Below are 48,494 nucleotides of genomic sequence, written 5' to 3'. Positions count from 1 at the left end.
GGGACGGCGGCTTCGGGGCCGGAGCTGGCGCCGGCTTCGCGCCGAGCCGGGCCGCGACCCGCCCCCGCATCGCGTGCATGTCGAAGCCCCGCGGGTCGGACTTCCAGTCCGACCACTCCAGATGCCCGATCACCGACCGGGCCGTCCAGCCGTGGTGCCTGCAGATCGCCGCCGCCACCCGCTCGATCGCGAGCAGCTGCTCCGCAGGCCACGGATCCTTGCCGTCGCCGAGGTTGATGCACTCGAAGCCGTAGAAGCGGGCGTTGCCGTCCACCGCGCCCGCGCTGCCCTCGTGTTGGTGCGGGGCGGGCGGCCGGTCCCCGTAGTCCTCCGCGATGACGGCGTCCAGGACGTGCGGGTCGCCGCCGCCCGCGTGGTTCGCCCGCCCGTACCCCACCAGGTGCACGGTGCCGTCCTTGGGGATGACGCCGTGGCACAGCGGGCCGGGCAGCTGGCTGTAGCCGTCCCGGCAGAGGGCGACCGTGCCCGCCGTGCCGGAGGACACGGTGTGGTGGACCATCACGCCGTTCACCGGCCCCCACGAGCCCTTATGGTTCCGGTTGTGGTGCGGCCAGTCGCCGACCTCGACGACGGTCACGCCCTCAGCCTTCAGGGCAGCGAGGAACTCGGCTGCGGACATGGGCTCGGCCATGGTTCAGCCCTCCCGGTCGTCGAGGGCGGCGCGGACGAAGCAGTCCTTCGCCTCCAGGAGCTTGCGCAGCCCGGCGGTCAGCTCCGGGCCGTCGGGGACCAGGTCGACGACGTCCTGCATGATGTCGTGCACGGCCTGGCTGACCGGCTGCAAGTGCGCGGGCAGGTGCCCATATCCGAAGTAACGCACCAGGTGCTGGGTGCTGGGGTGACGGTCCTCGTAAGGTGACGCGGCCATAGGGCCCTCCTGGGCATGAGAAAGGCCCCGGGCCGGGGTGGCGCGGGGCGTGCGGTGATGAACGGGGCGGGGAGGGTGGTCAGCCCTCGTCCCACGCGAGGGTGCGGCCGGTGGTGCTGGGGGCCGCGGTCATGCGGACGCGGACCACGCGCCACCGGCCGGGCGGCAGCGCAAGGCAGTCAGCGAGATCCTGACGGAAGCCCGCCATCGGGAAGCCGCGCGGGTCGGACTTCCAGTCGGACCACTCCAGGTGCCCGATCGCGGACTTCGGGCCCCAGCCGTGCGCCCGGCAGACCGCGGCCGTCGCCCGGACCATCGCCGCGTACTGCACCAGCGGCCACGGATCCCGGCCGTCGCCGAGGTTCTCGCACTCGAAACCGTAGAACCGGGCGTTCCCGTCGACCGCGCCCGGGCTGCCCTCGTGCTCGGTGGGCGGAGGCGGGTAGTCGGCGTAGGACTCGGCGATCACCGCGTCGAGCACGGCCTGGTCGCCGCCGCCGGCGTGGTTGGCGCGGCCGTTGCCGACGAGGTGCACGGTGCCGTCCTTGGTGATGCAGCCGTGCGCCCACGGCCCGGGCAGGCTGCTGTCGCCGTTGTAGACGATGCCGACCACGTCGTCACCGGGGCCGGTGACGGTGTGGTGGATGACCACGCCGTTCACCGGCCCCCAGGCGCCGACGGCATCCCGGTTGTTGGTGCGCCAGTTGAGGACCTCGTCGACGGTCACGCCCTCGGCGAGGAGCGCGGCCACCAGCTGGTCGGCGGTGAGCGGTACGGCCATACGGGGGTCCTCCAGGTCAGGCGGTGGTCGAGTCGGTAATCAAGCCGAGCGTGGCCAGCGCGGTGAGGAGCGAGGCGAGGGCGGCGTTGCCTCCGCGGCTGCCAGTGACCGTTGGCCGCGCGGCCGGGGTCGCGCCGTAGAAGCCGAGCGTGGTCCCGAGGTGCTTGAGGGCCAGGGCCACGGTGAGGCTGTCGTCGGTCTTCAGGGAGTCGGCGGCGTCGCGGTAGAGGTTGGTGTCCCGGGCCGCGTTACCCGGCCCCCAGTCCTGCCGTCCGGAGGCGTCCCGCCGGTACCGGTCGTAGATGTCGCCGGACACGATCGACGCGGCGACGACGCTGGTGGCGGCGCCGAGGGTGGTGGTGACCGTGCCCACCACGTCGCCACCCACCAGGGGCAGGAACGTACCGTCCGCGTAGGCGCGGATATCCGTGGTGACCGTGCGCCGCCGCGGGCCCGCCCCGCCATTGGCGTCGGGATACATCTCGGTCACGCCATCCGGCCCGTAGAACTCCGGTGCCGCCCCGTAGACGTCGGCGGTGAGGATGCCGCCCGCGATCGGCGTGACGCCGTCGATGTCAGTGAGGTCGGTGTACTGCGTACCGCCACTTGCAGCGTTCCAATAGGTGACGCTTGCACCGGGCACCAGCGTCGCCGCGTTGCCGGTGCCCACACTGATCACATAATCGGCGACCCCGCCGAACCGGTACCGGGCCACTGTCACCACCTCACATAGGTCATCGTCAGAAACAGGCTCCCGTTGACGGGCACCGTCCCCGAGAGGGCACGCACCCAGACCTCACCGCTGGTACGCACCTCCGCCCGGCCCGACTGCCCCCCGCTGAACTGGACCGCGAAGAACTGGTTCGGGGTGACCGGCCTCAGCGCGGCCGGCACGGTGGCGACCTTGGAGCCGTCGGGGTCGTCCACGTACAGCGGGCTGCCGATCCGGGTCCTTGCGATCCTCAGCGTCACAACGCTGCCGATCAGGCGGCCGACGTTGCCGCCGGCGTCCGCCCACGTGCTGAAACCCGATCCGAGGGTGAGCTGCCCGGAATCCTCATAGACGGTGACCCAGATGCTGCCGGTCCACATGCGCAGGATGCCGGTGTCCGTCTCGTACGCCTGCTCACCGGGCAGCGGGGACGGGGGCAGCGTGGTCGACGTGCACGGCCGGACGCGCGCGCCCACGTACTGCTCGCCGCGCGTCACGGTCACCGAGGTAGCGCTGTCGGGGACGGTCACGGTGGCGAGGGGGATCTCGTAGACGCCGCTGGAGTAGGTGCCGACGTCCTGCACCAGAGCCGGTGCGCCCGCACCCGCGGTGCCCTCGCGGACGACGGCGGCCACCGTCCAGGTGGCGCGGTCCAGGCGCAGCACCACCCGGTCTGTGCGGGTCGACCCGCTCGCATTCGCGGAGATGACGAGGTTGGTCGCAGTGGTGCCGGACTGCCAGCCGTGGCCGCGCAGGGAGGCGTACACGCCCGCGCGGACGTCGACGGACAGGCCCACACCGGCGGTCACGACTGCGGTGTCGGTGGGGTCGCCGTACACGCCGTCGTCGGAGTAGCGGGAGGCCAGGACCTCGTACTCGGCGTCGGTCACCGCCCCCGCGTTGTAGGTGGCATAGGGCCACGACTGCTGAGCCATGCATTACCTCGCTTCCACTCGGCCGAGCCGCCGGGCCAGTTCGCGGATCCACCGCACCGTCTGACTGGCCGTCGTCTCGTCCTGGCGTCCGACCACCGAGGTGACCAGCTCGCCCTCGTCGGGGGTCGCCTCCAGGCGGATCGTGGTCACCACGTCCGCGATCTCCAGCCCCGTCGGCAGAACCACCGTGACGCGGTCGCCGAGGCCGTAATCGCGCCCGGCCTTCAGGTCGTCGGTGTCGACGGTCACCGTGCTGAGCGATGCCTGCGGGCCGTCATCGCCGAAAGCCAGGTTCGCCGCCTGTGTCAGCTCGGTGCTGCTGGTGGTGCCGGTCTCGTCGACCAGCTTCTCGACCCGGTACCAGGTGGCCGCCTGGCCGGAGGCGGTCTCGACATACACCCGGCTGCCGGTGTCCCCGCCCTGTACCAGCTCGCTGGTGGCGGTGGGCGCGGACAGCTTCCACTGCACCGAGCGGAGGTTGCCCAGGCCGGTGCTGAAGCGGGCCGTGCTCGTGAGGTCGGCGGGCTGGTAAACGCCGAACTTGATCTGGCTGCCGACCTGGCGGGTGCGGAAACCGAGGCCATCGGTGGCGGCCACGGTCCGGCAGGCATCGAGCAGCGCCTCGAACCGGGTCGTGATGCTGGTATTGCTGCCAACCCCGGCCACGCTGTCCAGGACCAGGGACGGAATCTGCCGCGCCGCCAGGGCTCCCGGCCCGCAGTTGACGTTGACCAGCGTCCGAATGATCGTCTCGGCGTTGGTCGTCGTGAGCTGGTACGTGGCGTCCGACGCCGTCACCTGCGAGGCGAACGCGACTGTCGGGTCCGGGTAGGTCAGATAGCCGGCCACGCGCCCCAAGTCGTCGGTGAAGTTGGCCGTGATCTGCCCGGGATCCGGGTTGGAGTCGACGTCCCAGATGCCCTCCTGCGGCACCTCCAGGGGGCCCGCGCACCAGATCGCCCCGTCCCGGATCAGCACCAGGCGCCGCCCGGCCTGAAGCTGGGCGGCGTACTGCGGCAGGGCAGGCAGGGTGATGGAGCCGGCGGCTGGCTGGTTGAAGTTGAGGTCGCAGCTCAGCGACGTCCAGCCGTCCAGGGGATCGCCGACCACCGCGAGGTTCTGGTCGGTGACGAGCAGCGTGATCGCCATGGGTCAGGCCGTCTCGTAGCGCGGGTGGAGAGCCAGATCGACCGCTGAGCCGGGCCCTGAGCCGTCGAGTTGGAAGGTGACCGGGTTGTCGCCCGGGTCGAGCCCCCACAGCACGGCCGCCGGCCAGTTCACGGCTCCCGCCCAGTTGTCCGTGGATCCCTGCGTGGTGGTGGCGACGGTGACCGTGCCGCCCGTCAGGCCTGACGGCGTAACCGTCACCTCGGGGACGTCGGTGCCGAGATACTGGCCCGCGAAGCTGATACTGACCGTGGCTGGCAGCGGGCCGCCGGTCACCGTGACGTCCCCGGGGTCGATGTTCGGCAGGGCTTCCAGCGCGGTCTGCACGGCGGCCGCGGTCGCGTTGTAGGCAATGCTGCCGGTGGTCTGCCCGCCAAACGTGATCGTGATCGTGCCAGCGGTCGCCGAGCCGAGGTTGATGGTCTGCACCTCGGCCGTCTTCTTGCGGATCGTCGGCGGGTTCGTACTGACGATGACCTGCTCGGTGGCCAGCAGCGACCCTGACACCTGCGTCGGATTGATCGCGAAAGCATCGCCGGTGTCGGTGCGTGTGAACGTCACCAGGCTGGCGGGGCCGGTGATCGTCCATGTCGGCCACACGGTGACGTCGCCAGGGTTGGTGACCGTGGTCGCGCCGAGGACTTGGCTGCTGGACACGGTCGGGAACGGGTTGAGGAAGACCCCTGACGTGCCGTACTCACGGCGCACAGCGAGCGCCACCGGATCCACCCAGTACGGGTCCGGGCACCACAGCGTCAGCCCCGTCGCCTTGTCCCAGGTGACACCCGACCCGAAGGCGCCGAGCCCCTGCCAGCCGTCCTGGTAGTAGACGTCGATCTGGCGGCGTGTACCGTCCGGCCGGGCGATCTCCAGCACGCCAGGCCCCTCCCGCAGGGTGCGGGTGAACGCCTTCGCCAACTGCCGCCACCGGGCGATGAACTCCAGGTGGTCGCTGCCTTCCACGAGCAGCGGCCAGGTGATCGTGCGTGGCTGCGGCTGCACGTGCCGAAGGTGTGCGCCCCCGCGCGGCAGGGCGTCCGTGGTCAGCGCGACGGGTGCGGCGCCGAGCCCGGTCACACCGTCCGCGAGCACGTACCAGCCCCGGGCCGTGTCCGTCATCGGCCACGCCACGCCCGAGGGGTCGTAGTAGGTGATCGACGCGTAGCCGACCTCCGGGATCTCGACTGGTGGCGTGACGGCCGACGACGGCGCGATGATCGGCACAGTTCAGCCCCCTTACTTCGGCCGCCGCACGCGCTGGCGTGCCTCGGACTGCTGTTGCAGCCTCTCCAGGTCCCGCGGCGTGAAGTTGGCCGTCCGGGCGTTGACCGTGTACGAGGTGGTGTAGGTGTCGCCGCCGCGAGGCTGGCCGTGGTCGCGCTCCAGGACCGCCACCATCCGCTCGAACGCCTCGGTCTGCCGAGGCGACAGCACCCGCTCAGGACGGAGCGTCGCCTTCGGCATGTAGCCCCGGCCCCTGGCGATACCACCCGCGTCGTACCAGTGCGGCGAGCGCGACAGCCACGCCGAGTACGCGTTGACCGGGTTGCCGTACCTGGACTTGATGTAGCCCAGGCCCCACTTGATCTGCGTGGACGCGCTCGTGCGCCAGTCGGAGCCCGCGGACGCCATCTTGGACGCCGGCAGCGCCTGCGGGATGCCGTAGGCGCCGGACGACTTGTTGAGTGCGCGCTCGTTCCAGCCGGACTCGCCCGTCCACAGGTTCTTCAGCGCGGCCCACTGGGGGCCGGACCAGCCGTAGGCCGCGGCGAGGGTCTGGCCGATCTTCTGGTTGGCCGACGAGCCGCCCCCGCCGCCGCCCAGGCCGAGCAGGCCGAGGATGTCGCCGCCGAGCCCGCCGAGCGCCTTCAGCGCCCGGCCGGGCAGGCTCGTGATGCTGACCAGGCCCTTCTTGACGATCGAGGCCAGGGCCTTCGGTAGCGATCCGAAGACCTTGTGCGCGATGGCGTTGCCGGACGTCCGGGCCAGACCCTTCATCAGGCCGGCCACCAAGTGACCGCCGATACCCATGAAGACCCGCGAGGGTGAGCGGATGCCGAAGAAATGCTTGACCGCGTTGACCACGGGATCGATCAAGTTCTTCTTGAGCCACGAGCCGATTCCCTTTACGGCCCCGACGATCCCGTTCTTCAGCCCGGAGATCAGCGACGCGCCCTTGCTGTACAGCCAGCTGCCAGCCCTCGCGAACTGTGTGGTCACCGGGCTGATGACGTGGCTCATCGTCCACGAGCCGATGCTCCTGGCGATGCTGACCACGCCGTTCTTCAGGCCCGTCACCAAAGCCCGGCCTTTGCTGTACAGCCACGAGCCGGACCGTGCGAAGCGGGCCACGAGCGGGCTGCCCACGTTGCGCCACACCCACGAGCCGATGCCCTTCGCGATCGACACGGCGCCGTCCTTGAGCCCCGTCACCAGGGCCCGGCCCTTGCCGACGAGCCAGGAGCCAGCCTTGGCGAACGGCTTCGTCAGCCAGCCGATGATCCGGCCGATCCATTCGCCGATCGTGCCGCCCAGCTTGAGAATTCCACTACCGAGCCCCTTGATCAGCCGCTCACCGGCACCGGCGAACCTGCCCGCATAGCCCACGATATTGAGGGCCATCTTGCCGATGAACTCGCCCAGCTTCCCCTTGGCACCAGGGAAGACGCGGGTGAAGCCACGGACGATGCCGTCCAGAATCGCCTTGCCGAATTTGCCCAGCGGCTTGAGGACGAACTTGCCGAATCCCTTCTCGATCCAGCCGCCGAGCTTGCTGACGCCCTTCAGCAGCGGCTCGAACACACGCAGGAACGGGATCTTCCCGACGACCTTGGCCAGCCCCCCGGCGAGCCGGCCGATCGGGATGATGGAGACGACCGCGATGATCGTGTCCAGCCAGTGCTTCTTCCAGAAGTCCAGGGAGAACAGGGGCTCGAAGAGGTTCGTGATGAAGCCGATGGCGAGAGGGATCGCGGAGCTGCCGAACGCCTTGCCGACCTGAACGAAATCGATCTTCCCGATGACGTCCGCAAGCTTCTTCGTCAGGTCCGCGGTGTGCTGGCCGACCCATCCGATCGCCGACGACAGGCCCTTGCCGAGCGTGCTGCCGAGCTTTCCCCAGTCGAGATTCGAGATGCCGCCCTCAAGGGCCTTACGGATCGACTCGCCCATCTTCTGGGAGTCCGACGCAGGCAGCGTCGGCAGGGCGATCGCCGCAGGCGCCTGCGGGGCCTTCAGCATCGGCGTGGGAAGCGCCGGGGCCTTACCAGGAACCAGACCCTTGAAGAAGTCCCCAACGGCCGTCTTGGCGTCGCTGAAACCCTGCTTGATCTTGTCAACGGGCACCAAGTTGCCGAGCGTGGTCTTGAAGGCGCCGAGCGCCGGCCGGGCGTACTTGTCGACATAACCGGTCAGGCCGCGAGTGGCCGTGGTGATGCCCTCGATGCCTGTCGTCGCCAGCTTGAGCACGCCGAGATCACCGATCTCGATCATCAGCCCTTCCCACGCGCTCTTCAGCGACGTGAGCTGACCCTGAAGACCCTCCATCTGCACCTTGGCGATCTTGTCGGCGGTGCCGCCCGCGTTGTCCAGCTGCTTCGTCAGGTGCCGCAGCGCGGGGGCACCCTGGTCGATCAGCGCGGCCATCGCCGGGCCCGCCCGCTGACCGAAGATCGTCATCAGGTCGGAGGTGGTGGCGCCCTTCTTGCCGAGCTGCTCGATGATGTCCGCGAGCGGCAGCATCTTGTCGTGGCTGTCGACGACCTTTACGCCGAGCTGGTCGAGGACGCCCTTGATCTTGTCCGTGGGCGCCAGCAGCCGGGTGATCGCACCCCGCAGGCTGGTGCCCGCCATGCTCGCCTGGATGCCCGCGTTGCCCATGAGGCCGATCGCCGCGGCGGATTCCTCGAACTTGATGCCCGCGCTGTGCGCGACCGGGCCCGCGTACTTGAACGCTTCGCCGAGCTGTTCAAGGTCCGTGTTCGTCGAGGTGAACGTCTTGGCGAGGACATCGACGATCTTGCCGGTCTGGGTGGCCTTGAAGCCGTACCCGGTGAGGATGTTGCTCGCGATGTCCGCCGACCGGGCCAGGTCCATGTTGCCCGCCGAGGCCAGCGACAGCACGCCGGGCATCGCCGACATGATGTCCTTGGCCCTGAACCCGGCCATGGCCAGGAAACCCATGCCGTCCGCCGCCTGCGACGCGGAGAACTTCGTTGTCGCGCCAAGCTGCTTCGCCTGGTTACGCAGGTCCTGGAAGTCCTTGCCCGTCGCCCCGGACACCGCGCGCACCTGGTTCATGGACTTCTCGAAGTCCCCGGCCGCCTTCAGCGAGGCGATCGCGAGGCCCCCGGCCGCGACCGTGCCCACCTTCAGGCCGGTGGCGATCGCCGCGCCGACGCCCGAGCCCTGACGTTGCAGGCGCGTGGCGGCATCCCCGACAGTGCGGAAGGTCCGGCTCGCGTGATCGCGCGCGATCAAGTCGTACATCACGCGAGCACCCGCCACGACCGCTCACCCCCTGTCGGTACGCTGGAATCGGCAGTCAAGGCGTGGTCTGGCGAGGCGCGGCTGAGTTCGGCCTGGCGCGGCATGTCAGGGCTCGGCAAGGCACGGCACGGCCTGTCAAGGCAGGCATGAGAGAGGGGCACCGCTGGTGCCCCTCTTGTGCGTCAGGTGATGTCGCGGGAGATCTGGTCGAGGACGCGGTTGACGCTGGCACGCGAGCGCGGCCCCAAGGAGCGCAGGCTCTTGTAGAAGAAAGGCTTCGCAGGCTGCTCCACCCACACCTCGCGATTGCCGTACACGGGGTGTCGCCAGCGGGTATCGACTCGGCGACCGCGTTGGACGCCCTCACCTTCGACGAGTCGGGGCAAACTGCCCTGCTTGTCGGGCATCTTGCGGCCATCGACCCGGAGCCGCACGCCCGCCTGCCTGCCGGTGGTCTTGACCTCCAGCTTCACGGCCTTCGACAGCCGGCCGCGCAGCCCGGACGCGCTGTAGCCCCGCTTGGAGGGAATCTGCCGGATCGCCTGCCGCACCGCCGGCACCATCGGCTGCGCGGCGGCCCGCAGTTCCCGCCGGAACCGCTTCTTGATCTCCTGGTCGTCCATCTGCCGCAGTTCCCGGGCGATCCGGGTGAGGTCCCGGCTCGTGCGCATCTCGAAGTCCGCGACCACAGCACCCCCTTGATCCAGTTGACCCGGTATGTGCGCGGTGGGAGCATCCGGCCAACTGAGCCAAGATTCAGGGGGGATGAGATGAGCAACGAGACCAGACCCGAGACAACTGCGCACTGCGGTCACTGCGAGCAGGACGTGAAGCCCGTCGAGCGGCACGGCTGGCGCAACTTCTGGGCCTGGGTGGCTCTGCTCCAGTTCGCCGCGATCATCGCCGCGATCGTCAACACCGTCAACGCCGTCGACCCGGATGCTGCCGGCGGCGGCATCGGCCGGCTCATCCTGTGGCCGGCGCTCATCCATCCGGCGTGGGCCGGGATCGCAGCCGCTGTGGGTGCGTTCCTCGCCGCGGGAATCGGTTTCGGCCTCGCCGCCGAGCGGGCGGAGAAGACCGCGACCTGCCCCCGCTGCGGGCTGCCGCTCAAAGTCGCCGGCTAGCTCATGTCGGGTATCGAGCCACTGGACTCGTCTTTCGCGATCTGGTCGCAGACCTCGGCGAGCGCATCGAACTCGCCGAGAGTCAGCCGGCCGATGTCGCCTGGGTGGTATTTGAAGCGGTAGGCGAAGGCTCCGAGATACTGCCAGTACCGTCGCTCGGGGTCGGACCAGAGTTCGGCGGCACGGGCCGCGTCGTAGGGTCCACTTCCGCGTTCTCCGCGGCGTCACCATCCTGGCCGTCGCCGTCGCTGGTGATGGGGTCGATCGTGACGTCTGCGAAGTCGAGCTGGTCGAGGTCGGACCAGCGAACCGGTTCCCCGGCGCGCTTCTTGGCAAGGAAGACGATGGCCGCGACCGAATCAGGATCGCCCTCTTCAAGCCCTCCGTACATGCGGGGCGGCGTGAGCCCGCACAGCGTCTTGATCTCGCGGGCCTCGGCGACCAGAAGACGGCCATCGTCGAACTCGTAGATCTGGTCCCCGACAGTCACCTTGATCATGCGGGGATGCTCACGTTCTCGGCCGGCTCAGAGGGGATGGCGAACTGGACCTGGACCATGCCGAGCGAGTTGATCTCCCTGGTCTTGGCCTGGGACATGACCTGCACCGGGAAGACGTCCATCAGGTTCCCGGCGACGTCGCCCTCGTCCATCCACACGATGAACCCGGTCGTGCCGCGGATGAGCAGGCTCCGCACGTCGGTGCCGGTCTTCGACGTGTACAGCGTCAGGGAGCTGTTGCCGACCTCGGTCGTCGAGAACACCTTCGCGTTGAACGTCGTCCCGAGCGCCGGGGCGTCCTCCGTGTTGGAGGTGATCTGCCAGCCGTCGACCGCACCCGTCTCCGGGGACAGTTCGGTGCCGGCGTTGAGTTCGGCGCGCGTCGGGGCCGTCTTGTCGGCGATCGTGGGCACCCACGACACCTTGGACACGCCGCGCCGGTAGTACCGGGTCGAGGCGGTGATGGGAGTGGCGGACATCAGGTCTCCTTACTGGTTGCGCGGCGGCGCTTGACGGGCTGTGCGGGCGTGTCGCCGGAGCTGCCCTCGACGCCCGCCTGACTGATCTGCTCGGTGGCCGGGCCGGAGTCGGTGGAGGGACTGTCCGCGGGCACCCATCCGGCGGACCGGTAGTGCGGCACCGCGGACCGGGGCACGCGGATCTCCTGGCCTTCCGGCAGATTCGGGTGCCGGAGTGTCACGTCGTTCATGAGACCGGCAGTCGGATCACGCAGACCGTGAGCGTGGCAGGCGCCGCGTCGTAGGTGATCGATGCGCGGCCGGTGGAAGGGTCGCGGTACTCGTCATCGACCAGGACGGCGGCCTCCTGCCCGGCGGCCACCACTACCGGCCGGTCGGCGATGGCCAGCCCGTTCACGGTGCCCGGCGTCACGAGGGTCACCGTATGGCTGGAAGCGTCGCCGTTCTTGATCAGCAGGGCCACGCCTGCGCCCGTGGCGCAGTCGTCGCCGCCCGCCGTGGCGGACACGAACTTGTCGTCGATGCGCAGTCCCGTCAGCGGGACAACGTTCGTTGCGAGCGCGGCCATGAAGTTCTCCTCAAGTTGTGGCCGGTCAGGGTGAGGTGAAGGCGTCGCAGTCGACCGAGAAGACCACGGTGGCGGTTACGCCCCGGCTGTCCTGCGTCTGCCGCAGCGACGTCGAGCCGATCGTCGCCTGTAGTACCGCGCCGCCCAGCGTGCGGTCCCGGGCGATCGCCTCACCGCACGCGGCGACCAGCGCGTACACCCGCTGCCGGGCCGCCCGCACGTTCCCGGAGCCGTCGAGTACGGCGGCCGCGCACTGCACGCTGTACCGCTCCAGGTCGGGGCTCGATGCCATGCCGTCGGCGGACACGCTGCCGTCAACGGCAAATTCGTCGTCGGCGCCCGGGTATCCGACCGAGACGACCTCCATGGCCGACGGTTCACGCACCTCGGGCCCATCGAGCACGACCACGCCGGCCAGCCCCTCGGCGGTGGTGAACGCCGCCACCAGGCCGTCGATCGCAGCCGGGACGGTCGACTCCCAGGCGATCATCTACGCCACCCCCGGAGGCGTCCGGTCGGGCTCCAGCAGCTCCAGGGCCCGGTTGGGCACTGCGTAGCCGAGGCCGGGAATCGGCTCGGAGACAGAGAAGTCGTTGCCGCCACCCAGCCGCACGCCGCCCATCGCGCCGCGCTGGGTCTCCCACAGGTGCTGGAGGATGATCCGCCCGGCGGCGCTGATGTTCGGGGTGATCACGGCCCGGCCGGCGGTGTAGGTGAAGCGCAGCGGCCCGTACAGCAGGCCCCCGTCCTTACGCTGCACGATCCCGGTCTCTTCGTCGAGATCGAGGTCGACCGGGTTGTACGTCGTGCCGGAGGTGAGGACCGGCACCACGGATGTGAGTGCGAGCGCCGGGGTGTGCCGCAGCACGCGCACGTCGGCGACGCTGAAGCTGTGCCGCTCGGTGACCGTGCGGCGGGCGCACGGGCCCACGAAGTGCTCCACGACCATCGTGGTGGCGGCGATCCAGTCGCGCAGCTCCTCATCGTCGCCGGTGGACGTAGCGGCGATGTTCAGGTGCTTCTTGCCGTCGGCGAGGGAGAACAGGAACTGCGGGTCTGCGGGCCGGACGTCGAAGACGTCGCTCTGAGCCATCGCGTTCGCACCGGTGGCCACCCACCGCACGATGTGCCGCCCGGCTTGAGCCGTCGCGTAGTCGTAGCTGTAGGTTCCGGTGCTGGCCGGGGCGACCGGGTCGGCTGTGACGGTGGTCTGGTCGGGCAGGGTGATGGTCAGCGCCATCGAGCCGGCATCGACGAGAGCGCCGCTGGCGTCGGTGACGCGCACGCCGAGCGGGACGACGTCTCCGAGGTCGTACACGTCACACCCCCGTCATCGTCGGCGCTGTGCGCGGCAGGGGCGCCATCGAGGACCCGTGCGGCAGGCGGCCTGCGACTCGGCCGGCGGTGTAGAGGGTGGCCGAGGCGTAGGCGGCGTAGCCGGTCGTGCAGGGCACGCGGGCTCGGCCGCCCGCCTCTTCCACGGTGCTGTACGAGCCGGACCACAGCACCGGGTCCCGTACGCCGTCGTCGAAGCCGTCGGTCAGCGTGGCGAAGGCAGGCAACGGTTACCTGTCCCGGCGTGTTCCGTACAGGACGGCAGCCCCGGAGAACACGCCGCCCGACGTGGCGCCGGTGGTGACTGCAACGATGCGCGCGTACCGCTTCACGCCGACGTAGCCGACGTCGAATACGGCGTCGCTGTCGGTGTTGGTGATGGTCGGTGCGGTGCCCTGCACCGCGTCGGCCGCGGCTGCGGTCCAGGTGGTGTCGTCGTCGGATTCCTGCACCGCGAAGGCGTGGGAGCCGTCGGTGATGGTGCCCGTGGTGACGACGAACAGGACGGTGCGGTATTCCCCGGCGGTCGCCTGGTAGCGGTCGACGGTGGTGCCGTTGACGGTGCCGTCCGTGCGGGTGCTGGAGGCCAGGGCGATGACGGACTTCGACTTGTGGTACAGGCCCATGCGCACGGCCCTCAGCTCCCCTCTTCGCCGTTCTTGGCGGCCTGCTTACGGGGCCGCGGTGCGCGCTTGGGCTCGGCGGGGGCCGACAGCTCCCGCTTCTCGCCGGGCGCGGCGCTGGTCTGTTCCGGGCCGCCCAGGCTCCGGCCGATGTAGGTGTCCAGGGGCTCGAACTTCGTCTTGTCCGCCAGGAGGTCCTGGCGCCCCTTGAAGAGTGGGTCGTCCGATGAGACGACCTTCCCAGCCGGGACGACCTTGGTTATCCCGTTGGCGCCCAGGGCGAAGGCCCTCAGGCACCGGTAGATCGTGGCCATGGCGGCCGCCTTCCTTCCTCGTGGATCGCGGGGCGGGCGATGGCGGGGCCGCGGGCATGCAGCGCCGTGGCCCCGCCGCCGTCATCAGGTCACGTTGAGCATCCGGAAGGCGCCATCGTTGACCGAGTCCGCGCCGGTCCGGTACGACGCGAACCATCCGCGCTGCCCGGAGGGCCGGTTGTTGCTGGTGTGGAACAGGTGGGGGATGAACTCGACGGTCATGCCCACCCGGTCGGCGATCACGTAGTTGCGGAAGTCGCCGAGCACGAGGGTGCGGTTGTCCTGGGTGGCGTTGATGACACCGTCCATGTCCTCCGCTTCCAGGACCTGCTTGCCCAGGAGCCGCTCCGGGGTGCCGTCGCCGAGCGTGGTCCACAGGGAGGCGCCGCCGGCGGTGTCGAACTGGCGGACCAGGTTGTAGATGAGCGTGTTGCCCAGCCACGAGGCCATACGGCGGTAGCGGGAGCCGAGTCCGCCGTGCAGGGCGTACACGTCTTCGACGGCGAAGACGTCGGTCGTCGCCGAGCTGACCTCGCTCGCCGTGCCGGTCAGCGCGGTGACGATGCCGGTGGGCTGGCCGCTGCCGGAGCCGGTGACGAACGCCGCGGCCTCCAGATCGGTGCGGCCCTCGGCCAGCAGCTCGGCGACCGTGGCGGTGACGTTGGCCTCGTCCTGGAGCGCCTCCATCGAGATCGGCACGAACCCGCGGGCCGTGTAGATCGGGATGGATGGCTGCGCGAACGCGGTCGCGTCGTCGGAGACCTCCGAGCCCTCCGCATCCCACGACCAGGACACGGCGCCGGAGCTGACGCCATTCCACACGTCGCCGGTCGCGACGACCTGCCGGGCCACCTGCCGGATCTCGGAGACGGAGATGTCGCCGGTGATGATGACGGTCGGATCGAGCTGGAACGGCACCAGGTAGCCGCCGGCGCTGTCCGTCAGGCTCATGGCGCGGAATGCCTCGGCCTGCTGCCAGGCGACACGCTCCTCCTGCGTGAACTCCGCGCCCTGCGGGTCCCGGGCCTTCTTGCACCAGGCCCGCATGTAGGCCGGGCTGGAGGTGTGCAGGATCAGCTTGGCGATGTAGGAGTTGCGGTCGTCCCACCGCTCCAGGATCTTCGTCCCCGCCTCGCGGATCCGGTCGTTTGCGCCGGGCATCTTCTTGAGCGCGTCGACGGCGCGGGCACGCAGCTCAGTGTTCACCGCGTCGGGGTCGCGGCCCCACTGGCGGACCTCACCCAGGTCCCACGGGTTGCGGAACCGGCAGTCCTCCACCGAGTCCGGATTCAGGATCGGGTCGAGGTCGTAGCCGTCCGCCGGGTTGGCGTGCGTGCCGCGCTCCACCCTCAGCGCCGCCGGGCCCCGCTCGGTCGTCTTCGTCGCCGCACGCACCCGCTCAATCGCGGCCTTGCGCTCCAGCTGGCGACGGTGGTTGTCGACCTCGCCGAACTCGCGGGTCAGCTCGTCGAAGGACTGCTCGTCCTCGACGGTGAGTTCGTCCTTCGCCTCCAGACGTTCCAACTCTTCCTTGATGTCCTTCAGGCGGATGACCGCCTGGCTGTGGCTGAGTTCCATCAGCTCTCGTCCTTGTCGATCTCTGCCAGGCGTGCGCCCATGAGGTCGGTGACCTCGCGGATCTGGTTGCGCAGGCGCGTGGCGAACGGATTGGGCGCTGACGGGTGCTCTGGGTCGAGCGGCGCGTCGTCGGTGTTGCGTGGCGGGTGCTCCTCACGAAGCGGCGCGCCGGTGGTACGGGAAAGCCCCGCGCTGGGGCGGGGCTGGGGGGTGGACGGGTGCCCGTCGCCGGGCGGCGCGTCCGTGGGGCCGAACAGCAGCGCGCGAGCAACGTCGCGGCGTACGTCCGGGTCTCCCAGGTCTTCGATGCCGGGCTTCGGCCGCGGGATGATCTCCCGGGCAAGCGAGGCGCGGACCTCGCGGGTCAGGTCCCGGTCCTGGCCGATGAGTTCGGCGACGCTGCGGGCGCGTACGTCGACGGAGGTCTGCGGGTAGGCGGGGAACACCACGGGCCCCAGTTCGGGGACACGCAGCTCGATCAGGGTGCGCTCCAGCGGGCCGCGGTCGCCCGGGTCCCACAGCAGCCGGGGCAGTTCCTCGGCCTTGATGAGTTTGCCGTCCCGGTCCCGCCACTCCTCCCGGATCACGGAGAACCGGAAGGACATGCCCTTGATGGAGCGTTCGGCGATCGCGTCCCGTACGGGCTCGATCAGCCAGTTGTCGGATAGGCGGGCGCGGACGTAGAGGCCCTGGTCGTCCTCGTTGAGTTCGTCGATTGCGCCGATGGGGATGGAGCCGACCAGCGGGTGCCGGCCGTGGTCGAACTGGAGGACGGGAGTGTTCTCGCGGATCGTCTTGCGGAAGGCGCCCTTGCGGATCTTCTCGGTGAAGGTGCCTTCCCACGAGTCGATCTCGGTGGCGGTGTCGAACACCGCGGCGTAGCCCTCCATCGTGAGGCCGTCGCCTTGGTCACCGGTATCGCCCTCGGCGCGCACCAGCTCGAACGGGACGCTGCGCAGCAGCCCTTCGCGCGGCGCGGCCTGCATGACTGCGGACATCACTACTCCTGACTGCTGCTCGCGTCGGGTGCGGGAGCGGGAAGTTGAAGCCGGGTGGCAAGGGCCATCGCCAGTGCGCGGACCGCCGGGTCGCTCGCCTGGCCTGCCCCGGGCGGTTGAAGCTGGACGCTGAAGAGACCCGTATGGGTCAAGAGCGACCAGTCCTCGGCGTCGACGGCGCGCTGCACGGAGTCGGGGGTGTACCCGGCGTCGACGAGGGTGCGGATCGTCTGCGCCTGCCTGCCCTGGATCTCGGCGGCGTCCTTGCGGTCCTCGCGCAGGAAGGGCACGCCACGTGCGTCGTACCAGAGGCGGACCGCGCCCGAGGCCACAGGACCGGTCGTGCGGACGATGCGGGCCAGGGAGCCGGCGGCGTTGGCCCACAGCGGGTGCATGGTGCCGTCGGCGAACCGACGGCGGGCCTGGCTGTAGTTCGAGTACGTGGCCGCGGCCAGGCCCTCCGAGAGGCCCACGATGACCGGCGGCACACCGGCCGCCGCGGCGATGCGGGTCTCGCCGGCCCCCTGCACCCTGGTGAAGTCCAGCTCCTGCATGTTGGAGCCGACGACCGTGACGTCGGCGCCGCCGCCGACGTACATCGTCTTGCCCGCGTTGCGCGGCCCGCGGTGCTCGGCGTCCATGCGGGCCTGGAACTTGGCGAGCGAGTCCGGCTTGACCTCGCGGTCGAAGGAGACGATGACGTTGGGGGTGGCCCGGTTCTCGAACAGCGCCTCCTTGTGGGCGCTCATCAGGTTGTCGTTGCGGGCCTCGCGGGCCAGCGGCGTCATCCACGACATGCCGCGGAAGCTGGCGAGCGGGTCCGGCTTCGGCGCGAAGTGCGCCACCTCGTCGGCCAGCAGCACCACGGGGTCGCCGTCGGGCTCGGAGTAGATGTAGCCGAGGCGCCGCCAGCCGAGACGCCCCCCGCGCAGCATGATCGGCTCGGCGACGATGTCCACCCAGTCCGGTCGAAGCCGCACCAACTGGTCTGCCTGGACGGTCCAGTACGAGTTACCGGCGAGATCGGCGTCCTGGATCATCCGGGCGAGCAGGTCCTGCGTGGTGCCGCCCGTCCACGGCTCCTCCAGCAGCGCGAGTTCCCGGGTGCCGAACAGTTCGCTGGGGCTGCCGTTCGTCAGCCGCTGCCACTGGAAGCGCACCGAGCTGAACACGTCCTGGCGCACAGACAGGCAGGCGAACAGGACGCTGTTGGTGGCGGCTTGCACGGCGTAGCCGACGAAGTCGGCGGGCAGTCGCTCCTTCGCGACGCCGGGCATCGTCTGCGTGGGCCCCATCGTGGGCGCCACGTACGTGTTGCCGCCGTACTGGAACGCCTGGATGTAGTCGTCGATCGTCGTGATCGACCGGCGGGACGCCCGCCACAGGCTCACCACGTCTGCGGCCTCCTGTCACCTCGGTCGGGCTCGGCGATGTCCGCGACGAGCAGGCAGTAGGCGGTGAGCAGGGCACCGGACACGATGAGCGCGAGCGGCAGCCCCCACTGGAGGCCGACCCCGGCGGAAACGAGTCCCCCGCCCGCCCAGGCGCCCGCCCGGGCCCGCGCGAGACGGGTGGCCCAAAATCGGCCCAGCCGGGCTGTGACCTGGCGGATGCGGGCCGTCTGTGAGCCTTCGCTGCGGCGGCCGGGCTGTTGCTTGCTCACACGAACGCCACCCACGGTTCGACCTCCTCGATCACGCCGTGCGTTGCAAATCCGTGCCGTGCCAAGGTGGCTGCCACCAGGGGTGAGATGTCGTCCTCGCTGTTCCTGCGGGACCACGCCCACGCCTCTGCCAGCGGCCGCGTCCGCGCCCCTTCCACCGCCCTGTTGAGCGGGTCCTGGTCCGGGTGCCGCCAGCGGCCGTTGTTCACGTCGTCGGTGAGCGCCCCGCACGCCTGCGCGTACTCGCGGGTGCCGACCAGGTGCAGCCGCCACTCGCCGCCCACGGGCTCCGTCCTGAAGCCGCGCTCGTTGAGTTCCTTCTCCAGCGAGCCGGCCGGGCTGCCCGGGTCGAGCACCAGCGCGCACGGCCGCCAGTTCGTGGCCAGTTCCACCAGCCGATCCACCAGCCACCCGGTGCCCGCCTTGTGCTCCACCAGCTCGCCGTGCATCAGCCCGTCCGCGCGGCGCCCGGCCACCGCGATCGCGGCCATCGACCGGTCCGGCGTGATGTCCACCGCGATCGCGACCGGATCCTGAACCTGCGAGTCCTCATCGGCACAGGCCGCCCACGCCTCCGCGGTGATCGGCACCAGCCCGCCGACCGGCTCGTCCCACCAGCCCATGCGCTCGCGGCCAAACTCCTCCGGCGGCAGCGCCCGCCGCTCCGCGGCCACGTAGTCCAGCGAGATACGGCGGCCGATCGCCGGGTTCGCCACCTGCCACAGTTCCGGCTTGTCGCAGCCGCAGCCCACCGCGTCCAGCGCGTGCGTGCACTTCACGCCGTCCCTGCACGCCTGCGCCGGCGGCGGCGCGCACCACTCGAAGTAGGCCAGCCGCGGCTCCCCGCCCGGCCGGCCGCGGTCCCGGATGCCGCGCAGCACCGCCGACTCCGCGAGCCCCGCCGACGACCCGTACACCACCTGCGGATCGGGGCGCGCGGACAAGGTCGGCAGCAGGGCGCCCATGTGCATCGGCTGGAGCGCGAACGCCTCGTCCAACACGACCTTGTCCCCGGACAGGCCGCGGCCGCCGCCCTTCGTGCGGGCCTTGAAGATCAGCCGCCGGTCGTCGATCAGCTCGATCGCCTCGTCGCCGTTGCCGCGGTGGATCTGCTTCACCCGCCGCGACAGATACGACGAGCCCTCGATCAGCTGCTCCATGTCCCGGAAGCTCTCCTGAGCCGTCCGGAACTCATGCGCCGACCAGACCACGAGCCGTTCCTCGGTCAGGAACAGCCATCCGAGCACCATCTGCTTGATGGCTCCGGTCTTCAGGTTCTGCCGGCCGACCACCGCAGCCACCTCGAAGGCCGCCGACTTGCCCCGCTCATCGAGGGCGAATGCCGCGTCCAAGATGAGCTGCTGCTCGGGGTCCGGGGCGAACCCCACCATGCGCGCCAGATCAGCGACTTCCGGGCCCAGCGTGTCGTGCCACCGCGGGGCGCTGCTGTAGGCGGGCTCAACCGGCACGCTTGCGGTCACGGCGCGCCTTCAGTTCGTCCACCGGGTCCGCGGCTTCACCGGCGCCCTTCAGCGCGTCCGCCAGCGCGGCCCGGAACTCCCGGACCATCGCGGCCAGCGACGACCCCGTCTCCGCGGTGTTCGCGTCGATCCTGCGGGCCAGCGCCAGCACCGCCATTCCGGCCGCCGTCTGGAGCCGGCCCGCGCCCTCCAACTCCGTGCGCGCCGCACCGGCAAGCGACTCCCCTCCGGCCTGGTCGCCGGACGGTACGGCTGTTACGCGATCCGGGGCGGGTGCCGCGGTGTCCTTCGGGCGGCGGGAGGCCCGTACACGGCAGCGGTCCGAGCAGTACTTCGCGGTGTTCCGCTTCGCCTCGAAGACGGCGGTGCAGGCTTCGCAACGCTTCTGCACGCTCGCCCCCTCGACGCCAGGAGAATCCCAATAGATGTTGGAATGAAGGGAGTTGAACGGCTTGACACCCAACTGCGCTAGCAGGACTATGGAGTCACAGGCAGAGGAGAGCCCCCGGAAGCGGAATCCGAACCGGCGAGAGCCCCCAGCCTCACAACCGCAGAGAACGAGCCCCACCGAGCCCCTCCCGCGAAGATCCGGGAGGGGCTTCGTTACGTAACCCGAAAAGCCAGGGAGAGAAATGCTGAGGGGAGGGCGGGGTCAGGGGTGCTCCAAGATCACGAAGGTCCCCCTCCCCCCTCCCCTCCGCCTCCTCCGGCCCCGATCACGGCTCTGACCTGCGGAGATGACCGCAGGTCACCAGTTGCGGGAGGTTGACCAGGTCTTTCGTCGCTGTGCGTTGCGCTTGCGCGCACCAGCTGCGCGGTTGCACGAGGCGTGAGCCATTCCGTTGTAGCCAGAGCGGTCGTCGGTGTGGTCCAGGTCCAGGCTCTGGCCGGGGAGCATGGGCAGGTCGCAGCGCGGGCAGTGCTTGCCGTAGGCGTCGGCCAGGAGAGCGCGGCGCAGGGCTTGGTGGGCGTAGCCGTATCCGGCTGCGGTGGTGCTCTTGCGCTTGGCCATGCTCACCTCACTCGTGGCGTGTGGTGCAGGCGGCCGGGCCGGGGCAGGGCAGCGGGTGCCCGTGGGCGTCGTACCAGTCGATGTGGGCGAGCCGTACGGCGTTGCCGATCTTCTCAAAGGTGGGGCTCATCATGGCTGCGTCGGCCGGTGCGTCGGGGTGGACCAGGTGGAAGGTGACCGTGTCCTGGTCGGCGCCCGGGGTGGCCCCGAGGATGCGGGCCGGGGCGAGAAGCTGGGCCCACCGCGTGAAGTCGGATGCCAGTTCGATGGCGACGCGCAGCGCGATGTTGCCGGGCATGACCACCCCCGGACGTGCGAGAGCCCGGCGCTGGGGCCGGGCTCGGATGCTGCTCGCTGGTGGCAGGGGTGCCGTGGAGACCTTCCCGACAGCGATGCCACCGTCTCACAGAATGAGCGCCCTTCCTGATCTCTGTCAAGTAGATGCTGGTCAGGCCCCTTGACAGGCGGGCTGCTTGGCTGCCTGGCGGCGTACGGCGTCGGCTATGTCGGCGAGGTCCCATAGGGCGAGGGCCTGGCCGCGCGCGGGGTTGGGCCGGGAGCCGGCCGGGGCCAGGGCGCGGCGGCGCGCCCAGTCGCGGAACTGCTTGGCCGTCATGCCGAGGCTGTAGGCGGCCTGGGTGGTGGTGACGAGGGGCCGCTTGTCTTTGCCGAGCGGTGTGTTCACATCTCAATCATGCCTTGAGCCGAGCGCGTTGATCGCGGAGCCGTTTCTTCTCGCGCTTGCAGGCGCGGCAGTGGCGTCGGCCGTCCTTGCTTCGGTAGGTGTTGGCCTCGTCGTACGGGTGGCCTTGTGGGCAGTGCGTGCGTTCCGAGGCTGCCACGCCGCCCTGCCACCCGGCGAGTTCCCGCTTGCAGGTTCGGCACCGGCGGCTTCCGTCCGGGTCGATGCGCGTGTTCCCCGGCGTGAACGCATGGCCGCGCGGACAGTGCGTCGCCCTGGCGCAGCGGGCAGCTGGCGAGAGGTCCCGCAGGACATTCACAGCGTGCGTCACGGGGTCGAGGTGCCAGGGGTTCCAGCACGCGGGGCGGCGGCACAGGTGGTCCAGTTCCAGGCCATCCGGGATAGGGATGATCAGCTCGGCGTACCCGAGGCGGTAGGTACTGTCCCTCTTGTCGTTGCCGATGCGGATCCGGCCGTACCCGGACTCATCGGTGCCGCCCGTCCATACCCAGCACAGCGGCATCAGCCCTTTGACGAGGCAGGGCGCTTCTATCGAGCGGGCTGTGATTCGGTCCAGGACGGCGCTACGGTGCTGCACGTCGATCTCCTCAGTAGATCGGCCACGCCCCGGGACGGTTGCCGCCGTCGCCGGGGTCTCACGTACCTTCCATTCTCCCAGCCGCCACTGACAATTGGGGCCTGACCTGCGAAGATTGCGCGCCCGGTACGGGCGGTGGTCACGTGTCCAGTGTGCCCGTGCAGCAGGGAGTGCCATGCTGGCCCTATGACGCTTCTCTGGCTTCAGATCCGCTACCGCTGCCGCGCGCTGCTCGGCATCGACGACGTCAGGCAAGGCAGTCTGCAGTCCCGGATCCAGCAGCTGAAGGCGCGGCGCTCCAGCTGACGCATCTCCTAGACCTACCAATGATCTACTACTTCATCCCAGACTGGTAGATCACATGGGTCGGCCCGGACACCCAGCCGTGGTTCGGTGTCCGGGCCTTCATAGTGGGCGGGGTGACAGGGACCGCTCTTAGGCTTGCGGCGGCCTCGCCGGTGCTCCGGCTCCCTTCCCTTCGCTTCACCCCTGGTGGGAATCCTCTGGTGCCGGTCGGCTGCGGTAGGCGTCCGGGTAGCAGATCGGGCAGTTCCCGGCGTCGTGGCTACGCGCCGTGGCTGCCATCACTTCGCCCGCGAGGTCGCGCTTCTTCCAGCCGAACGGAACTCCCATGAAGGCCAGGCTGGGAGACGCGATGAACCCGGTTCTGTGGGCGATCCACCGCATCCGCCCCTTCAGCCCTCTCATCACGTCCTCCCAGGGTGCTTGTGGGTGGGCCGGGGTCTTCCCCTCCCGGGCGCACGGGTTCGCGCGGCCCACCCGGAACGCGGGCGGTGTACGGCCGCCCGGTACGCCTGCCCGTTGAGGGCTCGACGCCAGGTTACGCGCTACGGCCGCCATTCCTCTCGGTAGCCTGGCCGGTCCGCGTAGGGCAGGGCGAGCAGGCGCAGTGTTCGGCACGGGTATCGCTGCGGGCTGCTGCCGCCGTGGGTCGGGTAGCCCCATCGGCCGTCTACGCAGGTACCACACGACCCGTCGTTGACGTCTTGGTGCTCTTCGAGCAGCTGCCGTTTGGCGTCGATCTCGCGCAGCACCCGAGCCGGATTGTGGGCAGCAATGAAGGCAGCGTCGCCCGGTTCCAGCGGGCCGACGGTGCGGTGGTGGTAGCCGGGCGGCGTCACGAACTCCCGGCTCCACACCCAGTCGCCCTGCGTGGCCGCGCGCGCGGTCCGCTCGTCCTCGTCGTAGCGGGCGTACAGGAACTGCACCAGCGCGTCGTTCATGGGGTCATCCTGCCTTGCCGGGTGGGGTGATGAGTTGGAGTACGGCCGCGCCGGCGCGCACGAGGCGCAGTGCCAGGGAGCGCGCCGCGCCGCTCGGGTGGCGCGCGTACCCGGCGCAGATGGCGGGCGCCGCGGTGCCGATGGTGGCGTGGCAGACGACGTGCCCTTCGGCCGCGATCGCCGCGCGGGTCATCTCCTGGACGCGGCCGGGCGCCAGGTGCGCCAGGTTGCCCGGCCGGTAGATGCAGGTGTCGCACAGGGTGGCGCACTGGCGCACGACGCCGGTGGGCCGGTCGGCGACGTCCGTGCTCGGGTCGGTCACAGTCGGCCGCCTTCCTTGTGCTTGGCGATGTGGGCGTGCGCGGCCGCCATGCAGGAGCGCCAGCCCGCGTGGTCGAGCACGGAGGACCGGCCGACCAGGAGGGCGAGCCCGTCGCGCCCGCACGGGCCGCACCAGGCCGCCCAGGCGCGCACCGGGGGCGCGGTGCTGAAACCGACGGGCGGGAACTGTGCGGGCCGGACCTGAAGGGGCGCGCTCACCGCTTCCTCCGGGCGTACCAGCGGGCGAGGCGCAGAGCCAGGCGCCCGCGTCGCGTGGACGACAGGGTCTCCTCCAGTGTGGCGGCGAGCCGGGCAACGCGGAGTTCAACGCCCGCCCAGCGCAGCTCTTCTTCGGTGGGGCCAACGCCGTCACCCTGCTTGCTCATTCGCCGGTCACCTCCGCACCGTCGGCGGCCTGGCCCTGGCACGTGCCGGGGGTCTTGCAGCCGCGGCATGGCCGGATAGCGCACCCCGACACCCGGGGCGTGGTTGTAGACGCTTCGGCGAGCACGTCGGGCGTGATGGTCTTGCCGTCGGCGCCGCGCAGGCTGCGGCCCTGGCGCAGGTGCCAGATGTCCGCGTACCGGAGCGGGCCGCCCTGGCAGTCCATCTGCGCCGGGCAGGCCCGCGACGCGCCCGGGGTGGCGAGGCACAGGCAGCGGTGCCAGCGGTTCGGACCGTGGTCGACGCCCGCGTCGCACTCGGTGCCGGGAGCGTGCTGGGCGTGGCCGCAGCCTTGGCACCGGGGCGGCGTCGACCTGGGCAGCGTGCACGCGTCGTCTCCCCCGGCACAGCGCATCCCGTCCCGGCCCGCGACGTGGACGTGCTCCCCGGCCTTCACCGCCTGTTCGGCGATCGCTGCGGTGATGGCGGTCTTCCCGGTGCGCCGCGGGTGCTTGAAGGCAGCACGGAGGGCCTCGCCGAGGTCGTGCGCGGTCGTGGCGACCGGATTCCACAGCCTCGGTTCCGGCGTCTGCGGGAGTCGACCGCGCCGAGCCTGGTGCAGGGCGCGATTAACGTCGGGGTACGGGCGGTAGTTCACGACTCGCCGTCCTCGTCGTCCGGGCGCAGTGCCTGCTCGCGGAAGACACCCTCCGCGGACTCCACGATCAGCTCCAGCAGTGGGCCGACGGTGGGCTGCTGCTCCAACACGGGCCAGTTCGTCGATCCGTAGCTGGAGTGGAGCCACTGGCGGGCGATCACCTGGTACGTGCCGCCCTGCTTCTTGACGAAGTCCCACAGGTGGATGAGGTCGCCGACCTGCGGCGGGTACGGGGTGTGCATCTTGCTGTCGTGGTGCGGGCTGCTGATGTTGACGGGGTCGTAGTGGAACTGGCTGTCTCCGGCCGGGGTGCGGATGTAGAAGCTGCACACGACGGGCTTCATCGGGCGGCGCCTTTCACTGGAACGGGCTTGATGACGTTGAGGAAGCGGTTGGTGGCGTCGACGACGTTGCCAGTCAGGGTGTCCCGCTTCGGGTCGCCGAAGGCCAGGTAGGCCACAGTCGGTTCGGCGGCGTCCGGCTTGGACTCGTCGAGGCGACTGCTGCTGGCCATGTAGCGTCCGCCATCGAGGTCCACGGCGGTCATGCACCGCTGTTCGATCCGGCCGGGGATCTCCTGGAAGCGCGGGACCGATCCGCCTGCCTGTCGGCGGCGGATGGCCTCCTGAACGGCCGGGTTCGCCGAGTCCGACGCGAGCGCGTACGCCTCGTACCGGAACGCGGCGCCGATCAGCGGGCCGAAGCCGGGCATGACGAGCAGGTGCGAGCCGTCCGGATGCCGGGGCAGTTGGATCGATACGGCGGCCAGAGCGGCCAGCGCCGTCGGCGGGTGTCCCTGGGACGTCCATACCAGCTCCGGGACCGGCACCTGCATCATGCGCGCGCCCTGGCCGTCGACCTGGTGGATGGTGAAGACGGCCGGGAGTTCGTCCCACTCGGTTCGCGAGCGGAGATGGCTGGTCAGCTCATCCTTGATCGCTTCCACCGTCGCTTCCCTGATCACGGCCTGCCCCCTTTCTGGTTGTGCTGCTGGGCTTCGAGGACGGTGTCTGCCATGGCGCGGATCGCGGCGCGGGCGGCGCGGGTGTTGGCGGCCGGGGTGTCGGGCGTACCGACGTTGGCGCGCAGGACGGCGAGGGCCTGGCGCAGTGGCTCGTCGAGGACCAGGACCAGCCGGTCACCGTCCGGCGCAGGGTTCGGCCCGGCGGCACCCGGTGCCGGCGCGGGTTGGCGCTGCTCCGTCGCGATCTCGGCGAGGTCCCGGAGGATCGTGTCCTTGCCGACCCCGAGCCGGTCAGCGATCTTCCGGGCGCTGAGGGATGGCTCCTGGCGGCGCAGCTGCTCGACCATGGCGCGGCGCGCGGCGATCGTGAGTGGCGCAGGCATGTTCACTGGCGTGCTCCGTCCGGGTTGGTGGCGCGCGCCAGTGCGCCATCCTCAACGCGCGGCTCGGGAGTGGACTCGCCCTCGGATGGCTGGCAGCCGCCGCTGGTGTCCTTCTCCTGTTCCGCCTCGTTGTCGGGCTCGGGGCGGTAGGTCTCGCAGATCATGCAGACGTCACGCCGGTTCTCCTTGCTGCACACCGGGCACTTCCAGGGCGGACCTATACGCAGCTCGGCCTCCAGCTCGGCGACCCGAGCCCGTAGCCCGTCGATCTCGGTCTCCGCGTCGAGCAGCCGGCGCAATACCGGGGCCGCGCGCTCTCCCATGTACGCGGCGAGGTTGAGGCAGTACCAGTCCTCGCGCTGCGTGGTGTGGTCGTGGTCGCGGCGGTCCTGGACCGACTTGCCGAAGGACATGAGCAGGGAGTTCCGTGCGGGCAGGGCATCGCCGAGCTGCTCGGCGAGCGTGGCCCGCTGCTCCGGCGTCAGCTTGTCGCGGGCGCTCACCAGGGCTCACCGCCTTCGAGGGGCTTGCCGTCCGCGTCGAAGGCCGGCGCGTACTTCGCGGCCCGTGTGACGACCGAGCCGTCCCGGCCGCACTGCGGGTGCAGGCAGGTCGTGGACATGCTGCCGTGCGAGCGGTACCACAGGCCGTTGCAGTGCGGGCAGCCCATCAAGTCCTGGGTGTTGTGGTCGGCGGGGCAGCCGCAGGCATCCGCGCTGCCGCCGCACTTCGGGTTGGGGCAGTAGTCGCTCGGGTCGAAGGCCATCAGCGCGCCCCCGCGTTGCTCATCGCGACGGCCAGCGTTTCCAGCGAGCCGACGCGTTCCTGGCGGCAGTGGCCGCAGTGCGGGCAGTGCGAGATCAGCTCCAGCCAGGTGCCGTCCTCGATGTGCGCGGTGCACCGCAGGTAGGCGTTCGGGGTGATCTGCACGAACGCCTGCAGCGTGTCGTCGTCCATCATCTCGACGGGCGCCCACTCGCCGAGGACGGCGGCGGCCTGCGGGCCGAGAACGCGTTCGGCGCACGCGGTGGCGGCCTTCACGGCGTCGGCCTGGGCTTCGAGTTCGGCGTTCCGCTGCCTCTTACGGAGGTCGGCGTCGGCCTGCGCGCACAGGCCGAGCAGGGCATCAAGGTCGGTCATCGGACAGGTCCTTCGGTGTCGAGCCGGGCAGCCCAGTCGGCAAGCTGGGTGAAGTCGTCGTCGGTCAGGCCCTTACGCGGGTCGACCCAGTGCAGAAGGGCGGGGCCCGGGTGGTGTTGGGCGACGTAGTCGCGGTCGATGTCGGAAATCTGATCGTCGACCCAGGCGAACGGCCGGCCCGCGGCGTACTCGACGACCGTCCACGTCTTCACGTACGTGCCGTCCGACCGCCGGACGAACTGGCTGTCGAACTCGATGACCGGCAGGTTCTGATTCCGGGGCAGGCCGATGCGCCAGCCGATCCAGTCGTTGGCGTCGTGCTCCCACGTCGTGGCCCACACCAGCTCGTACGGCAGCTTCAGCAGTGCGGGCCCGTGCGCCGGGTTGAGCCAGACCCTCAGCGGTTTCACCAGGCGCTTCGGGACACCGTGGTGCTGGGCGATCCAGGTGTCCGGCTTGAGCCGGTGCGTCTCGTACCCGGCGGGGCGGCGGTGCGGAGGCGCGTCGAACGGGTTCAGCGGACCGTCCACGTCGAGCAGCAGCAGGGGGCGAGTGGTCATCGGTCGTCGTCCTCGTCGTCGGGCTCGCACACGTCCAGCGCGAACTTCCAGACCCAGGAGCCGCCATCGACGTACAGGCGCGGGAAGTCCCAGATGTCCTGGCGCTCCGAGTCGACGTAGCGCACCTGGTCGACGGGCAGGCCGGGCATCTGGATCTCGATGGTGCGTCCGTCCGCCATGGTGAGCATGAAGGCGTACCGGCCGTCGCCGTAGTCGGCTTCCGGGCGGCGGGCTGCGTCTGCGACGGCGAGCCCTCTGGCCCCCAGGTCGAGGACGAACACGGCCGTGTTGGCCGTCGCGTTCGCCTCGGTGGCCTCGGGGACCGGACCGGAGCCGGGGTTGATGATGACGACCATCAGTGGTTCTCCTTCGGGGTCTCTCGTGGGTGGGGTGCGCCGTCGTCCTTGCCGGGCCAGTTGTGCGGCCAGGGCACGCCGCACCAGCAGCGGCGTGTCTCCCGGTCGAACAGCGGGGCCTCGCGGGTCGACGGCTCGCGGTTGTCGCGGAACCGGGCGCGCCGCCACTTCGCCGCGGCCGAGTTGCCCGCCGCGGTGATGGCGCGCTCCCGCTTCGGGTTCGCCACCGCGCTCAGCCCTCGAATTCGGGCAGGCCGCGGGTGTCGAGGCCGAGCGGGGAGGCGGCGGAGTGCATGTGGTCCACGGCCGCGCTGAGGTGCTGCGCGAGGGTGACGGCCTGGGCCACAGCGCCGCGCAGCTCGGCGACGGCGGCCATGGGGTCGCCACCGCCGTCGACGGTGACGCGGCCCTGCTCGTGGGTGCGCTGCACGGGCCGGATGGTCTGCTCGATGGCTTGCGGCAGCATCCGCACCAGGTAGGCGAGGGAGCCGATCGCGTCGTAGGCGTTCGGCGGGTACTGCCAGCCGTCGCCGGTGGTGATCGTGTCGTGGTTGAACTGGCGGATGAGGTCGCCGGCCTGCGAGGCGGTCCGGCCGGGTGTCGTCATGGGGTACTCCCGAGGGTGGTTGGGGCCCGGCGGCGGGAAGCGAGTCTGTGCGCTGAGCGCAGGTCGCGCGTCCGGCCGCCGGGCGGTCAGTGGGTCAGTGGACGCGGAAGCCGCCGCGGTGCTGGGCGCGCTCCAGGTAGGCGATCCACTTGAGCCAGTAGTCCAGTCCCTCCGCGCCGACGATCACCTTCACCTCGTCGCCGCTGTGGGTGCGGTACGCCTCCAGGGCGGCGGCGATCTCCTGCGGGGTGACCAACCAGCCGTCGTTGCTGCCGAACTTGTGCAGGGCGATCCCGAACGGCGGGTCGGGGTGCCAGGCCAGATGCTCGTCGATCGTCTTGGCGAAGGTGACGGCCTCCGGCTTGACCGGCTGCTGGCCCTCGGGATAGCGGACGGCCGACACGTCTTCCCAGTCGATGCCGTCGGGCAGCTCCGGGAAGTTCGGCTGCTGGTAGTCCACGGCGACCATGCCGAGCTGGTGCATGATCTCCCGGTAGCGGGACATGCCCCAGATGTTCAGGCGGAAGTACGAGGTGTCGCCGTCCGGGGCGGCCTCGCCCTCGGGGGTGTTCTCGATGTACATGTCGTAGCCCACGGCGGGCTCCTTCGGGGTTGGGTCTTGCGGAGTCACGCTGGTGGGACTCGAACCCACGACCCAGGACTTATAAGATCCGCGCTCTGCCAACTGAGCTACAGCGTGTCGGTGTTGAGTTGTGCGGGCCGCGCCCCGGTGAGGGGGGGCTGGGGCGGGGGGCGGCCCTTGGTGGCGGCCGGGCCGGGGGAAGTGGACCCGGCCGCCGGTCTGGTCAGGCCCGGGTGAGCAGCAGGAGCCGCCGGTGGGCCTTCGTCTTGATGTCGTCGTCGGCGCCTTCCAGGGCGGCCGTGGCGCGGGCGATCTCCTCGGTCATGCTCCGGGCGGGGCGGCGGGGGGCGAGGTGGTCGAGGTAGCCGGTGATGGCGCGTTCGGCGGCGTAGGCGGTGCGGCCGACGCGCTCGGCCTCGGTGCGGAAGGTGTCGTCGAGGGCGTCGAGCCGGGCCGCGAAGTTGGTCTTCTTCGTGTCGGTGGCGTCGTCGTCCAGCGGCCACAGGTCGGCGATGACCTGGTGGAAGTCGGCGACGGCGAGGTCCGTGCGGGCGAGGGCGGTCTCCTCGGCGGCGAACCGGTCGAAGTAGTTCACGGACAGGCCGAGGGTGCGGCGGGCTTCCTTGATCTGGTCGGTGGCCCCGGCGGTGTGGCGCACGGCCCAGCGGGTGACGGCGTCGCGGACGGCGAAGCGTTCGGTGTTGGCGCACACCGGGCGCCAGGGGGTGACGACGCATGCGAACTGGCCGTTGCCGGAGTGGTCGTTCATGACGGCCACGTAGGGGACGATCAGGTCGTTGATGCCGTCGGCGTCGACGGTGACGGTCTGAGGCAGGCGGATGGAGATGAACACCCGGCGCCCGCCCCGGATGACTCCGGCGGACTCCCACACGACGTCGTACCGGCCCACCAGCTCTTGCAGGAACTCGAATCCGGTGCGGTTCTGGATGGGCTGATAGCGGCGGCCGACGACGCCGAGCGGGGCGCCGGTGTCCTCGCGGACCGTGTGGAACTGGTCAGGGTGCTCGCGCAGTTCCCCGCCCCACCGGTAGAGGGCGGGGACGGTGGTGACGGTGAAGTCGAGGCCGCCCTTGGTGAGCACCTCGTCGATGTCGGTGGTGCCGCCGGGGATGATCTGGCCGAGGCCGTGCCACGCGGGGGACGACGCGTACAGGGCGATCGTGCCGTCCGCGCGCTCGTCGAGCCCGTGGGCGGCGATGATGCCGTCGATCTCGCCCTGCGCGTTGCGGGAGACGGTGAACGTCTCGCCCCGGTCCCAGCCGGTGAGGACCTCGTACCGGTCCGGGCTGATCATGCGGATCTCGCCCCGATCGATGCGGGCGCGGAACGCCTGCTCGCGGCTGCGGGCGGCCTCGATCTGACGGGTCTTCTCGGCGGCGAAGGCGGTGTTGACGTCGGTGGTGATGCTCACGGTGTCCCCCTCGGGGCGATCGGTTCAGGCGGTGATCTCGCGGCGGGCGGCGGCGAGGTGGTGGCGGATCGCGTCAAGCGAGCGGTCGAAGCCCTCGTGCGTCTCGCCCTCGGCGGGGGCCTGGAAGGCGGCGATCCGGAACAGGCGGCGCGCGTACGCCAACTGCGTGCGGGCCCGGTCGCGCGCGTCGTGGCGGCGGCACGCTGCCACGAGCGGGCTCACCTGCTCGTACTCGGCGGCGAGCGCGTCGTACGCGGCCTTCGCGACGGGGTCGGGTGCGGGCATGGCGGCCTCCTCACGGGCGAGCGCGCGACGGTGCTGGCGGGGGCCGGAATCCCCAACCCCTGTAAAACAGAGTACGAGAAAGTACGACTCACCACAAGGCTCATGTCGTACTTTCTTCGACAACTCCCGTCACCCGCGAAGCTGTTGGATCAGCCCCCGCCCGCCCCCCTCACGACGCCCGGTACTCCGTGAGCAGGTACAACCGCGCCCCCTCATACCGGGCCGGGCGGCCCGTCTCCCCGTCGGCGCACTCCGCGTTCACACACCAGGCGCGCGGCCGGTCGTCGTCCGGACGGCAGTGGATCGTCGCCTCGCCGCACACCAGGCAGCGCACACCCCGCATCAGCCGCGACGGCGCCTGAAGGCCGAGGATCGTGCGCACGGTCGAGTGCCAGCGGCCCACCGTCGACGTCACCTCCCCGACCCGGCCCGTCGCCTCCGCGCCCGCGGGCAGCGCCTTCAACGCGCGGTCCCAGCGCTGCATGTGCCGCGATCCCCGCAACTCCACGTCGAGAACCCGCGCCTGCGCCTTGATCGCGGTCGCCCAGTGCACGGCGTCCAGAGAAGCCGGCGGACGGGAGCCGGGCATGGCGTGCCCGCCGGCCTCCCTGGGCTGGGCGGTACGCAGGGCAAGCTGGTCGAGGCGATGCATGAGCCCGGGGCCGCCGTCTCCGGGATGGTCCTCGTCGCCGGTCCAGCGGTCCACCAGGTCGGCCACCAGGCCGTCAAGACTCTGCATCGGCGGCCTCCGCCTGGTCGACGAGGGTGAGGGCATGCTGGAGCAGAGCGCGGCAGAGGGCTCGATCACGGGGGTCGCGCACGGGCACACGGTCGACAAGGTGGATGGTGTGCACGAGGCCGTCATCGGCACCGATGAACAGCAGCGCCGGTCCGGGCGGGAGGTGGGGGCCGGTCACAGGTGCGTCTCCCCTCGTGCGAGGGCGCGCGCTGCTTCCTGCTCGGCGGCGCGTTCGGCGACGTCGTAGCCGAGGTACTTGGTGAGCTGGCCGATGACGGCGCGGACTTCGGCCTCGGGGAAGGGCCGGTCGCGCCTGGCGTTCGCCACGATGTTGACCAGCTCCAGGAAGAGCGCCGTGGGCACCAGTTGGTCGCCGGGCCACTCGACGCGGGCGCCCTGATAGCCCTTCAACAGTTCGCCGAGGGACAAGGCAGCCGTACCGAGTCCATACTGAGGATCGTCAGCGACGATGACCTCGCCGCCCGGGAACTCGGCGCCGTGGATGATGCGGCCGTTGTGGTGCAGGCGGAAGCCGCGGGTGAAGGCGGGTTGCATCAGGTGGTTCCTTCGTTCTGCCGCTCACGGATGGCGTCGGCGACGGCGAGTAGAGCGCTGGCGATGGCGAGCTGGCCGCGAACCTGGAGGACGGTCGCGGACATGCGGCCGTCCAGGGGGCGCGGCTGGCCGGTGGGCCACGTGGTGATGGCGGACACCTGCTCGTTCAGTTCGTTGATGGCGTGCAGGGTGTGGTCGTACGGGCGACGTGCCTCGCTCACGGCCGGGTCACCTCCAGGCGCCGGCGGCCGCTACGGTCCTGCTGGGTGGCGACGACGTGGTACCCGGCCTCCCGCAGTTCGGTGGTGATGGCGGTGAGTTGGTCGGCCTCGCCGGGCCCGTCCCAGAACACGGTGACCATGCGGCGTCCGGCCTGGGCGACGCGTACGTCCGGGTCCCAGTCGCCGCCCTCGAACTCGCTGAACTCGTGGCCCTGGCAGCGGAGGAAGTCCTCCACCGCGGTGGCCTTGATGCGTTGCGCCATGGTCAGCCCTCCTTGGTGTTCGGGTGGCGCCGGTGCCGGTTGAGGGCGTGGGCGGCGCGGGCGAGGACGGCGGCCAGGAGGATGCTGGCGGCGATCCACGCGGCGGCGATGTGCAGGGCGAGAGTCATGGGCGGGCCCCGTCCTGTCGCGACTCGGTGGCGTGGCTGTGCTCCGCCGCCGCTTCCGGATGCGCCTCTGCCAGATGCCGGTCCCGCGCCCGCTCGGCCGACTGCTGGCTGGAATGGTCGAGGGAGAGGAACCCGTCGCAGGTGTCGGTGCCCCAGCAGCGGAACACCCACTTCTGCCGGCCGTGGTCCGTGTACGCCTTGACGACCATGCCAGCCTTGAGGCCGTGCGGGTCGGCGTCCATCTGCCGCAGGGCTTCACGGGCGGCGTCGGCTTTCCCCTCGGCGAGGACACCATCGATCTTGACGAGGCCGACCGGCTCCGGGCCGGCGGCGTCGACAACGCGACCAGCGACAGTGATGTCCCGGCTGCGGGTATCGATGCCCACGTGCTCCAGCAGCCCGCGGATACCGCCTCGGCTGTCCGCCGGGATGTCCGCCGACTCACCCTCGTTTACCTGGTAGTTCGGGATTGTGGGCCCGGAATTGTCCGCTCGGGTGTCCAGGGTGATGTCCGTCTCCTCTGGCCCCGGCCCGTCCAGCGCGCGGCCGATGTCGCTGAGGGCACGCATCGTCTGCGGCTCCAGCGTGTTCCGCTTCCACCGGTCGACTTCGTCCCGCACCTGGGTCAGCGCCACCCACACCTTGCGGTCCTCGTCGAGGCGCTTCTCGTGGTTCATCAGGAAGCACTCGCTCGCCTTCGCCGCGTTCTCGATGACCCGCTTGGCCACGTCGAGGCGCTCCTCGGCGGAAGCGCGGTTCCAGCGGGCGATCCACTGGCCGGGGGTGGGTGTGAGCGGATCCCAGCCGGGCTCCTCGCCTGCGCGAAGCTGGTCCCGCTCGACCTCGGCGCGGTGCCGGGCCTCGCCCACCGTCTTCAGCTCCCGCTCGCGCTGCCGGGCGATCGCCTCCCAGTCGACGGGCGCGGGCTGCTCCTCGCCGGGTCCGGATTCGCCGTCGAGAACGTCGCGCAGTTCGGCGCCGGCGGCCCGCACGAGGAACATCGACGTGCCGTGGGCGGCCTCCCACCGGTCGGCGAGGGCGTATGCGCGGGCCACACCGTCGGCGAGGATCTTGCGGCCCGGCCGGGCCTCGTCGAGCCAGACGACGCGCGTGGCGCCGTCGTGGCCGTGGACGGACAGCATCAGGTCGAGGCTGTCCCAGACGGAGGTGGACGGGCGTTCCCGCCGGCGGAGGACGACGGTGCCGTCCGGCCACTGCACGCCGTCGGCAACGGGCCCGGGGCCACTCACGCCAGTCACGTCGCGGTCCCGCTGGAGCACGAACAGACGGGCGTCTATGGATGGTTCGATCACTTCTGTTCCTGTCGGTCGGTGGTGCCGAGTGCGTGGATGGCCCGGCAGGTCTTGAGGTCGCGGCGCCGCTCGCGGTGTGCCTCGCGGACTGCGATGAGGTGGGAGGCGGCGGTGTAGACGGCGGCGGCCAGGGCGGCGACCACGATGAGGCTGAGCACCGCGGCGAAGGCGCCGATCACGGCGACGGTGAAGACCTGGATCGGTGTCACGGCTGCCTCCGCTCGCGGCCGGCGGCGTACGCGGCGTGCAGGCCGGCCCCGGCGAGCAGGGTGCCGACGGTCAGGAAAGCCAGCGCCCACAGCCGGAGTTCGCGGTAGGCGGCGTCGGCGGCGCCGAGCAAGCAGGAGAGGGCGAGCAGGCCGCAGAACCAGGAGTCGGCCAGGCCGAGGCAGAGACCGACGACGGCGAGCAGGGCCACGGCGATGGCGATGATGCTGAGCGTGGACACGAGCGTGCCTTTCAGGTGGTGGCGGGTGCGGTGCGGCGGACGCCCTGGAAGCGGCGGCGCAGCCGGCGCAGACGTCGGCGGGTGCCGTCGCCACCACCGCCGTGCCACCAGCCGTAGGCGTAGAAGGCGCAGCAGGCCGCGTCGAACAGGGCCCAGAAGGAGCGGCCGCCGCGCAGGTCGTTCAGGCCCCACAGGGCGAACGCGATCGCCATGAGGCCGTCGCCCTGGTGGAAGCGCAGGCGCTTGGTGATCACCCCGGTTATGGCGCTGACGACCAGGCCGAGGGCGAGGGCAGAGAGAACGGACACGGTCAGGTTCCTTGCGTAGATTCGTCGTGGTCAGCGGGCAGGCCGCCGAAGATCCCGGGGTATGCGGCGTCGGCGCGTTGGTTGGCCTCCCGGATGAGCCGGTCGGCGAGGTGGGCGCCCGCGATGCAGCCCTCGTACTCGCAGGTGCGCCGGACCTTGCCGACGGGCTCGCGCCCGTGGTGGCTGGTGAACGCGACCCGCGGGGCTGTCTGCCGGCGCCCGCGGTAGCAGAGCACCGGGAGCCCGCTGACGCTGTCCGTGTATCCCGTCCAGCGCACGTGCCCGCCGTCGACCGGCGCGGTGTTGGCGCGGAAGGCGTCCTCGACCGAGGCGTACGTGACCGGGGCCCCTCCCCGCTTCGGTGCGGGCAGGCCCAGGGCCCGGCGGGTGGCCCGCACCGTCCTGGGCGAGACGTGCAACTGTGCGGCGATGTGACTCTCCGGCATCCCGGCGCGCAGCAGTGCGGCGATGTCGGCGCGGATCTTCATGACGCCTCCGGCAGCCGGTCGGGGTCGGGCTCGTAGCCGGTGCGCTGCCGCCACCCGCGGTTGCTGTGGTGGCGGTAGACCTCGCCGCTCCAGCACTTGGAGTCGATCGGCTCGTCGAGCCACAGGTGGCGCAGCAGGGCAACGTGGGTGCCGCAGCGCTCCGTGCCGTCGAGGCGGATCGGCGCGGCATCGTCCGCACGGTGGGCCGCCGTGTCGTCGAGGCGGTGCCGCTCGTCGTAGGTGAGCCCGGCGGCGACACCATCCCGCTGGTCGCGGTGCAGGCCGCGCTCGGACTCCTTGGTGTAGGCGAGGCACTGGGTGCGGACGGGGCAGTGGGCCACGCAGATGGTGCGCGCCTCGTGCTCACGCTTCGGGTCGTCGAAGATCGTCCGCTTGTCCGTGCAGGCCGCTCGCTCCATCCAGTCCAGGGGGCGGCCCGCGGTGTCGGGAACGGATCCGGTGTAGTTGCCCATGGGTCACCTCGCGGCGCGGCCCGAGGGCGCCTTGCGGACGCTGGCCTTGCGGTCGCGGCGGCGTACGGCGTCGGCGAGGTGCGGGGACACGCGGAAGCGGACCTTCTGGTGGGCGGCCACCATGACCTGCTCCCCGTTACGCGGGTCGCGGGCCTTGCGCTGCTTCGTGCGGTACGAGATCCAGGTGCCGAAGTTGGTGACGGCCACATCGTGGCCACTGGCGGTGGCGCGCGCGATTGCGTCGAAGGTGGCCGTTACGGCGGCGCGCGCCTGGTCCGTGGGGATGCCGAGGTCGGCGGCCACGACGTCGATCAGCGTGGTCGTGGTCAGGCGTTCGGTGATGGGCATGGGCTTCTTCTTCAACAGGTGCTCCAGGTACGGGCGCGGGGCCGTCACAGCCCCGCGCCGGGTCAGTGAGGCGGATCAGCCGCAGACGCAGCAGACGCGGTGACAGAACGGGCAGACGGGCACGTCGTTCATCGCAGGAGGTCCTTGGCACGGGCCGCGGCCAGCCAGGTGCCGAACTCGTGGGTGATGCCGTCGTACAGATCGGCGTCGGGCAGGCGCGTCGGCCGGGCTCCGGCATGGAAGTAGGAGGCGTTGTCGACGAGACGGCCGCCGAGCGTGTCGAGCTGCTCCAGGAATCGCACGCGGGAGTGGCCGAAGCCGAGGAAGCTCCAGAAGATCGGCAGCTTGGACGCCTGGGCGAGCTGGAGGCGGGCCGCGTCCTTGTCCTGCGGGTCGCCGTCGGTCTGGAAGACGACCAGCGCCGGGTCCGCGGTCTCGGCATTCAGGTAGTGCTCGATGACCGCCTGCATCGCGACCGTGTAGCGGGTGCCGCCCATGGTGAGTTCGCCGCCGTGCATCTGGTGCTGCTGTGCGACGACGCCCTCGTACTGGTCGAGGCTGATCTCGACGAGCGGGTACGGCTGGCTGTCGAACATGACCAGCGGCACTGTGCCGTCGTCGTCCAGGTTCACGGACAGGCCGAGGGCCTGGTCCGCGAGGTGCTGCACGCTGCCGTTCCTGAAGTAGTCCTTCATCGAGTACGAGCGGTCGACGACGAGGTACACGGCGGCGCGCTGTCCGGTCAGGCCCCGCTTCTCCAGCGACACGGCCGCGGTCTTGGCGAGCGAGACGAGCCCGGATGGGACGCCCGTCAGCGCAGGTACGGGCATGGCGGCGGGTGCGGCCGAGGCGGTCTGGTCGGGCTTCTTACGGAAGAGCATGGGGTGGTTCTCCTTGCGGTGGTGGTGCCGCCCGCCGCCGGGGCCGGTGTCATCCGCGGCGGCGGGCGGGTCTTCGGTCAGCTCGGCTCGGCGGCCGGGCTGTGGGCGAACGGCGCCTGGGGCAGCGGCAGAACCACTGATCCGGGCCGAGGCGTTGCCGGGGCTATGAGCGGCTGCGCGGGCGCCAGAGGCCGGATCGCGGTCACGTTCGCCAGCCGCGCCGTCAGCGCCGCGTTCGCCTCGCGGAGCTGGTCGGCGTCGCGCAGCTGCTCGTCGAGCTCGGCGATCTGCCGCGCGGCCTTCTCCAGCTGGGCGGTCAGGTCGTCGGTCCGGCCGTGGGCGTGCTCCAGTGCGCCGGACAGCTCCCGCCGGTCCTGCTTCAGGCGGGTGATGTACTCGCCGGCCCCGGCCAGTTCGTGGCGGGCGAGCCGGAGTTCGTGGCGCAGCTGTCGGGCGGTGATGCGGCGGGCGCCGCCGTCGTCGACGATGCGGCGGGCGATGTCGGCCGCGCTGCGCCCGTAGCGGACGGCGGCGATCAGCAGGCCGACACCGGTGCAACCGCCGCCGAGGAACACGTACGCGATCACGCGATCCCCGCCTTCCGCGCGGCCGCGCACAGCGAGCAGCCGGCCTTGAGGCAGGCGTTGCCGTTCGCGATGGACAGCGCGTGGTAGGCGCCCTCGTTCGCGGCCTGGAGGTCGGCGAGACGCTGCTCCAGGCGGTGGATGCGGTCGCGCTCCTTGGCCAGCTGAACGCGCAGCCTGTTGGTCTGGGCGTCGCTGAGCCGGGTGCGCCAGCGGCGTATGAAGCTGGGAGTCCTCACGAGGTCCTCCGGGTGGTGTCGTTGGTGGCCGCGTCGAGGCAGCGGGAGAAGGCGTCGAGGTCCTCCGTCAGCCCGGAGGCGATCGACTCGCGGAAGTCGTCGCGCGGGAACGTGTCGTGGGTACGCCCGTCCAGCTCCCGGCCGGCACGCCTCTTGCCGACGCGCGCCATCAGCCATGTGCGGGAGTCGCCCGGCTGGTGGCCTTCGGCGATGTAGCCGTCGGATTCGAGCTGGATGACCCGTTTGCCTTCCACGACCTCCAGGCCGACGGCCTCCATGTGGCCCTCGTCGGTCTCTTCCAGGTCGCCGTACAGCGGGCCGAGAGGCGCCCACTCGCCGTGCTGCTTGAAGAAGAACGGCACCCCCACGACGTCGCAGCCGTCACGGATCTGCCGCGCCCAGTCGGGGTGCATGGGTCGGGCCCGCGGCCCGGATTCGCCGCCGACGATGACCCAGTCCAGGCCGTGCCAGTCCTCCGGCCGCCGCCGGGCGGGGCAGTCGGCCCAGCGGTGGCATTCGGGCGTGAAGGCGTCCGGGTGCCGGCAGGTGCCGTCCTCTGGGGTGACGTGCCCGCAGTCGGGGACGGGGCGCAGCCAGCGGCTGAGGTCGACCGGCCCCAGCAGCGGCTCGCAGGACAGGAAGCGGACGGCAGCCGGGGTCTCCAGCAGCGCCGGGATGCGGATGTTGGCCCACTGCTGGTTCTCCACGCTGACGCCCAGCCACACGTTCGGTAGCGGCCACACGTTGATGACCAGCGGGCGGTCAGGGATCAGCCCCTTCAGCTTCAGCCCGGCGTAGTACTCCTTCGCGCGCCGCCGGAAGTCGTCCGAGCGCAGCAGGGACCGCATGCGGCCGTGCCGCTTCGTCAGCACCTGGTACGTGTGCTGCGGCGTGGCGGCCATCACCGCGAACGCCTGGGCGATGAAGTCGTCCGGCACGGCGTCGAGGAAGAGATCCGACATGCTGTTGACGAAGATCCGCAACGGCTTACGCCACTTCACGGGCCTGATGAGCCGCTCGGGGCGGAGCTGGACGTCGAAGCCGTTCTCGTACGCGTGGCCGGCGGTGCCGCGCCAGCGCTCGGCGAACGTCTCGGCGTAGCAGTTGTCGCACCCCGGCGAGACCTTCGTGCAGCCGGTGACCGGGTTCCAGGTGCGGTTGGTCCACTCGATCTTCGTGGTCATCACGCCGACACCTCTTCCGGCTGGCCGAGGTAGCGCACCCACAGGTCGGCGCCGTCCTGGGTGACTTCAGGCCGGCCCTCGTAGGTCCCAGCGGGCCGGTACGCGGGGACGCGCTCACCGGTGCGGACCTGGAAGGCCGCGGCCACGGCGCTGGCCCTGCTCTGGTAGGTCCCGGCGAGCACCCACTGTCCGGGCATCTGCCGGGCCTGCTGGGCGGCGTGCTGATGGTCGGGCCTGGGGCGGGCCTTGAGGCGGCTCACAGGGCGTCACCTCGCAGGCTCGCGGGCAGCCGTACGAGGTGCTCGCGCAGGATGCCGTCGGTGACGTGGTAGTCCTGGGCGCGGTCCCAGTCGGCGGCGGGGAACGCGGCCTGGAGCAGTCCGGCGATCTGCCGGTGGTTGTCACCTTCGACAAGGGGAATCTCCCGGTGCCCGAACGGCGGCTGCTCGTCGACGGCGAGGGCGAGCACGACCCAGCGCGGGCCGTCCTGCCACTGGGTGCGGGTGACGCGGACCTCGGCGAGCAGGTAGCCGGTCATGCGGCGCAGGTCGTCGCTCAACGCGCGGCGCCGGGACTCGTCGAGCACATACTCAACGCTGGTGTGGGCGCTCATGCCACACCGCCGGGAGGGAAGCAGGCGCGGACGGAGGCGAGCAGCAGCGCGTGTTCGGCCCGCACCTCGGGGCTCCAGCGGTGTTCAGGGGCTGGGTGGACGTGGTGGAACCAGGCGTCGCAGGCGGCCAGCAGCAGCTCCTCACGGTCGGCGGCCCGCATGCAGGAGACGGTCACCTCCGCCGGGTGGTCGACGGCCAGGTGCGCGAACGCGTCCTCGACGGCCGGGTTCTCCAGCAGGTGCCGGTCCGGGTCGTCCAGCGGCAGCGACAGGCGCAGCGCCTCAAGGTCCAGGGCCGTCACGTCGGGCGTGGCGGCGGGGAGCGGGCGGCGGCGCAGGCGGCCGGTCAGCCATCCGGTGAACGCGGCCAACGGGTTGTGGTGCGGGGTGGTGCGACGGGCGATGTGCAGCGTGGCGGTCATCGCCATCGCCTCCCTTCAGGGTTCAGTCGGTGTGGGTGGGGTGCAGGGCCGCGCGTACGGCGGCGGCCCCGCGCTGGTAGGTGTCGGGCCCGGCCGGGCGCCGGCGGTGGCGCCACGGCTCGGGGCGGGCAGCGAGCAGGTCCGGGGGTTCGGCCTGCGGGTCGGCGATGAGCTGGGCGACGGCGACCAGGACGCGGCCCCAGGTCGTGCCTTCGTTGCGGGCCTGCGCGAGGACGTCGCGCAGCTGGTCGATCGACCAGTCCGGCCGGGAGGCGGCGGCCAGGGCGAGCAGTTGGCCGGTGGCGGGCCGCGGCAGGTCGGTCATCCCGGCCCCCTCAGCCGGTCGGTGGCCGGTCGGCAGGGACGGCACAGGCCGTCGGGGAGCGGCCGGCGGGACGGGGCGCCGCAGGCGTCGCACTCGTGCCAGCGGCCGGGCGGGCGTGGGTAGGCAGGACGTCGGGGACCGGGCGGGGCGGCCGGGGGTCTGTGCCCGCGGGTCGCGCGCTGCTCGGCGCAGACCTCGCAGCGGGCGCCGGTGTGCCAGATCCGGCCGGACTCGCAGGCGGCCAGGCCGCAGCCGTGGCGGACCACCGCGGCGCCGAGCAGCCAGCGGCCCGGGTCGCGGATCTCCTGCGTCGAGGCGAACCGGAACTCCAGGCGGGCGCGCACCCGTTCGGGCTCCTGACCCTGGTCGAGCTGGCGGCCGATCTCTCGCGCCACCTCGCGCACCACGTACGGCGACAGGCCCGGCAGCAGCGGCCTGATGGGTTCGAGGACTCGCCAGATCCGCGGAGCGAGACTCAGCTCAGGCCCGGCGTACGGGCGGCGAAGCGCGGCGGGCAGCGGAGGATTGTCCACAGGGCCACGCGCTACTACCTGCACTCGCCTACGGCGGATGGAACCACCGGCCGGCGGTTCCTCCGGTGAGTCAATCTGCTGGTCTTCCTTAGACGCGAGGGACCCATCTCCAAGATCCGGACCCACCCCATCTCCAATGTCCTCTGTCAGGACCTGGTGGGTGGGCTCGTCGTGGCAGATGTAGAGGTTGCGGCCCCGGTACCCGGACCGCTTCTGCACGGTGATCCAGCCGAGGCGCTCCAGCTCCCGCAGGATCCGCCGCACGGAGCGCACGTCGAGGGGCTGGCCGGCGCTTTCGCCGGACCGGTGGCGCAGGACGCGCGCCAATTCGGCCAGGGTGATGTGCACGCCGGTCGCCGTGGCGTAGCTGAGCGCGGCGTAGCAGCGGAGTTGGCGCGGAGACAGGGCCTCGGCGGCGCGCGACGGCACCCAGGCTCCGTGCTCACGCCGCCAGTCGGTGACGCGGACGCGGCGCACTGCCGACTCCCCGTCGCCGCCCGGCTTCGTGCGCTGCCGGCTCGTCAGCTCCACCACGTCGTCGTCCGGCGCGGGCCGCATCAACTCCGTCAGCGCCGCCTCGACCGTCGACTGCGCCAGGCCGAGCAAATTGGAGATGTAGGTGACCCTCGCCTCGCAGCCGGTCTCGCGCCGGTTCAAGGCACTGATCTTCACGTAGACGGATACCGTGGCATCGGCGTAGTGGCCGACGATCACACGCAACGGCACGCGAACGCGTTGCATAGGGTCACCTCCTCTCCGGGATTGCTGGGTTGGGCCAGGGCTGCGTCAGGCGGCGTTGAGGTCTCGGCGCACCATGGCCGTGAACTCCTCGAAGTCCTGGTAGCGGCGATGCAGGGCCTTCCACTCGCGCTCCATGTCGGCGAGCACCAGGCGCCGGGTGAAGTCGTCGGCAGCGACCTTGTCCACCGGCTCGTAGACGTGGCCGTTCTCCTTGCGCACGGCATGGAAGGCACGCACGGACTTCTCCGGGTTTGCCTCGTCGGCCTCGCGGTACACGACCCGCACGGACCGGATGAGCTCGTGCGCCTGCTGGCGGCGCCACGCCTCCCCGGCCACGGCGTCGTTCCACTCGAACCGAGAGTGCAGCGGGTGCTGTTCGTCCCGTGCGGCGTCCACCACGAGGGCGGGCGTCAGCTTCTTGTGCTGGTCGTAGATCGACTGCAACTCGCTACGAAGATCCATCAGTTCCTCTCCTTCCGTTCCTGCCTGCCATGCCTTGCCATGCCGCGCCGAGCCGGGACCTGCCGTGCCTTGCCACGCCGTGCCCTGCCTTGGCTGCCGAGCCGCGCCAGGCCGTGCCGCGCCTAGCCCTGCCGCGCCGGTCCCTGCCCTGTCTGCCGCACCCCGCCACGCCGGACCACACCGGGCCAAGCCACGCCGTGCCCTGCCTTGGCTGCCGAGCCGCGCCTAGCCGGGACCTGCCGAGCCCCGCCGCGCCGAGCCAGGCCATGCCATGCCTGCCACGCCCTGCCAGGCCCTGACCAGCGCTGCCTAGCCCCACCACGCCTTGCCGGGCCTGACGTGCCGCGCCGAACCTCGCCGAGCCGTGCCTGGCCATGCCGTGCCTGGCCTGCCGAGCCGCGCCCTGCCAGAACCCGCCCCGCCCGGCCGTGCCAGGCCACGCCTCGCCAGACCTCGCCGCGCCTGCCGCGAGCTGTGGTCACGGGAGGACTTCGACGTCTCGGGCGGGGTCGATCTTGTAGGTGCCGAACTCGCCCCGCTTCTCCGGCCGCCACTCGCCCACGCCGATCCCGAGACCGCCGGCGTCGATCAGCGACAGCACCGAAGAACGGGACAGCGACGAGGTGACGTAGGTGACGACGAGCGCCGTGGACCAATCCGGGAACTCCGGCCGGTACCGCAGGTCCGCTGACCGCGATGGGCCGCCGAGCCGGACGACGTCCTCTCGCATGCGCGGCGTCCCCTCGATCTCCACCAGGGCCTGCGGGTCGTTGGGCGAGATCTCGCCGTGCATGAAGAGGAACTGGCGCAGCTCGGTCATGCGGACGTCCTTGCCGTAGAACCGGGCAGCTCCGACAGTGGCGGCCTTGAAGGCGGTGACGGGGAACCCGTAGCCGTCCTTCGTGCGGTAGAACGCGGCCTCGTACTCGGCCTTCGGGTCGCGCACCTGCTTGAGGGACTTGCGGCCCTGCTGCGCGTCGAGCATCTGCCGCTTCGACTTCTCGCTGAAGTTGTGGACGATCAGCGGCATCGTCCCGATGATCGGGACCCGGATCGTCTCGGTGCCGATCTTGTCGATCTGGATTGCTGCGTCGGCCATCTCGGGCCGTCCTTCCTTGAGTTGGTGATGGGCTGTTCAGTTGTCCGCGCCATGCCTGCCACGCCCCGACCTGCCGAGCCACGCCTTGCCTTGCCTCGCCGAGCCCAGCCACGCCCTTCCGCGCCTGCCACGCCATGCCGGGCCAAGCCGCGCCTGACCGGACCACGCCATGCCCTGCCTGCCATGCCGTGCGGGGCCTTGCCTTGCCGTGACCAGCCACGACCCGCCTCGCGGCGCCTGCCAAGCCGAGCCAAGCCGTGCCTTGACGTCCTTGCCTCGCCGCGCCTGCCAAGCCATGCCGGGCCCCGCCCAGCCGGGACCTGCCGCGCCATGCCGCGCCGTGCCTGGCTTGCCGAGCCGGGACCTGCCTGCCTCGTCAGTCGTCGTCCGGGCGCGCGCCGGTGAGCGCGGCCGTCAATCCGTCGGCGACAGTGGCCAATTCGTGCAAGATCTCGGAGGTGACCAGGCCGGTCGCATGCGTGGCGCGGCGCGCGTACCCGGCCCAGTGCTCCAGCGCAGCCCGCAGCCGCGCGACCTCCATCGCGTGCAGCTGCCCGGCCACCAGGCGCAGCGTGTCCGGCGAAAGCTCCAGCTGCCCGGTCGCATCGTCCAAGGTGCCCCGGGCGGTGCGCTGCAAGAACAGGGCCCGCTGCGCCTCCCGTACGAAGCCCTCCTGGTCCTGGTTCGGGATCTCCAAGGAGGTGATACGGACCTTGACCGCGGGCGTCTTCTCCGAACCCGGCGACGGCTCAGTGCGCTCGGTCGTGGTCAGCTCCCCGATGAACATCAGCCGCAGGCCGGGCCGGTCGTACAGCGGGCGCACGTACGGCTCCAAAGCCTCCTGCGCCGACGCGCTGACCTTGGGTTCGAACTTCAGGGTTGGCACTGCGCTTCTCCTTCGGGCCAGATGCGGATCACGGCTCCCGGACGTCCGAGGGCCTCGGGGTGCTCGTCGGGGTAGGTCTTGCGGATGCGGCCTTCGACGATCTGGGAGTCATCGGCGAACAGCACCCCGGTCAGCGCGTCACTGATGGCGCGGGCGTGGTGGTCCCAGTCATGGGAGGAGCGGGTGACCGGCCACGCGCGCGGCCTGGGCGCCGAGTCGGGCTTGGGCACCGTGACGGTGACGGCGAGGCCGACCGGGCCGAGGTACAGGCCGTGACTCGTACGCGGCGTCTTGCACAGCGCGCACTGCTTCGTTCGGCCCGGGGTCGCGGCGAACATGTGCCGACCGGTCGCCCGGCAGGCGGCGGCGCACACCGCGTCCCGCCAGGGCTGGAGGTCGGCCGCGTTCGCGTGGTAGCCGCGGCCGGCCCGGTTGTAGCGGATGTTGCCCTGCCCGACCGGGATGCCGTACACCGTCACCGTCACGGTGCCCTGGCTCACTGCTCCGGCCCCCCGTCGGCCGGGCCGTCCTCGCGGACGCCGGAGCCGGGCTGCGCGGCCGGGGCCGCCGTCGACCACTCGTCGCTCTGCGGCTGCTTCGGCCGCGAACGCTGCACCGGGCCACTCGACGCCTGGGCGTCGCGGCGCAACTGCTCGTGCTCGGGACCAGCGAGCGAAGCGACGTACGCCTCCGCGTCAGTCGCCACATAGGCGCGCGGCGACGTCTCCAGCTCGCCCAGCCCCATGTCGCGCAGCAGCCCGTCGAGGGTGAAGTCCGAGTAGGGGACGTGGGCGCCGGGCGGCACCTCAAGCCGCAGCGAGCGGACACCAGTCAGGTACGCTTCGCGGGGCCGCGGCATCTCGACAACGGCCTCGACCTCGAACGGCAGGTTCTTCTCGGCGCGGATCTTCCACGTCTTGTCCGTGGTCGGCTTCCCGTCGGGGCCGACAACCGCGACCTGCTCCAGGCGGGCGATGAGGATGACGGGTCCGTTGTGCTTCCGCAGCACGTCCAGCAGCCGGTTCCACCGCTTCTTCGCCGCGTTCCACTGATCCATCGTGATCGTGGCGTCACCGCTGCCGCCGCGGCCCTTGCGCGCGGCCCGCTGGTTGGCGATGAGCTGCTGCTCGTCTGCCAGCATGTCCCACACCGCGGTCATGGAGTCGACGACCAGGGCGTGCGGCTTCTTCTCGACGGGCTGCTCGGTGGCCAGCCGGGTCATGAGGCCGAGGTTGTTGAACGAGCCGTCGTGTTCGACGATCTCGTACCGGGCGCCTGGCAGCGCGCCATACAGGTCGGCGGAGCCTTCGCCGACTTCGATCCAGAAGGTGCGGTCGACGAGGTCGCTCGCGGAGAGCGCGGCGGCCGCATACGTCTTGCCGGTCTTCTCGGCGCCGGCGAGCAGGATCATCGGCCACGAGGGCTTGCCGCTGGGCTGGCGGGTCTTCAGTTCGGGGGTGCTCATCGGAACTCCAGGGCGGGGTGTTGCTCGGTGGTGGGGGCCGGGGCGGAGACGCTGTCACCCGTCTCCGGCCCGGCCGGGTGCCCGTGCGGCGCAGGCGGGGTCTTCGGGGCGGCACAAGCAGCGGGACTCCCCTCGCCCCCCTTCGCTTCCGCGGCGCCGCTCCTTACGGCGGCGGATGACGTGAACGCCGCACGGGCGGTCGGGGACCCGCTCAGCGCAGGCGGGGTCGCGGGGGCGTTGGTACGGAGCGGCCCCTCGCCCGCCTTCGCTCCCGCGCCGGGCGCACGAGAACCGGCATCAGGTGACGTGAACGCTGAGCGGGTGGTCTTCATCGCAGCGTCACCGTCCGCACGGTGATGCCGGGGGTGGGCGCGGTGCGGGCGTGCTCGGCGATCTCGCGCATCGTCTCGGCCCAGCTGGGCGTGAAGTCGCGCGGGGTCTGGCCGTCGAGCGCCTTCAGGACGGCGCCGTGCACGGTGTCGAGGTGCTCGATCGGCTGCGGCAGTGACTCGATCTCCAGCAGGCCCAGCGGCGTGTTGGCCGGGTTCCAGCCGGTGAACACGACCGGCCCGGCGTAGGGCTGCACGGCGGCGCCGAGCGTGGCGAGCACGCACGAGCCGACGATGTTGCGCGGGTACCGCTTCGGGTAGAGCAGGCCGACGTCGTTGACCCATGCGGCGACGGCGAGGCCGGGCAGGTTGATGCGCGCCTTGCCCTCGGGTCCGATGAGCGTGTCCCAGTCGAGTTCGCCGTCGTGGTGGGTGAGTGCGCCGTCCGGCGAGATGATCGCGTGCCGCATGCTCACCACCGCCGGCCGGTGGTCTTGAGCAGGCTGGCGGGCACCCAGGCGCGCAGCGGGAGAGCCCCGGAGGGGTTCCACGCGACGGACACCCAGGGTTCGCCGCCGGGGCCGATGCACACGCGGCCCGGCTTGCCGTCGAAGGTGTAGGGGATGTTCGGCGGGCTGTCGTCGCGGACCACGCCGTACGTGCCGTAGACGGCGTGGAGGACCGGCTGATACTCCGGCCACGGCTTGGCCATCATCTCCAGCAGCGACGCGATGGCGTCGCTGGTGTCGATGCGGGCCGTGGGCCGGTAGTCGAGCTGCCGTGTAGGGGTGTCGATGCTCATGCCGTGACTTCCTCGGGATCGCTGGTGGGCGTGCCGATGTAGTGGGCTCGGACGACCCACCGGCCGGGGCCGGTGTGGGTCGCCTGGGCGGTGAAGGCGCCGACGGGCTGGTAGGCGTCGAGCCGTCCGTCCTGGATGCCGCGGGCGACGTTGGCCGCGCCGGAGTTCGACGTGTAGGGGCCGATGTCGACGCTCGTTCCGGGCTGGGCGCGCATTGCTGCCGCGCGCTCGCGGTGAATCTCCTGCCACTGCTGGGGCGACTTGCGGTGGACGCGCTCCCGGACCTGTGCGATGTCCAGGCCGGGCAGCCAGCCGAAGTGCGCGGCGATCGCCGCCGCATGCGTCCTGTCCCTCGCACCGAGCCGGTCAATGATCTTGTGGCAGTGGCTGCGCACGGTGTGAGGGGCGATGCCGAGCCGCGTCGCGGTGCTCTCGTACGTGCCGCCGTTGACGAGCAGCGTCAGCACCTGCACTTCGCGCTCGGTGAGCGGGCACTTCAGCGTGCTGTCGCTGCCGCACGGACGGTGCTCGGCGATGGCCTGCTCGATGGCGTCGAGGGTGGCGAGGTCGTTGTCGCCGGAGGCGGCGCCCCACAGGTCCTCGATGAACGCGGCGAGCTGGTCGGCGTCGTACCGGCGCGCCCACGGGAAGGTCAGGTCACCGGCCATGGCTGGCACCGTCCCTGGCGTCCTCCAGCTCGCGCACCCGGCGCTCCAGGGCGCGGATCCGGTCGCGCTGGCGGGCGGTCTCCCCGTAGAAGGCGGGTATCGCGTCGCGGGCGAAGGCGATGAACTCGACGACGGGCACGCGCTCGCTGTCGACCCAGGTCTCCAGGAAGCAGATCGGGCCGACCTGGTCGGGCAGACCGTGCTCGCTGGGCTCGACCTTCCAGGGCCCTTTCGGCAGGTGGAGGATGATCTGCTGGGTCTTCTTCAGGTACTCGTCGGAGAGCGGCTCATGCACTGGGACCACCGTCCTCGGCGACCTTGCGGCGCAGCAGGTCGGTCTCGTACGGGATGAAGGCGGCCTTGCCGTCGCGGACGTCGCGGAGGGTGCCGAGGACCAGCAGGACGCGGCCGTCGAGCAGGGCCGGGCGCCGGTGGCCGGGCGGCAGGTCGAGGGCGTCGCGGACGGCGGCCAGGAGGTCGCGGAGGTCGTCGCGCTCCACCTCGATGGCGCTCTTCCCGCCATTCGTGCGGGGGACGTGTGCGAAGCTGGTTCGCATCAGGGTCCACCTCGTCTCTCAAAGCGACTTGGTCGGGTGGGTCCGAGGGCTCGTCGGGTGCTGCCGGCGGGCCCTCAGTGCGTTCAGGCGGCGGCGCGGACGGGCTGCCGGGGCGCCGTGCGCCCGCCGGGTGCCGGGGTGTCGATCGGGAGCAGGGTCCGCAGCCGGTCGATGACCTCGGGGGGCGCCGGGGGTGCGCTGGCGGCGACTCGGCGGATGAAGGCGCCGAGGTCCTCGCCGGGACGGATCTGGAGGGTGACCTCGCGGGTCTCGCCGCCGCTCATGACGTGCTCGCCCCGAACTTGCGGTCGGCTCCGCAGGCGCGGCACTGGGCCCGCCAGAGCGGGTTGCGGTGGCCGCAGTCGCACACCCACCGGCATACGGCGTCGATGCGGGCGCGCATCAGGCCACGCTCCGGCCCGGCTGGGCGCCGGCCTTGTCTTCCTCGGGGAGCAGGAGGTCGTGCACGGCGCAGCCGAGGACGTCGGCGATCGCCTTGAGGTTCTTCGGGGAGAAGCCCACGCGGCCGTTCTCGCAGTCGGACAGCTGACTCAGGCTGACCCCAGCTTTTCTG

82 protein-coding genes and 1 tRNA gene (1 of these 83 cut by a window edge) are annotated in these 48,494 nt (G+C 71.1%); 1 reads left to right on the top strand and 82 read right to left on the bottom strand.

All coding sequences use genetic code 11. The features are described from left to right. The 9 genes from ACFSL4_RS01845 to ACFSL4_RS01805 form a co-directional block, all read right to left on the bottom strand. Positions 1-652, bottom strand: the 5' portion of a protein-coding gene (locus ACFSL4_RS01845; protein WP_381077466.1) for an N-acetylmuramoyl-L-alanine amidase. The gene continues 290 nt to the left of window position 1, outside the view; 652 of the gene's 942 nt are visible here — the first part of the coding sequence; the start codon lies at positions 650-652; the stop codon falls past the left edge of the window. 3 nt (positions 653-655) lie between these two features. Beyond that, on the bottom strand, positions 656-889 hold the full coding sequence (locus ACFSL4_RS01840; RefSeq protein ID WP_381077463.1) for a hypothetical protein: 234 nt from the start codon (positions 887-889) through the stop codon (positions 656-658). Positions 890-968: 79 nt separating this feature from the next. Continuing rightward, positions 969-1,670 (bottom strand): N-acetylmuramoyl-L-alanine amidase, encoded by a 702-nt coding sequence (locus tag ACFSL4_RS01835; RefSeq protein ID WP_381077460.1) that lies wholly within the window; start codon positions 1,668-1,670, stop codon positions 969-971. A gap of 16 nt (positions 1,671-1,686) precedes the next feature. Then, on the bottom strand, positions 1,687-2,385 hold the full coding sequence (locus ACFSL4_RS01830) for a hypothetical protein (RefSeq protein WP_381077457.1): 699 nt from the start codon (positions 2,383-2,385) through the stop codon (positions 1,687-1,689). 2 nt (positions 2,386-2,387) lie between these two features. Next, the gene (locus ACFSL4_RS01825) at positions 2,388-3,317 is read right to left on the bottom strand and encodes a hypothetical protein (protein ID WP_381077454.1); all 930 of its coding nucleotides are present in this window, start codon (positions 3,315-3,317) and stop codon (positions 2,388-2,390) included. Between the two features lie 3 nt (positions 3,318-3,320). Then, a complete protein-coding gene (locus tag ACFSL4_RS01820) occupies positions 3,321-4,466 on the bottom strand; it encodes a siphovirus ReqiPepy6 Gp37-like family protein (protein WP_381077451.1) in 1,146 nt (381 codons plus the stop codon). 3 nt (positions 4,467-4,469) lie between these two features. Next, positions 4,470-5,708, bottom strand: coding sequence for a phage tail family protein (locus ACFSL4_RS01815; RefSeq protein WP_381077448.1), 1,239 nt, complete (start codon positions 5,706-5,708; stop codon positions 4,470-4,472). Positions 5,709-5,720: 12 nt separating this feature from the next. Continuing rightward, a complete protein-coding gene (locus ACFSL4_RS01810; RefSeq protein WP_381077714.1) occupies positions 5,721-8,972 on the bottom strand; it encodes a phage tail tape measure protein in 3,252 nt (1,083 codons plus the stop codon). A gap of 182 nt (positions 8,973-9,154) precedes the next feature. Next, positions 9,155-9,661 carry a hypothetical protein gene (locus ACFSL4_RS01805; protein ID WP_381077445.1) on the bottom strand — a complete coding sequence of 169 codons (507 nt, stop codon included), beginning with the start codon at positions 9,659-9,661 and terminating at the stop codon, positions 9,155-9,157. Between the two features lie 81 nt (positions 9,662-9,742). On the opposite strand from ACFSL4_RS01805, the gene ACFSL4_RS01800 reads away from it, so the two are divergent. After that, positions 9,743-10,099 (top strand): hypothetical protein, encoded by a 357-nt coding sequence (locus tag ACFSL4_RS01800; protein ID WP_381077442.1) that lies wholly within the window; start codon positions 9,743-9,745, stop codon positions 10,097-10,099. 82 nt (positions 10,100-10,181) lie between these two features. Here the strand turns inward: ACFSL4_RS01800 and ACFSL4_RS01795 are convergent, their stop codons facing one another. The 73 genes from ACFSL4_RS01795 to ACFSL4_RS01435 all read right to left on the bottom strand — a co-directional run. Then, positions 10,182-10,598, bottom strand: a complete 417-nt coding sequence (locus tag ACFSL4_RS01795) for a hypothetical protein (protein ID WP_381077439.1) — start codon at positions 10,596-10,598, stop codon at positions 10,182-10,184. Further along, the gene (locus tag ACFSL4_RS01790; RefSeq protein WP_381077436.1) at positions 10,595-11,077 is read right to left on the bottom strand and encodes a phage tail tube protein; all 483 of its coding nucleotides are present in this window, start codon (positions 11,075-11,077) and stop codon (positions 10,595-10,597) included. The genes ACFSL4_RS01795 and ACFSL4_RS01790 overlap by 4 nt, the downstream gene beginning before the upstream one ends. Then, the gene (locus ACFSL4_RS01785) at positions 11,077-11,298 is read right to left on the bottom strand and encodes a hypothetical protein (RefSeq protein WP_381077433.1); all 222 of its coding nucleotides are present in this window, start codon (positions 11,296-11,298) and stop codon (positions 11,077-11,079) included. Before ACFSL4_RS01785 ends, ACFSL4_RS01790 begins: the two co-directional genes overlap by 1 nt. Before the next feature lie 5 nt (positions 11,299-11,303). Next, a complete protein-coding gene (locus tag ACFSL4_RS01780; protein WP_381077430.1) occupies positions 11,304-11,645 on the bottom strand; it encodes a hypothetical protein in 342 nt (113 codons plus the stop codon). Positions 11,646-11,670: 25 nt separating this feature from the next. Further along, positions 11,671-12,135, bottom strand: coding sequence for a hypothetical protein (locus ACFSL4_RS01775; protein WP_381077427.1), 465 nt, complete (start codon positions 12,133-12,135; stop codon positions 11,671-11,673). Next, a complete protein-coding gene (locus ACFSL4_RS01770; RefSeq protein WP_381077424.1) occupies positions 12,136-12,963 on the bottom strand; it encodes a hypothetical protein in 828 nt (275 codons plus the stop codon). A 1-nt stretch (position 12,964) separates the two neighbouring features. Continuing rightward, a complete protein-coding gene (locus ACFSL4_RS01765; protein ID WP_381077421.1) occupies positions 12,965-13,207 on the bottom strand; it encodes a hypothetical protein in 243 nt (80 codons plus the stop codon). Positions 13,208-13,210: 3 nt separating this feature from the next. Beyond that, entirely contained in the window at positions 13,211-13,612 is a 402-nt protein-coding gene (locus ACFSL4_RS01760) for a hypothetical protein (protein WP_381077418.1), read from the bottom strand. Positions 13,613-13,617: 5 nt separating this feature from the next. Then, positions 13,618-13,917, bottom strand: a complete 300-nt coding sequence (locus ACFSL4_RS01755; RefSeq protein ID WP_381077415.1) for a hypothetical protein — start codon at positions 13,915-13,917, stop codon at positions 13,618-13,620. A gap of 84 nt (positions 13,918-14,001) precedes the next feature. Beyond that, complete coding sequence (locus ACFSL4_RS01750) at positions 14,002-15,495, bottom strand: phage major capsid protein (RefSeq protein ID WP_381077413.1); 1,494 nt, start codon at positions 15,493-15,495, stop codon at positions 14,002-14,004. Continuing rightward, positions 15,495-16,493 carry an HK97 family phage prohead protease gene (locus tag ACFSL4_RS01745; protein WP_381077411.1) on the bottom strand — a complete coding sequence of 333 codons (999 nt, stop codon included), beginning with the start codon at positions 16,491-16,493 and terminating at the stop codon, positions 15,495-15,497. The genes ACFSL4_RS01750 and ACFSL4_RS01745 overlap by 1 nt, the downstream gene beginning before the upstream one ends. A gap of 2 nt (positions 16,494-16,495) precedes the next feature. Continuing rightward, complete coding sequence (locus tag ACFSL4_RS01740) at positions 16,496-17,887, bottom strand: phage portal protein (RefSeq protein ID WP_381077408.1); 1,392 nt, start codon at positions 17,885-17,887, stop codon at positions 16,496-16,498. After that, positions 17,881-18,156 (bottom strand): hypothetical protein, encoded by a 276-nt coding sequence (locus ACFSL4_RS01735; protein WP_381077405.1) that lies wholly within the window; start codon positions 18,154-18,156, stop codon positions 17,881-17,883. Before ACFSL4_RS01735 ends, ACFSL4_RS01740 begins: the two co-directional genes overlap by 7 nt. Then, positions 18,153-19,637, bottom strand: a complete 1,485-nt coding sequence (locus ACFSL4_RS01730; protein WP_381077402.1) for a terminase — start codon at positions 19,635-19,637, stop codon at positions 18,153-18,155. Before ACFSL4_RS01730 ends, ACFSL4_RS01735 begins: the two co-directional genes overlap by 4 nt. After that, positions 19,615-20,028: a hypothetical protein gene (locus tag ACFSL4_RS01725; protein WP_381077400.1), complete on the bottom strand. Its 414-nt coding sequence runs from the start codon at positions 20,026-20,028 to the stop codon at positions 19,615-19,617. The genes ACFSL4_RS01730 and ACFSL4_RS01725 overlap by 23 nt, the downstream gene beginning before the upstream one ends. A 357-nt stretch (positions 20,029-20,385) precedes the next feature. Then, positions 20,386-20,649, bottom strand: a complete 264-nt coding sequence (locus ACFSL4_RS01720; protein ID WP_381077398.1) for a hypothetical protein — start codon at positions 20,647-20,649, stop codon at positions 20,386-20,388. Positions 20,650-20,656: 7 nt separating this feature from the next. Next, a complete protein-coding gene (locus ACFSL4_RS01715; protein WP_381077396.1) occupies positions 20,657-20,947 on the bottom strand; it encodes a hypothetical protein in 291 nt (96 codons plus the stop codon). 150 nt (positions 20,948-21,097) lie between these two features. Next, positions 21,098-21,334, bottom strand: a complete 237-nt coding sequence (locus ACFSL4_RS01710; protein WP_381077394.1) for a hypothetical protein — start codon at positions 21,332-21,334, stop codon at positions 21,098-21,100. A 7-nt stretch (positions 21,335-21,341) separates the two neighbouring features. Next, positions 21,342-21,929, bottom strand: coding sequence for a hypothetical protein (locus ACFSL4_RS01705; protein ID WP_381077391.1), 588 nt, complete (start codon positions 21,927-21,929; stop codon positions 21,342-21,344). Between the two features lie 483 nt (positions 21,930-22,412). After that, positions 22,413-22,562: a hypothetical protein gene (locus ACFSL4_RS01700; protein ID WP_381077389.1), complete on the bottom strand. Its 150-nt coding sequence runs from the start codon at positions 22,560-22,562 to the stop codon at positions 22,413-22,415. Between the two features lie 215 nt (positions 22,563-22,777). Beyond that, positions 22,778-23,173, bottom strand: a complete 396-nt coding sequence (locus ACFSL4_RS01695) for a DUF6221 family protein (protein ID WP_381077387.1) — start codon at positions 23,171-23,173, stop codon at positions 22,778-22,780. Positions 23,174-23,177: 4 nt separating this feature from the next. Further along, on the bottom strand, positions 23,178-23,495 hold the full coding sequence (locus ACFSL4_RS01690) for a hypothetical protein (RefSeq protein ID WP_381077384.1): 318 nt from the start codon (positions 23,493-23,495) through the stop codon (positions 23,178-23,180). Next, entirely contained in the window at positions 23,492-23,713 is a 222-nt protein-coding gene (locus ACFSL4_RS01685) for a hypothetical protein (RefSeq protein WP_381077382.1), read from the bottom strand. Before ACFSL4_RS01685 ends, ACFSL4_RS01690 begins: the two co-directional genes overlap by 4 nt. Then, positions 23,710-23,880, bottom strand: coding sequence for a hypothetical protein (locus ACFSL4_RS01680; RefSeq protein ID WP_381077379.1), 171 nt, complete (start codon positions 23,878-23,880; stop codon positions 23,710-23,712). Before ACFSL4_RS01680 ends, ACFSL4_RS01685 begins: the two co-directional genes overlap by 4 nt. Further along, positions 23,877-24,536, bottom strand: coding sequence for a hypothetical protein (locus ACFSL4_RS01675; protein ID WP_381077376.1), 660 nt, complete (start codon positions 24,534-24,536; stop codon positions 23,877-23,879). The genes ACFSL4_RS01680 and ACFSL4_RS01675 overlap by 4 nt, the downstream gene beginning before the upstream one ends. Beyond that, positions 24,533-24,880, bottom strand: a complete 348-nt coding sequence (locus tag ACFSL4_RS01670; RefSeq protein WP_381077373.1) for a hypothetical protein — start codon at positions 24,878-24,880, stop codon at positions 24,533-24,535. Before ACFSL4_RS01670 ends, ACFSL4_RS01675 begins: the two co-directional genes overlap by 4 nt. Beyond that, positions 24,877-25,500, bottom strand: a complete 624-nt coding sequence (locus ACFSL4_RS01665; protein ID WP_381077371.1) for a hypothetical protein — start codon at positions 25,498-25,500, stop codon at positions 24,877-24,879. Before ACFSL4_RS01665 ends, ACFSL4_RS01670 begins: the two co-directional genes overlap by 4 nt. After that, positions 25,497-25,883: an HTH domain-containing protein gene (locus tag ACFSL4_RS01660; protein ID WP_381077369.1), complete on the bottom strand. Its 387-nt coding sequence runs from the start codon at positions 25,881-25,883 to the stop codon at positions 25,497-25,499. Before ACFSL4_RS01660 ends, ACFSL4_RS01665 begins: the two co-directional genes overlap by 4 nt. 2 nt (positions 25,884-25,885) lie before the next feature. Continuing rightward, entirely contained in the window at positions 25,886-26,386 is a 501-nt protein-coding gene (locus ACFSL4_RS01655) for a hypothetical protein (protein WP_381077367.1), read from the bottom strand. Then, the gene (locus ACFSL4_RS01650; RefSeq protein ID WP_381077365.1) at positions 26,383-26,649 is read right to left on the bottom strand and encodes a hypothetical protein; all 267 of its coding nucleotides are present in this window, start codon (positions 26,647-26,649) and stop codon (positions 26,383-26,385) included. The genes ACFSL4_RS01655 and ACFSL4_RS01650 overlap by 4 nt, the downstream gene beginning before the upstream one ends. Next, on the bottom strand, positions 26,649-27,023 hold the full coding sequence (locus ACFSL4_RS01645) for a hypothetical protein (RefSeq protein ID WP_381077363.1): 375 nt from the start codon (positions 27,021-27,023) through the stop codon (positions 26,649-26,651). Before ACFSL4_RS01645 ends, ACFSL4_RS01650 begins: the two co-directional genes overlap by 1 nt. Next, on the bottom strand, positions 27,020-27,583 hold the full coding sequence (locus ACFSL4_RS01640) for a hypothetical protein (protein ID WP_381077360.1): 564 nt from the start codon (positions 27,581-27,583) through the stop codon (positions 27,020-27,022). Before ACFSL4_RS01640 ends, ACFSL4_RS01645 begins: the two co-directional genes overlap by 4 nt. Continuing rightward, the gene (locus ACFSL4_RS01635; protein WP_381077358.1) at positions 27,580-27,939 is read right to left on the bottom strand and encodes a hypothetical protein; all 360 of its coding nucleotides are present in this window, start codon (positions 27,937-27,939) and stop codon (positions 27,580-27,582) included. The genes ACFSL4_RS01640 and ACFSL4_RS01635 overlap by 4 nt, the downstream gene beginning before the upstream one ends. Next, entirely contained in the window at positions 27,939-28,166 is a 228-nt protein-coding gene (locus tag ACFSL4_RS01630) for a hypothetical protein (protein WP_381077356.1), read from the bottom strand. The genes ACFSL4_RS01635 and ACFSL4_RS01630 overlap by 1 nt, the downstream gene beginning before the upstream one ends. 5 nt (positions 28,167-28,171) lie before the next feature. After that, positions 28,172-28,546, bottom strand: a complete 375-nt coding sequence (locus ACFSL4_RS01625; protein WP_381077353.1) for a hypothetical protein — start codon at positions 28,544-28,546, stop codon at positions 28,172-28,174. A 94-nt stretch (positions 28,547-28,640) separates the two neighbouring features. Continuing rightward, positions 28,641-29,141 (bottom strand): hypothetical protein, encoded by a 501-nt coding sequence (locus ACFSL4_RS01620; RefSeq protein ID WP_381077351.1) that lies wholly within the window; start codon positions 29,139-29,141, stop codon positions 28,641-28,643. 32 nt (positions 29,142-29,173) lie between these two features. Next, a tRNA-Ile gene (locus tag ACFSL4_RS01615) sits at positions 29,174-29,246 on the bottom strand. A 106-nt stretch (positions 29,247-29,352) separates the two neighbouring features. Next, positions 29,353-30,561 carry a DUF932 domain-containing protein gene (locus tag ACFSL4_RS01610; protein WP_381077348.1) on the bottom strand — a complete coding sequence of 403 codons (1,209 nt, stop codon included), beginning with the start codon at positions 30,559-30,561 and terminating at the stop codon, positions 29,353-29,355. A gap of 24 nt (positions 30,562-30,585) precedes the next feature. Continuing rightward, positions 30,586-30,846: a hypothetical protein gene (locus ACFSL4_RS01605; RefSeq protein ID WP_381077345.1), complete on the bottom strand. Its 261-nt coding sequence runs from the start codon at positions 30,844-30,846 to the stop codon at positions 30,586-30,588. Positions 30,847-31,015: 169 nt separating this feature from the next. Then, positions 31,016-31,585 carry a DUF7341 domain-containing protein gene (locus tag ACFSL4_RS01600; RefSeq protein ID WP_381077343.1) on the bottom strand — a complete coding sequence of 190 codons (570 nt, stop codon included), beginning with the start codon at positions 31,583-31,585 and terminating at the stop codon, positions 31,016-31,018. Further along, positions 31,572-31,763 carry a hypothetical protein gene (locus ACFSL4_RS01595; RefSeq protein ID WP_381077340.1) on the bottom strand — a complete coding sequence of 64 codons (192 nt, stop codon included), beginning with the start codon at positions 31,761-31,763 and terminating at the stop codon, positions 31,572-31,574. Before ACFSL4_RS01595 ends, ACFSL4_RS01600 begins: the two co-directional genes overlap by 14 nt. After that, complete coding sequence (locus ACFSL4_RS01590) at positions 31,760-32,140, bottom strand: hypothetical protein (protein ID WP_381077337.1); 381 nt, start codon at positions 32,138-32,140, stop codon at positions 31,760-31,762. Before ACFSL4_RS01590 ends, ACFSL4_RS01595 begins: the two co-directional genes overlap by 4 nt. Continuing rightward, complete coding sequence (locus ACFSL4_RS01585) at positions 32,140-32,361, bottom strand: hypothetical protein (RefSeq protein ID WP_381077335.1); 222 nt, start codon at positions 32,359-32,361, stop codon at positions 32,140-32,142. The genes ACFSL4_RS01590 and ACFSL4_RS01585 overlap by 1 nt, the downstream gene beginning before the upstream one ends. Further along, positions 32,358-32,624 (bottom strand): hypothetical protein, encoded by a 267-nt coding sequence (locus ACFSL4_RS01580; RefSeq protein WP_381077332.1) that lies wholly within the window; start codon positions 32,622-32,624, stop codon positions 32,358-32,360. The genes ACFSL4_RS01585 and ACFSL4_RS01580 overlap by 4 nt, the downstream gene beginning before the upstream one ends. A gap of 2 nt (positions 32,625-32,626) precedes the next feature. Then, entirely contained in the window at positions 32,627-32,752 is a 126-nt protein-coding gene (locus ACFSL4_RS01575; protein WP_381077330.1) for a hypothetical protein, read from the bottom strand. Then, positions 32,749-34,065 (bottom strand): hypothetical protein, encoded by a 1,317-nt coding sequence (locus tag ACFSL4_RS01570; RefSeq protein WP_381077328.1) that lies wholly within the window; start codon positions 34,063-34,065, stop codon positions 32,749-32,751. The genes ACFSL4_RS01575 and ACFSL4_RS01570 overlap by 4 nt, the downstream gene beginning before the upstream one ends. Continuing rightward, positions 34,062-34,274 carry a hypothetical protein gene (locus tag ACFSL4_RS01565; protein ID WP_381077325.1) on the bottom strand — a complete coding sequence of 71 codons (213 nt, stop codon included), beginning with the start codon at positions 34,272-34,274 and terminating at the stop codon, positions 34,062-34,064. The genes ACFSL4_RS01570 and ACFSL4_RS01565 overlap by 4 nt, the downstream gene beginning before the upstream one ends. Then, positions 34,271-34,513 (bottom strand): hypothetical protein, encoded by a 243-nt coding sequence (locus tag ACFSL4_RS01560; protein WP_381077323.1) that lies wholly within the window; start codon positions 34,511-34,513, stop codon positions 34,271-34,273. Before ACFSL4_RS01560 ends, ACFSL4_RS01565 begins: the two co-directional genes overlap by 4 nt. An 11-nt stretch (positions 34,514-34,524) precedes the next feature. Next, complete coding sequence (locus tag ACFSL4_RS01555) at positions 34,525-34,821, bottom strand: hypothetical protein (RefSeq protein ID WP_381077320.1); 297 nt, start codon at positions 34,819-34,821, stop codon at positions 34,525-34,527. Positions 34,822-34,823: 2 nt separating this feature from the next. Then, complete coding sequence (locus ACFSL4_RS01550) at positions 34,824-35,309, bottom strand: helix-turn-helix domain-containing protein (RefSeq protein ID WP_381077318.1); 486 nt, start codon at positions 35,307-35,309, stop codon at positions 34,824-34,826. Next, positions 35,306-35,782 carry a WhiB family transcriptional regulator gene (locus tag ACFSL4_RS01545; RefSeq protein ID WP_381077316.1) on the bottom strand — a complete coding sequence of 159 codons (477 nt, stop codon included), beginning with the start codon at positions 35,780-35,782 and terminating at the stop codon, positions 35,306-35,308. The genes ACFSL4_RS01550 and ACFSL4_RS01545 overlap by 4 nt, the downstream gene beginning before the upstream one ends. A gap of 3 nt (positions 35,783-35,785) precedes the next feature. Beyond that, entirely contained in the window at positions 35,786-36,130 is a 345-nt protein-coding gene (locus ACFSL4_RS01540; protein ID WP_381077313.1) for an HU family DNA-binding protein, read from the bottom strand. 128 nt (positions 36,131-36,258) lie between these two features. Beyond that, on the bottom strand, positions 36,259-37,011 hold the full coding sequence (locus tag ACFSL4_RS01535) for a VWA domain-containing protein (protein ID WP_381077311.1): 753 nt from the start codon (positions 37,009-37,011) through the stop codon (positions 36,259-36,261). A gap of 77 nt (positions 37,012-37,088) precedes the next feature. Beyond that, positions 37,089-37,598, bottom strand: coding sequence for a hypothetical protein (locus tag ACFSL4_RS01530; protein ID WP_381077309.1), 510 nt, complete (start codon positions 37,596-37,598; stop codon positions 37,089-37,091). Beyond that, positions 37,595-37,834: a hypothetical protein gene (locus ACFSL4_RS01525; RefSeq protein WP_381077307.1), complete on the bottom strand. Its 240-nt coding sequence runs from the start codon at positions 37,832-37,834 to the stop codon at positions 37,595-37,597. The genes ACFSL4_RS01530 and ACFSL4_RS01525 overlap by 4 nt, the downstream gene beginning before the upstream one ends. Further along, positions 37,831-39,018, bottom strand: a complete 1,188-nt coding sequence (locus ACFSL4_RS01520; RefSeq protein ID WP_381077305.1) for a DUF5131 family protein — start codon at positions 39,016-39,018, stop codon at positions 37,831-37,833. Before ACFSL4_RS01520 ends, ACFSL4_RS01525 begins: the two co-directional genes overlap by 4 nt. After that, positions 39,018-39,278 carry a hypothetical protein gene (locus ACFSL4_RS01515; protein WP_381077302.1) on the bottom strand — a complete coding sequence of 87 codons (261 nt, stop codon included), beginning with the start codon at positions 39,276-39,278 and terminating at the stop codon, positions 39,018-39,020. Before ACFSL4_RS01515 ends, ACFSL4_RS01520 begins: the two co-directional genes overlap by 1 nt. After that, positions 39,275-39,631, bottom strand: coding sequence for a hypothetical protein (locus ACFSL4_RS01510; protein WP_381077299.1), 357 nt, complete (start codon positions 39,629-39,631; stop codon positions 39,275-39,277). Before ACFSL4_RS01510 ends, ACFSL4_RS01515 begins: the two co-directional genes overlap by 4 nt. Beyond that, positions 39,628-40,053 carry a hypothetical protein gene (locus ACFSL4_RS01505; RefSeq protein WP_381077296.1) on the bottom strand — a complete coding sequence of 142 codons (426 nt, stop codon included), beginning with the start codon at positions 40,051-40,053 and terminating at the stop codon, positions 39,628-39,630. Before ACFSL4_RS01505 ends, ACFSL4_RS01510 begins: the two co-directional genes overlap by 4 nt. Positions 40,054-40,075: 22 nt before the next feature. Beyond that, positions 40,076-40,378, bottom strand: a complete 303-nt coding sequence (locus tag ACFSL4_RS01500) for a hypothetical protein (RefSeq protein ID WP_381077293.1) — start codon at positions 40,376-40,378, stop codon at positions 40,076-40,078. Then, entirely contained in the window at positions 40,375-41,652 is a 1,278-nt protein-coding gene (locus ACFSL4_RS01495; protein ID WP_381077291.1) for a hypothetical protein, read from the bottom strand. Before ACFSL4_RS01495 ends, ACFSL4_RS01500 begins: the two co-directional genes overlap by 4 nt. Positions 41,653-41,697: 45 nt before the next feature. Further along, complete coding sequence (locus ACFSL4_RS01490; protein ID WP_381077288.1) at positions 41,698-42,114, bottom strand: hypothetical protein; 417 nt, start codon at positions 42,112-42,114, stop codon at positions 41,698-41,700. Positions 42,115-42,592: 478 nt separating this feature from the next. After that, positions 42,593-43,213 (bottom strand): hypothetical protein, encoded by a 621-nt coding sequence (locus ACFSL4_RS01485; protein WP_381077286.1) that lies wholly within the window; start codon positions 43,211-43,213, stop codon positions 42,593-42,595. A gap of 376 nt (positions 43,214-43,589) precedes the next feature. Next, the gene (locus ACFSL4_RS01480; protein WP_381077283.1) at positions 43,590-44,099 is read right to left on the bottom strand and encodes a hypothetical protein; all 510 of its coding nucleotides are present in this window, start codon (positions 44,097-44,099) and stop codon (positions 43,590-43,592) included. Beyond that, complete coding sequence (locus tag ACFSL4_RS01475; RefSeq protein ID WP_381077280.1) at positions 44,087-44,599, bottom strand: RusA family crossover junction endodeoxyribonuclease; 513 nt, start codon at positions 44,597-44,599, stop codon at positions 44,087-44,089. Before ACFSL4_RS01475 ends, ACFSL4_RS01480 begins: the two co-directional genes overlap by 13 nt. Then, a complete protein-coding gene (locus ACFSL4_RS01470) occupies positions 44,596-45,564 on the bottom strand; it encodes an AAA family ATPase (RefSeq protein ID WP_381077278.1) in 969 nt (322 codons plus the stop codon). The genes ACFSL4_RS01475 and ACFSL4_RS01470 overlap by 4 nt, the downstream gene beginning before the upstream one ends. A gap of 328 nt (positions 45,565-45,892) precedes the next feature. Beyond that, positions 45,893-46,363: a hypothetical protein gene (locus tag ACFSL4_RS01465; protein ID WP_381077275.1), complete on the bottom strand. Its 471-nt coding sequence runs from the start codon at positions 46,361-46,363 to the stop codon at positions 45,893-45,895. Positions 46,364-46,365: 2 nt separating this feature from the next. Continuing rightward, positions 46,366-46,695 (bottom strand): hypothetical protein, encoded by a 330-nt coding sequence (locus ACFSL4_RS01460; protein ID WP_381077272.1) that lies wholly within the window; start codon positions 46,693-46,695, stop codon positions 46,366-46,368. Continuing rightward, a complete protein-coding gene (locus ACFSL4_RS01455; RefSeq protein WP_381077269.1) occupies positions 46,692-47,363 on the bottom strand; it encodes a helix-turn-helix domain-containing protein in 672 nt (223 codons plus the stop codon). The genes ACFSL4_RS01460 and ACFSL4_RS01455 overlap by 4 nt, the downstream gene beginning before the upstream one ends. Further along, positions 47,353-47,658, bottom strand: coding sequence for a hypothetical protein (locus ACFSL4_RS01450; protein WP_381077266.1), 306 nt, complete (start codon positions 47,656-47,658; stop codon positions 47,353-47,355). Before ACFSL4_RS01450 ends, ACFSL4_RS01455 begins: the two co-directional genes overlap by 11 nt. Then, a complete protein-coding gene (locus tag ACFSL4_RS01445) occupies positions 47,651-47,920 on the bottom strand; it encodes a hypothetical protein (RefSeq protein WP_381077264.1) in 270 nt (89 codons plus the stop codon). The genes ACFSL4_RS01450 and ACFSL4_RS01445 overlap by 8 nt, the downstream gene beginning before the upstream one ends. 83 nt (positions 47,921-48,003) lie before the next feature. Further along, positions 48,004-48,204, bottom strand: coding sequence for a hypothetical protein (locus tag ACFSL4_RS01440; RefSeq protein WP_381077262.1), 201 nt, complete (start codon positions 48,202-48,204; stop codon positions 48,004-48,006). A 118-nt stretch (positions 48,205-48,322) separates the two neighbouring features. After that, on the bottom strand, positions 48,323-48,494 hold a 172-nt coding region (locus ACFSL4_RS01435), incomplete at its 5' end, for a helix-turn-helix domain-containing protein (protein ID WP_381077712.1).

This window comes from Streptomyces caeni (assembly GCF_042678285.1).
Lineage (GTDB): Bacteria > Actinomycetota > Actinomycetes > Streptomycetales > Streptomycetaceae > Streptomyces > Streptomyces caeni.
Note: the sequence above shows the minus strand (reverse complement) of the source record. Positions and strands in the feature narration are given on the sequence as shown.

What these genes read in the sequence shown, in the direction of transcription:
- ACFSL4_RS01520 (WP_381077305.1), bottom strand. Translation starts at nt 39,018, where the DNA reads ATGACCACGAAGATCGAGTGGACCAACCGCACCTGGAACCCGGTCACC.
- ACFSL4_RS01590 (WP_381077337.1), bottom strand. Translation starts at nt 32,140, where the DNA reads ATGCAACCCGCCTTCACCCGCGGCTTCCGCCTGCACCACAACGGCCGC.
- ACFSL4_RS01460 (WP_381077272.1), bottom strand. Translation starts at nt 46,695, where the DNA reads ATGAGCATCGACACCCCTACACGGCAGCTCGACTACCGGCCCACGGCC.
- ACFSL4_RS01635 (WP_381077358.1), bottom strand. Translation starts at nt 27,939, where the DNA reads ATGGTCGTCATCATCAACCCCGGCTCCGGTCCGGTCCCCGAGGCCACC.
- ACFSL4_RS01720 (WP_381077398.1), bottom strand. Translation starts at nt 20,649, where the DNA reads ATGGCCAAGCGCAAGAGCACCACCGCAGCCGGATACGGCTACGCCCAC.
- ACFSL4_RS01790 (WP_381077436.1), bottom strand. Translation starts at nt 11,077, where the DNA reads ATGTCCGCCACTCCCATCACCGCCTCGACCCGGTACTACCGGCGCGGC.
- ACFSL4_RS01605 (WP_381077345.1), bottom strand. Translation starts at nt 30,846, where the DNA reads ATGCCCGCACCCGACCCCGTCGCGAAGGCCGCGTACGACGCGCTCGCC.
- ACFSL4_RS01510 (WP_381077299.1), bottom strand. Translation starts at nt 39,631, where the DNA reads ATGAGCGCCCACACCAGCGTTGAGTATGTGCTCGACGAGTCCCGGCGC.
- ACFSL4_RS01455 (WP_381077269.1), bottom strand. Translation starts at nt 47,363, where the DNA reads ATGGCCGGTGACCTGACCTTCCCGTGGGCGCGCCGGTACGACGCCGAC.
- ACFSL4_RS01835 (WP_381077460.1), bottom strand. Translation starts at nt 1,670, where the DNA reads ATGGCCGTACCGCTCACCGCCGACCAGCTGGTGGCCGCGCTCCTCGCC.
- ACFSL4_RS01750 (WP_381077413.1), bottom strand. Translation starts at nt 15,495, where the DNA reads ATGGAACTCAGCCACAGCCAGGCGGTCATCCGCCTGAAGGACATCAAG.
- ACFSL4_RS01485 (WP_381077286.1), bottom strand. Translation starts at nt 43,213, where the DNA reads ATGGCCGACGCAGCAATCCAGATCGACAAGATCGGCACCGAGACGATC.
- ACFSL4_RS01780 (WP_381077430.1), bottom strand. Translation starts at nt 11,645, where the DNA reads ATGGCCGCGCTCGCAACGAACGTTGTCCCGCTGACGGGACTGCGCATC.
- ACFSL4_RS01650 (WP_381077365.1), bottom strand. Translation starts at nt 26,649, where the DNA reads ATGGCCTTCGACCCGAGCGACTACTGCCCCAACCCGAAGTGCGGCGGC.
- ACFSL4_RS01700 (WP_381077389.1), bottom strand. Translation starts at nt 22,562, where the DNA reads ATGGGAGTTCCGTTCGGCTGGAAGAAGCGCGACCTCGCGGGCGAAGTG.
- ACFSL4_RS01640 (WP_381077360.1), bottom strand. Translation starts at nt 27,583, where the DNA reads ATGACCACTCGCCCCCTGCTGCTGCTCGACGTGGACGGTCCGCTGAAC.
- ACFSL4_RS01600 (WP_381077343.1), bottom strand. Translation starts at nt 31,585, where the DNA reads ATGCAGAGTCTTGACGGCCTGGTGGCCGACCTGGTGGACCGCTGGACC.
- ACFSL4_RS01495 (WP_381077291.1), bottom strand. Translation starts at nt 41,652, where the DNA reads ATGCAACGCGTTCGCGTGCCGTTGCGTGTGATCGTCGGCCACTACGCC.
- ACFSL4_RS01660 (WP_381077369.1), bottom strand. Translation starts at nt 25,883, where the DNA reads ATGCCTGCGCCACTCACGATCGCCGCGCGCCGCGCCATGGTCGAGCAG.
- ACFSL4_RS01545 (WP_381077316.1), bottom strand. Translation starts at nt 35,782, where the DNA reads ATGGGCAACTACACCGGATCCGTTCCCGACACCGCGGGCCGCCCCCTG.
- ACFSL4_RS01775 (WP_381077427.1), bottom strand. Translation starts at nt 12,135, where the DNA reads ATGATCGCCTGGGAGTCGACCGTCCCGGCTGCGATCGACGGCCTGGTG.
- ACFSL4_RS01440 (WP_381077262.1), bottom strand. Translation starts at nt 48,204, where the DNA reads ATGAGCGGCGGCGAGACCCGCGAGGTCACCCTCCAGATCCGTCCCGGC.
- ACFSL4_RS01445 (WP_381077264.1), bottom strand. Translation starts at nt 47,920, where the DNA reads ATGCGAACCAGCTTCGCACACGTCCCCCGCACGAATGGCGGGAAGAGC.
- ACFSL4_RS01745 (WP_381077411.1), bottom strand. Translation starts at nt 16,493, where the DNA reads ATGTCCGCAGTCATGCAGGCCGCGCCGCGCGAAGGGCTGCTGCGCAGC.
- ACFSL4_RS01680 (WP_381077379.1), bottom strand. Translation starts at nt 23,880, where the DNA reads ATGAGCAAGCAGGGTGACGGCGTTGGCCCCACCGAAGAAGAGCTGCGC.
- ACFSL4_RS01625 (WP_381077353.1), bottom strand. Translation starts at nt 28,546, where the DNA reads ATGACGACACCCGGCCGGACCGCCTCGCAGGCCGGCGACCTCATCCGC.
- ACFSL4_RS01820 (WP_381077451.1), bottom strand. Translation starts at nt 4,466, where the DNA reads ATGGCGATCACGCTGCTCGTCACCGACCAGAACCTCGCGGTGGTCGGC.
- ACFSL4_RS01670 (WP_381077373.1), bottom strand. Translation starts at nt 24,880, where the DNA reads ATGAAGCCCGTCGTGTGCAGCTTCTACATCCGCACCCCGGCCGGAGAC.
- ACFSL4_RS01505 (WP_381077296.1), bottom strand. Translation starts at nt 40,053, where the DNA reads ATGACCGCCACGCTGCACATCGCCCGTCGCACCACCCCGCACCACAAC.
- ACFSL4_RS01580 (WP_381077332.1), bottom strand. Translation starts at nt 32,624, where the DNA reads ATGGCGCAACGCATCAAGGCCACCGCGGTGGAGGACTTCCTCCGCTGC.
- ACFSL4_RS01540 (WP_381077313.1), bottom strand. Translation starts at nt 36,130, where the DNA reads ATGCCCATCACCGAACGCCTGACCACGACCACGCTGATCGACGTCGTG.
- ACFSL4_RS01550 (WP_381077318.1), bottom strand. Translation starts at nt 35,309, where the DNA reads ATGAAGATCCGCGCCGACATCGCCGCACTGCTGCGCGCCGGGATGCCG.
- ACFSL4_RS01795 (WP_381077439.1), bottom strand. Translation starts at nt 10,598, where the DNA reads ATGATCAAGGTGACTGTCGGGGACCAGATCTACGAGTTCGACGATGGC.
- ACFSL4_RS01810 (WP_381077714.1), bottom strand. Translation starts at nt 8,972, where the DNA reads ATGTACGACTTGATCGCGCGCGATCACGCGAGCCGGACCTTCCGCACT.
- ACFSL4_RS01695 (WP_381077387.1), bottom strand. Translation starts at nt 23,173, where the DNA reads ATGAACGACGCGCTGGTGCAGTTCCTGTACGCCCGCTACGACGAGGAC.
- ACFSL4_RS01465 (WP_381077275.1), bottom strand. Translation starts at nt 46,363, where the DNA reads ATGCGGCACGCGATCATCTCGCCGGACGGCGCACTCACCCACCACGAC.
- ACFSL4_RS01490 (WP_381077288.1), bottom strand. Translation starts at nt 42,114, where the DNA reads ATGGATCTTCGTAGCGAGTTGCAGTCGATCTACGACCAGCACAAGAAG.
- ACFSL4_RS01755 (WP_381077415.1), bottom strand. Translation starts at nt 13,917, where the DNA reads ATGGCCACGATCTACCGGTGCCTGAGGGCCTTCGCCCTGGGCGCCAAC.
- ACFSL4_RS01715 (WP_381077396.1), bottom strand. Translation starts at nt 20,947, where the DNA reads ATGCCCGGCAACATCGCGCTGCGCGTCGCCATCGAACTGGCATCCGAC.
- ACFSL4_RS01535 (WP_381077311.1), bottom strand. Translation starts at nt 37,011, where the DNA reads ATGCTCTTCCGTAAGAAGCCCGACCAGACCGCCTCGGCCGCACCCGCC.
- ACFSL4_RS01800 (WP_381077442.1), top strand. Translation starts at nt 9,743, where the DNA reads ATGAGCAACGAGACCAGACCCGAGACAACTGCGCACTGCGGTCACTGC.
- ACFSL4_RS01500 (WP_381077293.1), bottom strand. Translation starts at nt 40,378, where the DNA reads ATGACCGACCTGCCGCGGCCCGCCACCGGCCAACTGCTCGCCCTGGCC.
- ACFSL4_RS01575 (WP_381077330.1), bottom strand. Translation starts at nt 32,752, where the DNA reads ATGACTCTCGCCCTGCACATCGCCGCCGCGTGGATCGCCGCCAGCATC.
- ACFSL4_RS01825 (WP_381077454.1), bottom strand. Translation starts at nt 3,317, where the DNA reads ATGGCTCAGCAGTCGTGGCCCTATGCCACCTACAACGCGGGGGCGGTG.
- ACFSL4_RS01470 (WP_381077278.1), bottom strand. Translation starts at nt 45,564, where the DNA reads ATGAGCACCCCCGAACTGAAGACCCGCCAGCCCAGCGGCAAGCCCTCG.
- ACFSL4_RS01645 (WP_381077363.1), bottom strand. Translation starts at nt 27,023, where the DNA reads ATGACCGACCTTGATGCCCTGCTCGGCCTGTGCGCGCAGGCCGACGCC.
- ACFSL4_RS01840 (WP_381077463.1), bottom strand. Translation starts at nt 889, where the DNA reads ATGGCCGCGTCACCTTACGAGGACCGTCACCCCAGCACCCAGCACCTG.